Source organism: Nocardia sp. NPDC049190, from assembly GCF_040648115.1.
Taxonomy (GTDB): Bacteria; Actinomycetota; Actinomycetes; order Mycobacteriales; family Mycobacteriaceae; genus Nocardia.
On sequence record NZ_JBEZDE010000025.1, the window covers coordinates 57672 to 106444 of the forward strand.

Consider the following 48773-nt stretch of genomic DNA (forward strand, 5'->3'; position numbering starts at 1 on the left):
CGCCCGTGCGTCGCGACAACGACACGCCCTTGACGGCCGCTTCCCACCGCTGGCTATGGTCGCCTGCATGGAATTGACCTTCACCGACGTCGAAGTCACCCACCCTGCGCTGTCGACCGACGTGGCCGCATTGATCCGGACACTCCGACCGGACCTGAGCGCGGAAGACTTCGCGAACTTCGCCGCCGAAGCCGCCGGACAGGGACTGGTGTTCACCGCCGCCTACGACCGAGACCGGTGTGTGGGGGTTGCGGCACATCGGGTGCTCGCCACCAGTCGCGGTCGGTTGCTGTTCATCGACGACCTGGTGACCGAACCCGCGGTTCGCTCCGCCGGTGTCGGCAGCCGACTGATGGCCGAACTCCGGGCGCGTGCGTGGCAGGCAGGCTGCGTGCGCATCGAACTGGATTCCGGAGTCACCAACCACGGTGCACATCGCTTTTATCATGCCCAGGGCATGTCTATCGTCGCCTCGCATTTCGCGGCCACCGTGCCCGTTCTGGCCTGAGTGGAACACCGCCGCACCCCTAGCACCAAACTTTCCGGCAACCGCAGCCCCCTCCTGAGGCAGCCTTGGCGTCGTCGCGATTCCCGTGCGCGAGTAGAGCCTGTCCCGAAGTGGTGGACCGGTCCTGCCTGCCGCCGACCCCAGCATCTGCGCGACTCCACCGCGGTCGAAATCGCGCCGTCATCCCGATACGCACCATCAGGTTCACCGTCTCCTCGACCCGCGCGCGGTACCTCCCTGTGCGGCAGCCACACGCGACGCAGGCACTGCCCCCGATGTCCGCGGCAACCACAGCGGTAGGCACTGGGCCGAGCATTTACGACGGGGTGTTCTCCACAGAAGAATTGTCGTTATCCAGTGGAATGGTCTGCCTAGGCTCTGTGACTTGACAGCACCAACTGCGGTCGAGCGGCGCCCTCCGCGCCGACCCTGACCTCGCCCAATGCGCGACAACGCCATAGCGAGGCGACATCTATTCCAACAGTGAAGAGTCCCATGATGATCTATCTCTTTGAGAACGCCGGGCTCGGTCGTCCCGTCGATCTCCCCGCGGGCCCCCCGCGGACCGGCCAGGATCCCGTCGGCCCGCACGGTGGCGACACGACCTGGCGTCCCGGCACCACCGCGGAGCAGAGCACGGCAGGTGGGCGATGAACACTGCCACGAGCCCTGGATCCCCCACGCCCCTGTCCCGCAAAGGCCGCAAAGCGGTGGCCGGGGCGTGGGCCGGACTGTGGGTGGACATGTTCGACGTCTATCTGCCGGTCATCGCGCTCGCGCCGGCCGCGGCATACTTTCAGCCCGCGCACCTCTCCGATACCACCAGCCTGATCATCACCGGACTGATCTTCGCCGCCACCCTGCTGGGCCGCCCCCTCGGCGCGGTGATCTTCGGACACTTCAGCGACCGCACCGGTCGCCGCCGCACGTCCATGATCGCGCTGGTCGGCTTCGGCGTTGTCACACTGCTGATCGCGAGCCTGCCCGGCTACCAAGAAATCGGCCTGGCCAGTACATTTGCGTTGATCGGGCTGCGGTTCGCCGACGGCATCTTCCTAGGCGGGCAGTACACGTCCGCGATACCGCTGGCCCTCGAACAGGCCCCACGCGGAAAGCGCGGTCTCGTCGGCGCGGTGATCATGACCGCTTTCCCGCTGGCCTACTGCGCGATCGCGCTCATCACCACCGGCCTGTTGCAGGTCATGCCGGCGGACGGCCTCGGATCGGCCTATGTGGAGTGGGGGTGGCGGATCCCGTTCGTTATCGGAGGCGTTCTCGCGCTGGCGCTGGTGCCCTGGATATCGCGCAATTTCGAGGAATCCGACGCGTGGAAGCAGGCGCCGAAGGCTCCCAGCATCCCGCTGGTGGCTTTGTTCCGCGGCGTGAACCTGCGCAACTTCCTGCAAGTATTCATTCTGATGACCGGCCTCTGGCTGGCCTTCAACGTCATCGGCGCCGTCTTGCCCGGAGCACTCAAACGCGACGCGGGACTCACCGACCTGCGCGTGACGTTGCTGCTCGTGCTGGCCTACGCGCTGCTGGCCGTCGCCTACCTCGGTGCGGGCATCGCCAGCCAGCGCATCGGCCGCCGGCGGTTCTTCCTCATCGCCGGTCCGCTCACCGGCACGCTAGCCCCGGTGCTGTACGCGCTGTTGGTCTCCCGAACAGTGACCGGCGCCACCCTCATCACGCTGGTGTCGGTCGCGCTGGTGATCGTGGTCGTGTCCACCTTCGGCGTCGTCACGACCTACATCATCGAGCGATTCCACGTCGGTGTCCGCTCCAGCGGCTACGGGCTCGGCTACACCGCCGCGGTGATCGTCCCCGCGTTCTACGTCTTCTACCAGACCTGGCTCGCCGAGATCATGCCGCTGAAGTACACACCGGTGGTCCTGCTCGTCATCGGTGGCGCGCTGATCGTCATCGGAGCCGCGCTCGGCCCGGAAACTCGCGACGCCGACCTGTCCGCCGCGATCGACGACAGCTCCGACGCCGACCTGCTGACCGGCTCCATCCCCGGCGTTCCTGCCCACCGACAGCCTGCCCTCACCGCACAACATTCACCGATCAGGAGTGAACCATGAGCGCGATCACCGACGACATGCGTGACATCATCGACAGCGCCAAGCTGTCGTTCGCCGCCACCATCTGCGCGGACGGCTCACCGAACCTCTCCCCCAAAGGCTCGGTCCGCGTCTATGACGACGAGCACCTCATCTTCATGGACATCAACTCACCCGAGACCGTCGCCAACCTACGCCGCGATCCTCGCATGGAGATCTGTTCCATCGACTTCATCCGCCGCCGCGGCTACCGGTTCAAGGGCACCGCCGAATTGCTCCCGGCAGGTCATCCGGCCTATGAGTGGCTGCGCGACTGGCTGCTAGACCTCAACGGGCCCGGCTACCCGGCGAACGAAGCCGTCCTCCTGCGCGTCGAGCGGATCTTGCCCGTGTTGTCGCCTGCCTACACGTTCACCGACATCCAGGAAGCCGACCTGGCCAAGGCGTGGACAGAGAAATACGGGCTCCCGAACAACCCGCCGCAGTCCGCGCATTGACCCACCGGGTGCCGTCCGCTGCGTGGTACAGAGCCCGCCACGCGGGCGGCACCCGGTCCCAGCCACCACGATCAGGAGTTCAGATGGGCGACATCCCTGCTGTCATGACGGCCGCCTACATCACCGAACACGGTCCCGCCGATGACATCATGGTCGGCGAACTGCCGGTACCAGCGCTCGGTCCCACCGATGTGCTCGTGCGCGCGCAAGCCCTCGCGGTCAACCATGTCGACACCTTCGTCCGCTCCGGCGCATACCCCACACACACGCCGTTCCCGTTCGTCATCGGCCGCGACCTCGCCGGAACTGTCGTGGCGCAGGGACCGGGCGTCAGCGAATTCCACCCCGGAGACCGCGTGTGGTGCAACAGCCTCGGCCACCACGGCCGCCAAGGTTCCTTCGCCGACTACGCCTCCGTTCCCGTCGAGCGCCTCTATCGGCTGCCCGACTCCGTCTCCGCCGCCGATGCCGTGAGTGTCGTCCACCCCGCCGCGACCGCACACCTCGGCCTGTTCCGTGCGGGCCGCCTGCGGGCTGGGGACACACTGATCGTCACCGGCGCCGCGGGTGCGGTCGGCAGCGCTGTCGTGCAGATCGCCGCAGCGGCCGGGGCGAGGGTCATCGCCACGGCCTCGAACCGCGACGCCGATTGGTGTCAATCGCTGGGTGCGCACACCGTCATCGACTACAACCGCCCCGACCTCGCCGACGCCATCGCCGACGCAGCCGCTGACGGCGTCGACCTGTTCTGGGACAACACCGGCGTCAACGACATCGAGTCGATGCTGCCGGTCCTCGCCGACGGCGCTCGCATCATTGTCATGGCCGGACTGAACTCGCGGCCCCAGGTTGCCCTGGGCAAGCTGTATACCCGTGACATCAGCATCCACGGCTTCGTGATCAGCAACGCCTCCGTCAGTGACCTGGCCGATGCCGCGACCCTGATCAATCGACTCCTGACCGACGGACGCCTGCGCTCCCGCATCGCCGCGACGCTCCCCCTGGCCGACGCCGCGCACGCGCATCGCCTCCAGGAGAGCCGAGACATCGACCGCCCGCGCGGACGGATCGTCGTCCTGCCGGAGGGGGACATCGGTCAGCCACTCCACGATCGGCAATCGGACACCGCCGAACAGCCAGCGCTGCCCGATCGGAGGTAGGAGCGTCGAGGACGATACCGCGTGACGGATTTATGGCAGATAGTGGCGAACTACCTGCCATAGACTCGAGTTGTCCAGGCGTGAAGGCAATTGCGCGACGGGCACCGACCTGCGTGCAATGCCGGTATCACCGCCCACGTCGCCGGGCCGGCTTCCGCTTCGCGGGACTCGCACGGCGGTCGGCGCGTTCGGTCACGGACCTCTTCTGCGGCTCCGCGTTTCGTCCGCGCGCCGGGGCACGCGAGCTGCGCTCGGACCGGCCACGGACGACGCCGACGAAGTCCTCGATCAGGTCGCCGATGCGGTCCACCGGCCAGGCCAAAGCGATGTCGGTATCGGGCACGCCGGTCATCGTCCGGTAGACGAGATCGCGACGATGATGCAGGCGGGCAAGCGAATGCGGCACGATCGCCACACCCCCCGCCGCGGCGACGAGTTCCAGCGCGCCCGCGACCGCGTCGAGGTCCGCCGTGTCCTGGAATCGTTCCTCCGCGAGGTCGGCCATGCTCACCTCGTCGAACACCGAGATCGGATGTTCCTTCTGCACCACGACGACCGGCACTTCCCGGTAGAGCGGAATGACGCTCAGGCCGTCCCGGTCGATCGGCAGACGGACGAAACACATGTCCACCCGACCTTCGCGCACTGCCGACTCCTGGTCGGCCTGCGGCAGTGCGACCACCTCGAGCGGGGTATCCGGAAACCGGTCGCCCCAGATTCGGGTCCACTTGGACACCGTGACGCCCGGCACGAATCCCACCCGCAGGCTCAGTGCGACGCGGGGACCTTCGTTACTCGCCGACTCGGCCCGAGCAATGATCTCCCGCGCCTGCTCGAGCAAGTCCCGCCCGGCGTGGGTCAACTGGGTGGGCTGCGCGCCGGGCACGAAAAGCTTTGTGCCGAACTCGTTTTCCAAGTCGATTACCGTATGGCTCAGCTTCTGGCGTGAAATATGCAGCGCCTTCGCCGCCCGCGCGAAGTGCAGTTCCTCCGCTACCGCGACGAACCAGCGCAGGCGCACGACATCGATCGACTCGAACCGGCTCATTCGTGGAAGCGTATGCCACCGGGTGGTCGGAACCGCCCGCACCACCGAGTAGACGGCTACCTCGCCTCAGCTCGGCCCAGCGCGGGCTGCAGACGGACTTCGTCCCGTGGCGTCCATTAGGCTGTCCGGGTGAGCCCGGACAAGAAACCGCAGATGATGAAGCCGCTGACGGCGGCGAACAAGCTCGGCATCTATCTTCCGGCGGCGCCCGAGGATTTCCGCAATACTCCCGTCTCCCGCGCCCACCTCGACGATCTGCGCAACAATCCCCCAGAATGGCTTACCGAACTGCGGCGCACCGGCCCGTTCCCGCGCGACGTCGTCGCCCGGAAACTGGGCATCTCCCACACCGGCCTGGCCCGCGCCCAGGTCTCCGATGCCCTCACCGCCGACGAAATCGGCTCCCTGCTCGCCGACCCGCCGGAATGGCTGATCCGCGAACGCGAGAGTTACGTCGCGGTCCGCGCGGAGAACGAACGAATCAAAGCGAAAGAAGCCGAACGCCGCGCCGCCACCAATCGTCCTGCGAAGCACCGCGGCTGATGTGCCGCGGCAAGCAACGGCCGCACCGAACTCCCCCGCCGCGTACCTGATCACCGTGCGTCCCGCGATGCCGCACGGCGGACCTCGGCAGCGGACGCACAGGTCAGCGCACGGGCAGCCGCTGCGCGACACTCGGCCAGGTCCAGGTCGCGGACGGTCGCCTTCACCATCGGAACTGCCCTCGGGGAAACGCTGAGTTCGGTGACGCCCAGGCCGAGCAACACCGGCGCGGCGACCGGATCGGCGGCTAGCTCACCGCAGACCGCGACTCGGGCGGTACCCGCATAGCGACAGACCAGGTCGATCAGGTGCAGCACGCCGGGGTCGAGCGGGTCGGCGAGGTGGGCGACGGTGTCGTTGCCCCGTTCGGCCGCAAGCGCGTACTGGGTCAGGTCGTTGGTGCCGATGCTGAAGAAATCCACGTGATCGGCGAATGCGGCCGCCTTGGCCGCGGCGGCGGGAACCTCCACCATGATCCCGACCTCGAGCGGCGTGCCCGGTGCGCTGACCTGGTCCAGGATGCGCCGGGCAGCGCACACCTCGTCGAGCTGGGTGACCATCGGAAACATCACGCTCACCGGGTAGTCCGCGGCGACACGGCAGATCGCTTCCAGTTGATCCCGCAGCATGTCCGGGCGAGTCAGCGCGAGCCGGAGGCCGCGCAGACCCAGGTAGGGGTTCGCCTCGTGTGGCTGCACGAGGTAGGGCAACGGTTTGTCACCACCGACATCAAGGGTGCGCAGCACGACGCGGCGACCGGCGAACCCTTGCGCGATCGATCGATATATCTGTTCCTGCTCGTCGATGGACGGTGCGCTGTCCCGGCTGAGAAACAGGAACTCGGTGCGGACCAGTCCGGCCAGATCGGCGCCGCGGGCCACGGCGTCCTCGGCATCGGCGATGGCGCCCACGTTCGCCGCGACCGACACGGTGGCGCCGTCCCGGGTCACCGCAGGCTGCCGCGCGGCAGCTTCGGCCGCCCTGCGCTGTTCGAGCTGTTCGTTCGCCCGGGCAGTGAATGCGGCGAGTGTCACCGCATCAGGGTCCACGACGAGTCGGCCGGTGCTGCCATCCAGCGCCACCATCGTCGCTTCGGGGATCGTCAGCACCTGCGGACCGGCCCCGACCACCGCTGGTATGCCGCGGGAACGGGCAAGTATCACACTGTGCGATGTCGGACTGCCCTGTGCCAGGACGATTCCTGTGACCAGCGCGCGGTCCAACCCGGCGGTCTGCGCCGGGGTCAGGTCCGCGGCCACGAGGATCCCCGCACGGCTGATCACATCGGTGGCGTATCCGAACAGTGCCGCGAGCACTTGATCGCGGACAGCCCGGATATCCGCGGCGCGCGCTCGCAGATACTCATCCGGCAGCTGCTCCAATGCGTCTGCGGCGCTGTCGACGACGGTGCTCCACGCGGTGGCGGCGGAATACCCGTCGGCTATGCGCACACGAGCCGCGTCGAGCACTTCGTCGTCGTCGAGCAGCAGCAGATGCGCCTCGAAGATGCCTGCTTCGGCCCCCGCATGCGCGCGGGTGCACTCGATCGTCCGACGTACCACCGACATCGCGGCATCGAGCCGCCGTTGCTCCTGCGCAGCAGGACCCGGCGGTTGTTCGGGCACGCGGAACTCACCGGTGTCGAGCCGCCACACCGGGCCGATCCCGATGCCCGCCGAACGGCGCCGTATCGGAGAACTCCGAACACGCGTCGACGGACTGCGCGGCGGAAGCGACCGACGCCGTCGCGGGGGCCTCGCCGAACCCGCGCAGTGCCACTGCGAGCACCTGGTCGACCGCGCTCCGCGCGCCGGGACCACGCGCCACGACTTCGATTTCGTGACCTGTGAGCGCACCCAGGGCGGCGATCCGCGTCAGGCTGGTTCCGGAGGCCGGTCCCGCGCCGGTCGTCAGGTTTCGTAGCATGACCGGCACACCGAGACGACGCACCGCCGCGACCAGTCGCGCCGCCGGGCGGGCATGCAGACCATGCGCAGTGGTGACGACGAAGGTATCCACTGCTCGGTGATCCAGATCGGACTCGGATCCCGCAGCGACCGCGGCCGATTCGCCGCCGTCCATGGTGGGATCCAATTCGCCGAGGTGTGCGCGTTTGCCGAGGAGCGCGTGCACCGCCTCGCCAGCCGCCTCGTCCAGATCCGCTCCCCCGGCTGCCGATACGGAGGCCGCGATCAGGCCCTCCACGATCGGCGCCGCGCACAACCGCACCCGGTGCGGCGGGTCGAGCAACTCGAGAGCGAGTTCGGCCGAGAGCACCGCGCTGCCCATGTCCATCAGGACGAGCACACCGTCGCCCGCGTCGGCCGCGACAATGGCCTCGGCGACGGCTACCGCGTCGGTGCCGAAGGTCTGTTCGTCGAGGCCGGCGGCCACCTCGATGCGGACCCGCTGTTCGTGCAGCATCTCGGCGGCCAGCGCGACGGCGGCCCGCGCGAGCAAACGGCTGTGCGACACAACGACGATCCCGATCATAGAACCGCCTGTCGTGCCGCCCGCACCAACAGTGCGGCGCTCGTCGCACCCGGATCCTGGTGTCCGACACTACGTTCACCCAGATACGACGCGCGGCCCTTGCGGGCGAGCATCGGGATCGTAGCGTCGCGGCCGGCCTCGACGGCAGCCAGCGCGGCATCCAACGCGTCGGCGAGCGAGGCTCCTGCGGACACCTTTTCATCCAGAATGTCGGCGGCCGGAGCCAAGGCATCGAACATGGTCTTGTCCCCCGCTTCTGCCTTGCCGCGAGCGACGATGCCGTCGAGACCCGCTCGGAAAGACTTCGCGAAACCGGTTGCGTCGAGCGGCGCCTCCGCGGACGCCGCGGCCGCACGTAAGAAGAAAGTGCCATAGAGCGGGCCGCTCGCGCCGCCGATCGACCGGATCAACACCATCCCGGCCTGCTTCAACACTGCCGACGGGAGGGGAGCGGAAGGTTCGTCGAAGGCGGCCACCACCGCGGCGGTTCCGCGCCGCATATTGCTGCCGTGGTCGGCATCGCCGATGGCCGCATCGAGTTCGGTCAGTTCGTCGGTGTGCTCATCGATCAGCGCGGCGAAATCACGCAGCCATCGGATCGGGTCGACAGCGCTCATCGTCAGGCTCCCCACCGCAGCGCCGAGGTATTCACCGGCGCATCCCACAGATTCAGTAGGTCCTCGTCGACCTTGGTCACTGTCACCGAGCATCCGGCCATCTCGAGTGATGTGACATACGAGCCGACGAGAGACCGAGCGATAGCGACGCCATGGCCGCGCAGAATACGGGCTACCTCGTTGTACATCACGTACAACTCGACAAGCGGGGTGCCACCCATGCCGTTGACGAAGCAGATCACGGTGTCGCCCTTGGTAAACGGCAGATCGGACAGGATCGGTTCCACCAGCATTGCGGCGGCCTCGCGCGCGGGCGTCAACAGCACCCGACGACGGCCCGGCTCCCCATGGATACCGATGCCGATCTCCATCTCTGTCACACGCAACTCGAAGGTCGGCCTGCCGGCGGCGGGTACCGTGCACGAGGTCAGCGCCATGCCCATACTGCGCGAATTCGCAGTCACCACTCGGGCCAGTTCGGCGACCGCGGCAAGCGGCCTCCGCTGTTCGGCCGCGGCCCCGGCGATCTTCTCCAGCACCACCGTGGCCCCGACCCCGCGACGCCCAGCGGTGTAGAGGCTGTCCTGCACGGCAACATCGTCGTTCACCACGACGGAGACGACGTCGGTTCCGGTTTCCGCGGCCGCGAGTTCGGCCGCCATCTCGAAGTTCATCACATCGCCGGTGTAGTTCTTGACGATGTGCAACACGCCGACGCCCGCGTCGACCGCCGTGGTGGCGGCCAGGATCTGATCCGGCACCGGAGACGTGAAAACCTCTCCGACACAAGCGGCATCGAGCATGCCTGGACCGACGAATCCGGTGTGCATCGGTTCATGCCCCGAGCCGCCGCCGGAGACGAGGCCCACCTTGCCGGGAACTGGTGCATCACCACGCAGTACGAGCCGGTTCCGCTGGTCGACCTTCAGCTCCGGATGTGCCGCGGCGAGTCCGGCGAGTGCGTCGGTGATGACATCGGCCGGATCGTTGATCAGTTTCTTCATCGAGTTCTCCTGTCAGACGGTCGTTTCGACCGCGACGCGGTCCGCATGGACGGCGTCGACGCGGGTCAGGCGGGTCAACGCGTAGGCCGCCAGCGCGGCGGCGGCGAGGAATTCGGCGTCGAGATAGACCGGCGCCTGATGCCACGACACGTCTGCGCCCCACAGGTGGTGCACCACCCTCGGCCCCGACGTGCGTGCCGGATTGATCGACGCGCCGGTCGTCGGCGCCACCGGAATGATCGCAGCGAACACCACCCGGCCGATCACGACGCCCGCGAAACCCGGCGCCGCGGCTCGATGGATCACCAGCAGCACGGTCAGCACGAGGATGAAAGTACCCACGAACTCGGCGATGAACGCCTGTCCGGCAGCGACATTCTGTCCAGAGGCCGCAACACCGAGCCCGACCTCGCTCGCCCGATCACCCAACACACCGACGACGGCGAGCGATCCGAACACGGCGCCGGCCAATTGCGCGGCGAAATATCCGGGGATCTGCCGCCAGGGAACCGACAGGAGGCCGCGCGCGCGAGCGTCACCGCTGGGCTGATGTCACACCCGGTACAGAGCTGACGCGGACACCGACCTCGAACCCGGTGGAATCAGCCTTCGGCTGCCAGTTGACCGCAGGCGGCAGCGATTTCCTGGCCGCGGGTATCGCGCACGGTACACGGAACACCTTGGGCGTTGACGCGCCGAACGAATTCCCGCTCAACCGGTTTCGGGCTCGCGTCCCACTTGCTGCCCGGCGTCGGGTTCAACGGGATCACGTTGACATGGACGCGCGAGCCGAGGGCCTTGTGCAGTTTCCGGCCGAGCAGGTCGGCACGCCACGGCTGGTCGTTGATGTCGCGAATAAGGGCATACTCGATGGAGACGCGACGGCCGCTCTTGTCGGCGTAGTAGCGGGCGGCGTCGAGGACCTCGGCGACCGGCCACCGGTTGTTCACCGGGACCAGGGTGTCGCGCAATTCGTCATCCGGGGTGTGCAGAGATACCGCGAGAGTCACCGCGAGGTTCTCGTCGGCCAGCTTCCGGATGGCCGGCGCCAGGCCGACGGTCGAAACGACCACGTTGCGCTGGGAGATCCCGAGACCGTCCGGCGCGGGCTCGGTGATCCGGCGGACCGCCGCGACCACCCGCTTATAGTTGGCCAGCGGCTCACCCATGCCCATGAACACGATGTTGGACAGTCGGCCGGGGCCGCCCGCCACTTCGCCGTCACGCAGCGCGGCCGCCGCGGCACGCACCTGGTCGACGATCTCGGCGGTGGACAGGTTGCGGTTCAGCCCACCCTGTCCGGTCGCACAGAACGGACAGGCCATCCCGCAACCCGCCTGACTGGAGATACACAGCGTCGCACGGTCCGGGTAGCGCATGAGTACGCTTTCCAGCAGCGTGCCATCGCCTGCGCGCCACAACGTCTTGCGCGTCTCGCCGCGGTCACATGCCACGTGTTTGACCACGTCCAACAGCGGCGGGAACAGCGCCGCGGCGATCTTCTCCCGCACGGCGGCGGGCAGATCCGTCATCTGCTCCGGGTCGGCCTGCCACCGCGCGTAATACTGCCGGGCGATCTGATCGGCGCGGAACTTCGGCAGACCCAACTCTTCGACGGCCGCCCGCCTGCCCTCGGCATCGAGGTCGGCGAGATGCCGCGGCGGCATGCCACGGCGCGGAGCATCGAACACGAGGGGCAGGGAGACAGCCATAATTGCTTCATTCTTCCATCCGCGCGAACCACTCGCGCAGGCACCCGCGTCCGTGCGACCCGACCTACCCGGCTCATTGCGGGAAATGTGTGCGGGCGTGATAGCCGTCGACGATGATCGAGCCATGTCCACCTTTGGTGAAAACATGCCGGAGCCGGCCCCGGAACGGTCGCAGGACCAGCCCGGCACACCGCCGGTCACTCCTTCCACACCCCCGGCCCCGAAGTCGCTGTCCTCACGGACCGGATATACCTGGACCGGCCTGATCGCGGGCGCATTGATCCTGGTGATTCTGCTGATCTTCATCCTGCAGAACCTGGAGACGGTCGAGGTGAGCCTGTTCTTCTGGCATTTCTCGCTCCCGCTCGGCGTCGCGGTGTTGCTCTCGGTGATCGGCGGAGCGCTGGTGATGGCCTCGGTCGGCGGCATGCGGATCCTGCAGTTGCGCCGTGTCGCCAAGAAAGGCTGAGTCGGTCAGACGGCTCAGATCAGAATGGACAACACCAGCCAGGAGACGAAGGCCGAAGGAAGCATGGAGTCGAGGCGGTCCATGATGCCACCGTGGCCCGGCAGCAGAGTTCCCATGTCCTTGATACCGAGTTCGCGCTTGATCTGTGACTCGATGAGATCGCCGCAGGTGGCCACGAGAACGAGGCCGACACCGAGGATGACGCCGATCATCGAATTGGCGTCCAGCAGCAGCGTCACCGTGAGCAGACCGCCGATCACGCTGAAAACCAGCGACCCGCAAAATCCCTCCCACGACTTCTTCGGGCTGATCGAGGGCGCCATCGGATGCTTACCGAACAGCACACCCGCCACGTAACCGCCCACGTCGGAGCAGACCACCAGGATCATGAAAGTCAGCACCCGCAAGTTGCCGTTCGGTTCGAGCAGCAGCAGTGTCGCGAATGAGGCGAGCAGCGGGATCCAGGCCAGCGTGAAGACGGCAATTGCCGTGTCACGCAGAAAGTTTCGCGGTGCGGTGCGCATACCGTGGTCGAACAGACGCCACACCATAGAGATCAGTGTGGTGGCAGCGAAGGCGCCCATGACACCGCTGGCGCCGTACGGCCAACCGAGCCAGACCACCGCCTGACCGCCGAGGATGAGCGGAATTCGCGGGACGAGCACGTCGGCCTCACGCAGTCGCTTCGTGACCTCCCAGGTCGCCACGCCGACACTGACCGCCACGACACCGACGAACACCGTCGGCACGAACAACAGGATTGCGATCAGCAACAGCCCGAGACCGAAACCCACGGCCAACGCGGCAGGAAGATCGCGGCCCGCACGCGAACCGCTCGGCGCAGGAACAGGCTGATCGGGGTCCGCGGCGGCTAACGGCTCGCAACCGGAACTGCCAGAAGCATCATTCGCATGCTCCTGCCGCGCATCGGCTGTACCGTTCACCGGCGTCGGCTCCTCGGCCGCACCGGTCGCGGCGGCGTTCTCGGCCACGATTGTCCCGTCGCTCAACTCGTCGTTCCGTTCGTACCCCGCCCGGGCGGGCCCTCGGCTGTGCTCTCTCGGCGGCATTCGCGGATGCCCATCGTGGTTACCCTCCGGGCCCTACGCTCACGCCGCCGTGTTCTCTCGGCGGCATTCACGGCGCCCTCCGTAGTTACGCAAGCTACCGCCTCCGGGCCCCAGGCTCACGCCGCTGTGCCGCGTCAGACCTCGAGCAGTTCGTTTTCCTTGTGCTTGACCAGTTCGTCGATCTGGCCGACATACTTGCCGGTGGTCTTGTCGAGCTCCTTCTCGGCGCGCCCGACCTCGTCCTCACCTGCCTCGCCATCCTTCTGAATGCGCGACAGTTCGTCCATCGTCTTGCGGCGGACGTTGCGGATCGCGACCTTGGCGTCCTCCCCCTTACCCTTGGCCTGCTTGGCCAACTCACGGCGGCGCTCTTCGGTGAGTTGCGGCACCGAGATCCGAATGATGTCGCCGTTGTTGGTGGGGTTGACCCCGAGATCCGAATTACGGATCGCGGTCTCGATCGGGCCGAGCTGGCCCTGCTCGTATGGCTTGATCACGACCATGCGCGGCTCCGGCACCGTAATGCTGGATATCTGGGTGATCGGCGTGGGCGATCCGTAGTAGTCGACGACGATCCGAGAGAACATACCCGGATTCGCCCGACCGGTGCGAATGGTTCCGAGATCGTCCTTCGCCACCGAGACGGCCTTCTCCATCTTCTCTTCGGCGTCGAAGAGCGCTTCTTCAATCACGACCGTTTCCTCCACAGCGTCGTCATCCGCGGTCAGCGGGGGTGTGTCAGGACCGAACCAATGTGCCGATCTTCTCACCGGCGACCGCGCGGGCGATATTGCCCTTGGTCAACAAATTGAACACCAGAATCGGCATCTGGTTGTCCATACACAGGCTGAAGGCGGTCGCGTCCGCGACCTTGAGGTCGCGCTCGATGACCTCCTTGTGGGTGATCTCGGAGTACATGGTCGCGGTCTCATCGACTCGTGGGTCGGCGGTGAACACCCCGTCCACCGCTTTTGCCATCAGGACCACCTCCGCACCGATCTCCAGGGCACGCTGCGCGGCGGTGGTGTCGGTGGAGAAGTAGGGCATGCCCATGCCCGCACCGAAAATGACCACACGACCCTTCTCCAGGTGCCGCTTGGCGCGCAGCGGGAGATAGGGCTCGGCGACCTGCCCCATGGTGATCGCGGTCTGCACCCGGGTGTCGATGCCCTGTTTCTGCAGAAAGTCTTGCAGTGCAAGGCTGTTCATCACGGTACCGAGCATGCCCATGTAGTCCGAGCGTGCGCGCTCCATGCCGCGCTCCTCGAGTTCGGCGCCGCGGAAGAAGTTCCCGCCACCGATCACGACGGCCACCTGGACTCCGGTGGCGACGACCTCGGCGATCTGCTCGGCGACCGTCTGCACGACGTCCGGGTCGAGCCCGACCGTGCCGCCACCGAACATCTCACCACCCAGTTTGAGAAGCACCCGGCGATATCCTGGGCGATCGGTCCCCGGGTCCGTCATCGGTCTGAGTCTCCTTCAGCGGTGGAATGTCGTTCTTCCAGCAAGTGGCACTGCTGGCAGGCAGGTGTGGCATAGGTAACGCAGAGCGGCATCCATCCTGCCTTATCGGATTGGAGCCGCAGCAGAAGGCCCCCCGTCAACCGGCATTCGTTCGGTCGACGGGGGGCCTGCACACTGCACGGTACGGCGGTCTCAGTTCGCGCCGACCTCGAAGCGGGCGAAGCGGGTCACGGTGACGCCTGCCTCGTCCAACAGCGCCTTGACCGTCTTCTTCGAATCGGTGACCGACGACTGCTCCAGCAGCACGACGTCCTTGAAGAAGCCGTTGACGCGACCTTCGGTGATCTTGGGCAGCGCCGCCTCCGGCTTGCCCTCCTCGCGAGCGCTCTGCTCGGCGATCCGGCGCTCGTTCTCCACGACATCGGCCGGAACCTCGTCGCGGGTCACATACTTGGCCTTGAGCGCGGCGACCTGCATGGCGGCGGCGCGAGCGGCCTCGGCCGCGGCGTCGCCCTCACCGGTGTACTCGACCAGCACGCCGACGGCGGGCGGCAGATCCGACGCACGCTTGTGCAGGTAGGTGGCGACCGGGCCGTCCAGCGAGATCACGCGACGCAGCTCGAGCTTCTCGCCGATCTTGGCCGCGAGAGCCTGGACCGCCGCATCGACCGTCGTGCCACCCAGGTCCAGCGCCTTCAGAGCCTCCAAGTCGGCGGGCTTTGCCGCAGCCGCCGCCGCGACGACCTGCTCGGCCAACTGCTGGAACTCCGCGTTCTTCGCGACGAAGTCGGTCTCGGAGTTGATCTCGACCATGACGCCGTCCTTGGCGGCGACCAGGCCCTCGGCGGTGGTCCGCTCGGCACGTTTGCCGACGTCCTTCGCGCCCTTGATGCGCAACAGCTCTACGGCCTTGTCGAAATCACCGTCGGTCTCGGCCAGCGCATTCTTGCAATCCATCATGCCGGAGCCGGTCAGCTCCCGGAGCCGCTTCACATCGGCAGCGGTGTAGTTCGCCATCCTCGGCGAGCCTCCTTTGGAGAAGTGTGAGTACTGGGCAGCGGTGATCACGATCGCACTCGTTCGTGATCACCGCTGAAACAGCTGGTAAAAAGCCTCAGGCCTCGGCCGGTGTTTCGGCAGCGGTCTCGGCGGGAGCGGCGGCGTCCGCGTCGGCAGCCGGGGCGGCCTGCGCGAGCAGCTCCTGCTCCCATTCCGCCAGCGGCTCGCCTGCGCCCGCTTCCGGCTTCGCGTCGCCCGTGGCCAGACCCGCGCGGGCCTGCACGCCCTCGGCCACCGCGGAGGCGACGACCTTGGTCAGCAGGGCAGCGGAACGGATCGCGTCGTCGTTACCCGGGATCGGGTAATCGACCAGGTCGGGGTCGCAGTTGGTGTCCAGGATCGCGATAACCGGGATGTTCAGCTTGCGCGCCTCGCCGACGGCGATGTGCTCCTTGTTGGTGTCGACGACCCAGATGGCCGAGGGCACCTTCTGCATGTCGCGGATACCGCCGAGGGTGCGCTCCAGCTTGTTCATCTCACGCGTCAGCATGAGGATTTCCTTCTTGGTGCGGCCCTCGAAACCACCGGTCTGCTCCATGGCCTCGAGCTCCTTGAGGCGCTGCAGGCGCTTGTGCACGGTGGAGAAGTTGGTGAGCATGCCACCCAGCCAGCGCTGGTTCACGTAGGGCATGCCGACCCGAGTCGCCTCGGCCGCGATCGATTCCTGGGCCTGCTTCTTGGTGCCGACGAAGAGAACGGTGCCACCGTGGGCGACGGTCTCCTTGACGAACTCGTAGGCCTTGTCGATGTAGGTCAGCGTCTGCTGCAGGTCGATGATGTAGATGCCGTTGCGGTCGGTGAAGATGAACCGCTTCATCTTCGGGTTCCAGCGCCGGGTCTGGTGTCCGAAGTGCGCGCCGCTGTCGAGCAGCTGCTTCATGGTTACGACAGCCATAGCTCCCGTATCTCGCTTTCGTTGCCGGTTGACGCAGCGAATCGGTGATCCGCTGCCCTGGCGCCGCCGAATCGTCGGACCCGACCGCGAGGGTAGGGACCAGCCGACGATTCCCTGTTCCGAACACGCTGCCGCGAACCCGAGCTATATCGAGTTCGATTCGAACAGCGCCGTCACGAACAAGCACAGGTGGCGCGCGAAGTCGGTCTGTGCAGGCACAAACCGCTCCATCAGTCTACGGCGTGTAGACGCAGGGACTAAATCGGGCCGATCGGAAGGCTTTGACCAGGTGGAACAACGGATTTCCACAGACGAGAAGCTTATCCACAGCAGACCCATCAGGGTTCTGCCGACGCGTCGGCCGAACGAGAGTGGATCTGTGCACCCACTGCCGTCCACCCCGTCCACCACACTGCCGCTGACACCGACGCTGCTCATCCCCTTGTTGTTCGCCCTCGGCATCGTCTCGGCGCCACCGGTCGCCGCCGGGCACGAAATGACGCGAACGGAACGCGCGCTCGGGGCGTCCACGGGTTCCACTCGCCAGCCATTACTTGTCGACTTTCCTCGCACCACCGCGGCCCCGCCGACAATCCCGCGCTGTATCGCGGAGCCCCTATCCGTCGATACGGGCACGGGCTCATCGGCGCCGGACACCGCGCGCAGGCCCGAATGACGTCCACGACCGGCATGCTGACGCGTCGGCTTCTTCCCCCACTACTCGGGCTCGGCCTTGTCGCGGGCGTCACCGGGGCACCGATCGCGACGGCAGCGCCACACGGACGGTTCGACTGGCCACTACAACCGCGCCCTGCGGTTGTCCGTCGATTCGACAAGCCGGCACAGAACTGGTTGCCGGGGCATCGCGGGGTCGATCTGACCGGAACCGCGCGGCAACCGGTCCTCGCCGCCGGCGACGGATTCATCGTCTTCGCGGGAACAGTGGCCGACAAGCCGGTTATCTCCATCGATCACTCGGGTGGCCTGCGCACCACCTATGAACCGGTCCGCGCCGAAGTACCGGTCGGCAGGTGGGTCACACGCGGGACCAGGATCGGAACGCTGGAGTCCGGGCATCCAGGATGCGCGACGGCCTGCCTGCACTGGGGTGCACGCACCGAGGGCGGTGGACGGCGGCGCGAATATCTGGACCCGCTGGGACTTCTACACCGCACTCCCCTCCGGCTGAAACCGGTGGCGCCGTGACGCGTGGCAGCGACATCGCCGTTGCGACGATCCGGCTCGACCCTTCCGCGGCGCGGCAGACCCCGTGCGCGGCACGCCAGAGCACAGCCACGGAAATCGCGCGGCCGGCCCGTACCGCGCCGTGCGGTCCTGCGGCAACCGACCCAGCCGGCGCCGCTCCCACACCATGGGTCGAAGGTCGCACTCGCCGATTGCGCACACGCAGGCCAGCAGCGAATATCGCCGCCGGTGCGCAGTTCGAGCACGAGAGTGCAGGCGGTCGGTCGCACTCTTGTCCAGTGCGGCAGCGAAGATCGGTGCATGGAACAAACGCCCCCGTTCACCTACCCGGAGGTCGGCGCCACCCGAGGCGTACTACCAGAGGGATATCACCGGTTTCGACTCCGTCGCCCGATCGGGCAGGGCCGTGCACTGTTCGAGTACGCGGGAGCGGAGATCTTGGCCTACCGGATGCAAAAAGGCACCGGCATCTTTCGACACGCCGGTACTCCGACCGCCGAGCCGGGTAGCGCGGTGACGGTGCGGCTGGGCGTGGGCCCGCTCGGGATCACGGCGCCTTGCCGGGTGGTGTACGTACTCGACGAACCCGACCGACGCGGGTTCGCGTACGGCACCCTGCCCGGGCATCCGGAGATCGGCGAGGAACTGTTCGCCGTCGAATACGACCCCGCCGATGACACGGTGTACGGGCTGGTCACCGCGTTCGCGCGCAATGCGGCCTGGTACGCGCGACTCGGCGGCCCGGTGGTCGAACTCGTCCAGCGCTTCGTCGCGGGCAGGTACATCGCCGCTCTGCCGACCTCGGTCTGATCTCGGCAGCCGAGATCGACAACAGGGCGGTCAACGACTTCGCCTCGGCACGCAGACTCGCTGCGCGGTCGGGTGGCCGAGCATCTGGGGTTCCGCCGCGACCGAGAGCCACCCGGTCGAACGGTTTTCCGCGATGACACCGCCGGCGTCGTTCGGCGCACACCGCCTGATTCCGGCGAGGATCACCGGGCCGTCACGGCGTGACGATGGCGAAATCCGGGTCCGGTGCGTCGAAGACGCCGACCAACTCGACCAGCGTGCTGACATCGCCCTCGGCGGCGATGTCCCCCGCGGCGACGGCCACGCCGAAATCGTCGCCGGCCAACAGGACGCGGATCAAGGTGGCCTTGGTGAGCGTGAATGCGGCATCGGGTTCCGGAAGAGCCATGCTGTCGGTCACCTCGAAGTGGGTCAGGCGCCCGTTGCGAAGTTCGAGGCGGTGCGTACGGTTCTCGTCGCTGAGGATCCAGTCCACCAGCACACGCTGGTCCCATGCCTTGGGTCCGTCGACGCGCAACGCCATGGCATCGAAGATCTGCTCGACGGTCAGTACGGCGAGCATGGTCGGTGAATCGCTCTTCGTCGGGGTGCCGAACGAGCCGTAGCGCAATTCATAGGCGCCGCTGAGGTAGAAGTTGCGCCAGGTCGCGTTCTCGGCGCCATAGCCGAGCTGTTCGAAAGTGCTGGCCTGCAACTGCTTCGCCGCGACATTTCCGGGCTCGGCGAAGATCAGGTAGTTGAGCACCTGTGCCGCCCAACGGTAATCGCCCGCCTCGTAGGAGACCTGCGCCTTGCGCAACACCTCATCCCCCCCGCCCATGAATTCGACGTGTCGCCGTGCGGATTCGACCGGCGGATGCTCCCACAGGTGCGCCGGATTTCCGTCGAACCACCCCATGTAGCGCTGGTAGATGGCTTTCACGTTGTGACTGACCGAGCCGTAGTACCCCCGGGTGTGCCATGCGTTCGCGACGGCGGGCGGGAGCGTGAGCATTTCGGCGATCTCGGCGCCGACGTATCCCTGGTTCAGCAGCCGCAACGTTTGGTCGTTCAGGTAGCCGTACAGATCACGTTGCAGCGCAAGAAATTCCACCAGTCGCTCGGTGCCCCAGGTGGGCCAGTGGTGGGAAGCGAAGAGCACGTCCGAATCGCGGGCGAACAGGTTGATCGCCTCGGTCAGGTATTTCGCCCACACGTGCGGGTCTCGTACCAGAGCGCCGCGCAGTGTGAGCACATTGTGCAGGGTGTGGGTCGCGTTCTCCGCCATGCACAGCGCACGATGGTCGGGGAAGTAGAAGTTCATCTCCGCGGGCGCTTCGGTACCGGGCGTGAGCTGAAAGATCATCCGCACCCCGTCGACCGTCTCGGCCTGCCCGGTCGCGGTGACGTCGAGGGTGGGGGCGATCAACGTGACGGTACCGACCGACGTGGTCTGACCGAGCCCGGCGCCCACGGCCCCGAGCGGCCCCCGCGGCAGCACCGCGCCGTACATGTACCCTGCGCGGCGCGCCATCGCGGTGCCCGCATATATGTTCTCGGCCACCGCGTGTTCCAGGAACCCAGCGGGCGCCAGCACGGGACATAGACCGGCGGCGACGTCAGCGGTGGTGGTCACTCCGGTGGCGCCACCGAAATGATCTGCGTGCGAATGGGTGTAGACGAGGCCGGTCACCGGACGGTCGCCACGGTGCGCGCGGTAGAGCGCCAGACCGGCGGCCGCGGTCTCGGCCGAGATCAGTGGATCGATCACGACGACACCGGTTTCGCCCTCGACCAGCGTCATATTGGACAGGTCCAAACCGCGGATCTGATAGATCCCTTCGGCGACTCGGAACAGTCCCTGTTCGACCACGAGCCCGGACTGCCGCCACAGACCGGGATGGACCGAAGCCGGGCAGGGTGCACGCAGGAAGGCATACGAGTCGTTGTCCCACAACACCGTTCCGTCCGCGGAGGTGACCACCCCTGGCTCGAGCGCGGCGATGAACCCGCGCTCGACATCGGCCAGATCGGCATCGTCGGCGAACGGCAGTGCGGCGGCCGCACGCTGCTGCGCCGCGATGATGAAGTCACTCGGCTCGCTCGCTGTGCTCATTGTCGCCCTTCCTGTCGTGTCGACCAACCTTGTTGTGCCGTCAGGGAAGTGGATCGGTGAGACCGATCGCGACAGCTACTATCGCGATCGCGAACACTGCCATCGTTGTCGCGGCGACAATCGGATCGCCGTGGCCATCACGGCCCTCCTGCAGACGTCGATTGCGCATATAACATGTCCCGGCCAGCACCGCCGACGTGATCGCGGCGCACAGGGGCGCGATCGTGGCCGGCCGCCATCCGCCCACGGCGGCGTGGTCGAGAAACAGTACGCCGACGACCATCGCCGCCACGGCGGTCCGTCGCCACGCCAGCGCGGTGCGTTCAGCGGCCAGGCCAGGGCGGCTCATCGCAGCAGCACCGCAACGCAGGCCAGCAGCGACACCGCCGCGATCCCGGCGGACAGGATCGGCACCAGCACCGTGTCCGGCAGCGGACTTCCGCGCCGCATGGCCACGCCGACCTTGCGCCAATGCGTGTAGGCGCCGACCGCCACAACCATCGCGAGCATCACGCAGCTCAGCGCGATCGCACGCCGGAATCCGGCCATCCGGAACGGCTGAACCAGTGTGTGCACCGCGACACCACCGGCGAGCAGGCCCAGCGAGGTGCGCATCCAGGCCAGAAAAGTGCGCTCGTTCGCGAGGGTGAAGCGGTAGTCGACCGCCTCCTCCCCCTCTGCTGATTCGGCATCGGGATCAGGTAGCGTCACGCCGTCTCGACTCGGGCCGCCAGCCGGTTCGTCGACGCTCGAAGGCGTCGTCGCCCCCGGGCCCCGAACGTGGGCCGGTCCTGCTGCACGAAAACCGGCGCAGGCACCTGAACTGCGGCGGACGGCAAGACAGATCGGTAGCCAAAGAGAAGCTGTACCCTCCCTGTAGTCACGTTCGACAGCCGTCGAGAATAGGATGCGACCCCGGAAACATTCTGCGCCCTTCCCGTTGAATGTCCTTGTGAATCCCGGTCGCGACACCGATCTGCGACACAGCGTTGGTCGTCGAAGATCACGGGCACCTCTTCATCGCCGGCATGTTCCACTATTTTCAGCAAACAATCCGCTACATTAGCCTAACCGGGAGGTCGAGGCCCGTCCACGCATCTCGCGCGGCCGTGATCCGGCGGTGACGCCAGGTCCAGCGCGCAGCTGCGACCACGGTCGCGTCCTCGCAGGTCATGGCGAATCCGCGCAGGGATCGACACGACTGGACCGGCAAGCGACGCCTAGGCCAGCGTGGCTATCCGGATTCGGACATGTCGCGCAAACGGGCTTGCAGGCCGTCCATGACGCACAGCAAGCCGAAATCGAAGGCCAGCGCCCGCCCGACCTCCGGGTCGGTAGACGTGGTAGCCCGATAGTCCGCGAGCAATTCGGGATAGTCCCCGGCGAGCTCGTCCATCACCCGCAGCACGCCATCGGCGTCGATCTCGTCGGCGCTGTACGCCTTGGCCCAGGCGATCTCCGGAATCACCTGGCCGAGTACATAGCACAGCACCGTTGCGCTGGCCAGATAGATGTCCACCCTCCGGAAACCCGCCTCGACGAATGCGCGACGCAGGCGATCGCTCAGCCGCAGCGAGTTCGGCCCGACGCTGGGCAACTGCCCGACCAATGACGACATCCAGGGATGGGCACGGATCGTCGCGCGGAGGCTGTAGGCGAAAGTAGTCAGCAGTTCGCGCCAAGAAGCCTGTTCCGGCTCCGGAATCTGTACCATCCCCCAGAATTCGTCAAGTACCAGCTCGAGCAATTCGTCCTTGTTCGCGACGTACCAGTACAGGCTGGTCGCGCCCGCGCCGAGCTTCGCGCCCAACTTGCGCATACTCAGCGACTCCAATCCCTCGGCGTCGAGGATCTCGACGGCCGCGGCGATGATCTGCTCGCGGCGCAGCCCGGAGGCCTTGGGCTGACGAGGTTGCTTGGTCCATACCGACGCGAACTGCTTGGTCACATCACAATCCTAGCTTTCCTCGCACACTGTTCCATTTTCTCGTACGCTGTGCGAGTGAAATCGAACGTTGTACGAGACCCACGCCGATGGTGGATCCTAGGGGTCCTCTGCCTGTCCTTGCTGGTCCTGATGCTCGACGGCACCGTGTTGAATCTCGCTATCCCGTCGCTGATCCGGGAACTGGACGCCACCCCGTCGGATGTGCAGTGGATTCTGGACGCCTACGTGCTGGTATTCGCCGGGCTGCTCCTCACCGCAGGAAGTCTGTCCGACCGGTTCGGCAGACGACGCATGCTGATCACCGGACTCGCTGTGTTCGGAGTGTCGTCGCTGGCCGCGGTGCTGGCGACCGAGCCGTGGCAGGTCGTCGCCGCCCGCGCCGCGATGGGTGTCGGCGGGTCGCTGCTGATGCCCTCGACCCTGTCGATCCTGATGACCACCTTCGCCGAGGACGAACGGCGCACGGCGATGGCCGCGTGGTCGACCGTCTCGGTGGTAGGCATTGTCGCCGGACCGACGCTAGGCGGCTTTTTACTCCAGCACTATTGGTGGGGTTCGGTGTTCATGCTGAACATCCCGGTGGCGGCCCTCGCGATCGTGGCGGCCGTGGTGCTGATGCCGGAGACCACCGGTGAGCAGCGGCCCGTCGACGTCGTCGGGGTGGGGCTGTCCATCGTGACGCTGGGCGCGACGGTCTATGTGATCATCGAGCGGGAATGGAATGTCGGCATGATCGTGCTGGCGATTGGTGCTGCCCTCACGTTCGTCGTGTGGGAACGTCGATCGGAACATCCGATGCTGCCGTTGGCGGTGTTCGGCAACCGCGATTTCACCGGCACCTGCTTCACCTTGCTACTGATGGTCTTCGGTATGGGCGCGATCATGTTGATGCTCACCCAGTATCTACAGTTCGTGCTCGGCTACGAACCGATGAAGGCGGGCCTGGCGCTGCTGCCGTACGCCGTCGCGGCGGCAGTCTGCAATGGGCTCGGCGCCACGCTCGGCAAGACACTCAGCAATAAGATGCTCATCGTTTCCGGCCTGCTGGTCATGGGCGCCGCGTTCGCCATCCTCGCCCTGGGCAGTGGATATCTCTGGGTCCTGGTCAGCATGCTGGTCATGGGCATCGGCGGTGGCTTGGCCGGTCCAGCCGCGTATGCCGCCATCATGAGTGCTCTCCCGCTCGAACACGCCGGTGTCGGCTCCGCGATGAATGACACGCTGCAGCAGGTCGGGATGGCGATCAGCATCGCGATCCTCGGCAGTGCGCTGGCCGGTGTCTTCACCTCGAACATGCCCGCGGACGCACCCGACGCGGCCCGCGAGTCCATCGGCGCGGCCTTCCGACTCGGCTATGCCGAAGCCGCCGCGGACGCCTTCACCGCCGCGATGTCCACCGGTGCATGGATCAGCGCTGGTTTCAGCATCGCGGCTGCTCTGCTCGGCGCGGCACTGCTGCGCACCCGTCGTCCCGAACCGACCGAACAGACGGAAACCGCTGTGGTCACGAACGGGTGAGTCGGTCTCCGGCAGACCAGGGCCACCGGAACAACCACGTGCGCGACCGAGCAGTCGTCCACACGAGTCGATCGTTCGCGCGACGGTCTGGACAGTAAAGCCGATGTCGAATAGGGATATCGTTGCGCTCAGGCTCGGGGATGGGCTTGGTCGTGCACCTTCTTGAGGCGATCGATGGAGACGTGGGTGTAGAGCTGGGTGGTGGCCATGCTGGCATGGCCGAGGAGTTCCTGGACTACCCGCAGGTCGGCGCCGCCCTCGAGGAGGTGGGTCGCCGCGGTGTGACGCAAACCGTGCGGTCCCATCGCGGGAGCGCCGGGAATCGCCGAGACCACCTCGTGCACCACGGTTCTGGCCTGGCGTTGATCGAGACGCTTGCCGCGGCGGCCGAGTAGCAGCGCACGGCCGGACTCGGCCATGGCGAACGCGGGGCGCCCGTACTGGAGCCAGTTTCCGACAGCCTCGTCAGCAGGGAGGCCGAACGGCGCGGATCGCTCCTTATTGCCCTTGCCGAGCACACGGACCACGCGCCGCTCGCGGTCGACGTCATCGACGTCCAGCCCGCACAGCTCGCTGACCCGGATGCCGGTGGAATACAGCAGTTCGACGATCAACCGATCCCGCAGCGCCATCGGATCATGCTGGGCGGCACCGGATTTCGCCGCATCCATCGCGTCGACCGCCTGCTGTCGGCCCAATACGGCAGGGAGGATGCGATGGGCTTTCGGCGAGCCCAGTCGCAGGCCCGGATCGATGGACAACCGCCCGGTCGCGGTGAGCCATGCGGTGAATGTGCGCGCCGAGGAGGCCCGCCGCGCCATCGTTGTCCGTGCCGAGCCCGCCGCCACTTGCCGTGCCAGCCACGACCGCAGCAGCGACAAATCCAGCTCGCGAATCGCCGAGTCCGTCGACCGCGCGTACAAATGCCCCAATAGCGACCGCGCATCCCCCAGGTACGCCCGCGTGGTGTGCTTCGAACGATTCCGCCCGAGCTGCAAATGCCTGCCGTACTCCACCAGCAGCGCTTCCAGATCCTCTGGCAATTCCTCCATCCCCCCACCGTCCCGGTGTCCGTCCCGCTTGGCAAGCCACCGCACCGAGCAGTCAACTCCGGCGCGTCGTTCGGCGCCAGCCGCTGTTGTCGGCCGCCGCCAGACCTGCCAGTTCGAGAGCGGGAAGGGCGGCGCGGACTGCGGCGACGGGCAACGCGCAGTGCTGGGCCAGCTCGAGCGGCACCCGGGAGCCGACCTTGGGAAGGGCGGCGAAGACCATGGCCGCCTCGCCGGTCAGCTGATCTCCTGGGTTCTCCCCGGCGCCGGCGGCGCCGGGAACCGGCAATCGGAGCGGACCCGCTTCATCGACGACCTCCTCGGCGCGAGTGACCAGGAGTGCCTCGCCCTCGCGAATCATGCGGTGGCAGCCCACCGATGCGGCCGAGGTGATCGGGCCGGGAACTGCCAGCGCCGGACGACTGAGGCGGCGCGCCCATTTGACGGTATTGCGGGCGCCGCTGCGTAGGCCCGCCTCGACGACAAGCACGCCATCCGCAAGAGCCGCGATCAGGCGGTTCCGAGCGAGGAATTGATGCTTGTGTGCGGCGACTCCAGGCGGATATTCGCTGACCACCAGGCCGGATTCGGCGATATCGGACAGCAGCCGGTCGTGCTGGGCCGGATAGGGCCGGTCGATACCGCAGGCCAGCACGGCGATCGTCGAGCCATCGACCGCGAGCGCCGCCCGATGCGCCATGCTGTCGATCCCGAAAGCCGCACCGGACACGATGGTCCACCCTTGCGCAGCGAGATCACCCGCGATCTCCGCTGTCACCTGGTTGCCGTATCCGGTGCTGCACCGCGCACCCACCACCGCCAGAGCGCGTTCGCTGGATTCCACCAGCGTGCGTGGCCCGCGTGCCCACAGCACCAGCGGCACCGCGCCGTCCCGGTCCCGGCCCGGTTCCAGTTGCTCGAGGCCCAGCATGCGCCACGCCGGCCATTCCGGGTCGTCCGGCGTCACCACCCGACCGCCGAGACGGTCCATCGTCTCCAGATCCCGTGCCGCGAGGTCGATCTCACGCCGCCGCGCGGTCGGCGCCCGCAACAATTCGGGCAGCGCGCATTCCCGTACCGCGCGGGCAGCCTCGACTACCCCGACCGACTCGATCAACGCCGACAGCGGTGCGCACGGCCCCTGCACCACCCGCGACAGGTACACCCATGCCAGCCGCCGCGCATCTGCCACGTCGGAGACCGGACGGCTGCCCGGGTGATCCCAGACGGCCGCAGGGTCATCTGCCCCGCCTTTCCCCCGCGGCAGCATCGCGCTCACTGCACCCCTCGCTGCCGGAAGTTCAACGCCGCCAGCACATCCTGCACTGTGGGAAGTTCACCGCCGCGCAAGTCGCAGATGGTCCACGCGACTCGGATAGCGCGATCGGCGCCGCGCGCGGACATGCGACCCGACCGCAGCGCACCCTCGACGGGGGCGAGCGATTCCCGCGGTAGCCGGAAGCGCTGACGCAGGATATGGCCGGGGACTTCGGCATTGGTAACCCATGGGTATTCGCGCCAGCGCTCACGCGCGGCCCGCCGGGCGACTGCGACGCGATCGCGCACCACCTTGCTGCTCTCGACCAGGTCAGTGCTGAACGTGGCGCCGGTCTGCCCGTGCATCTGGACCCGGATATCGATCCGATCCATCAGCGGACCGGATAGTTTGCCGAGATAGCGGCGACGGGCGAGCGGCGCGCAGATGCAGTCGACATCGCGGGCCGGCGCACACGGGCACGGATTGGCGGCGAGGACTAGTTGGAACCGCGCCGGATAGCGCGCCACACCATCACGGCGGGCGATCCGTACCTCGCCTTCCTCCAGCGGTGTCCGCATCGCCTCCAGTACTTTCGTACCGATCTCGGCACATTCGTCGAGGAACAGCACGCCCCGGTGGGCCCGGCTCACCGCACCGGGGCGTGCGGTCCCCGATCCACCGCCGATCATCGCGGTGACCGACGTCGAGTGGTGCGGGGCGACGAACGGTGGCACGGTGATCAGCGGGTGCTCGCCGGAGAGCATTCCCGCCATCGAGTGGATGGCCGTCACCTCCAGCGCTTCGGGCTCCGTGAGCGGCGGCAGCAGGCCGGGAAGACGTTGCGCCAGCATGGTTTTCCCGATGCCGGGCGGGCCGGTCAACAGCAGGTGGTGTCCACCCGCCGCAGCCACCTCCAGCGCCCAGCGCGCTTCGTCCTGCCCCACTACGTCGCTGAGATCGCCGCCATGGTGAACGATGTCGGGCGGTGCGCCATCCGGTTCGGCGAGCGCCGCTTCGCCGCGCAGCCAGGCCACCACCGCACGCAGACTGCTCGCCCCCAGGACCGCGATGCCGTCGACCAGTCCGGCCTCGGCCATGGCCGCCTCTGGTACCACGACGGCCGACCAGCCGGCCCGTCGCGCCGCGATCACGGCGGGCAGGATTCCACGCACCCGCCGCACCCGCCCATCCAACGCGAGTTCCCCGAACAGCACCGTCGTCGCAGACCGTTCGGAGGGCACGGCGCCGGACGCATCGAGCACGGCGACCGCCAGGGCCAAGTCGTACACGCTGCCGAGCTTCGGCAAGGTCGCGGGAGACAGCGCGAGGATCACCCGGCCATCCGGCCATTTCTCCCCCGAGTTCGCCACCGCGGACCGGACCCGGTCACGAGATTCCTGGAGGGCGGTGTCCGGCAAACCCACCAGGTGCACGGAGGGCAGCCCCTGCCCGATATCGGCCTCGATCTCGACCAGCACGCCGTCGACGCCGGTCACCGCGACCGAATGCGCCCGACCGAGCGCCATTCAGAACACCGCCTCGAGGTGGTCGATGACCGGCCGCTGCCCACGCGCCACCAGCACCGACACCACGTCGAATCGGATGCGCCGCCAAGGACCGTCCTGCTCGGCCAGCCAGAGCAGCGCGAGCCGTCGGATGCGCTGTTGCTTGGTGAAGGTGACCGACTCGGCCGGGATACCGTAGCCGAGCCCCGAACGGGTCTTGACCTCGACGAACGCGGTCACATCCCGATCGCGGGCGATCAGATCGAGCTCGCCGTAGCGGCACCGCCAATTCCTGGCGACGATCTCCATCCCCGCAGCGCACAGAAACTGCGCCGCCAACTCTTCCCCGTGCGCGCCGAGCGCCTGTTTATCCGTCACCCGGCCAGACTGCGCCGGGACACCATCAGGTCAACGAAGCCCACCTGGGAGAACACAAAACCTGTTGATAACCGGCAGCCTGTGCAGAATTACCGCTCACTCCGGCAGCCGCAGGTCCGGCTTCTCCAATTCCTCGATGTTGACGTCCTTGAAGGTGATGACTCGGACATGCTTCACGAAGCGAGCCGGTCGATACATGTCCCACACCCACGCATCGCTCATCCGCACCTCGAAGTACACCTCGCCGTCCGCGTTCTGCGGCCGTAGCTCTACGGAGTTGGCCAGGTAGAAACGGCGCTCGGTCTCCACCACGTACGAAAACTGACCGACGATGTCCTTGTACTCGCGATACAGCGACAGTTCCATCTCGGTTTCGTACTTCTCGAGGTCCTCGGCACTCATCGGGTGGGACGTCCTCCTTCTCGCCGCACTGCGTGTGCTGACATCATCGCGCATGAGCGGCATCGGTAGCCACTCGACTATCCGTACCCCCGCTCCGGGAGTCCTCGAACAACGCTTCATCGAGGCCGCCTGCCAGCACCGCGTCGGCATCATCGGCAGCCGCCGCGACCGGACGCAACCCCGCGACCTCGCGGACGTTGCGCCACGACCGGCGATGCTCGCTGCACGGACCGAGGCGCCGGAGCGCGGCCGTGTGTTCGGGCGTGTTGTAGCCCTTGTGCACCGCGAAACCGTAGCCGGGCACCCGCTCGTCCAGCTCGACCATCATCCGGTCCCTGGTGACCTTCGCCAGGATGCTGGCCGCCGCGATACAGGACGCGGTCGCGTCGCCGCCGATCACCGGCAGCGAGGGCACCGGGATGCCGGGCACCCGGAACCCGTCGGTGAGCACGTACCCCGGCTGTCTACCGAGCCCCGCGACGGCACGGCGCATGCCCTCGATGTTGGCGACGTGGATGCCGATCGAGTCGATCTCCCAGGCCGGTATGACGACGACCTGGTAGGCCAGCGCCAGCCGCGTGATAACCGGGTACAGCTCCTCGCGAGCGGCCTCGGTGAGCTTCTTGGAGTCGTCGAGACCCGCCAGCTTGTCGGATGCCTTCGGGGCGAGCAGGCAGGCGGCCACCACCAGCGGCCCCGCGCACGGACCACGGCCCGCTTCGTCGACCCCGGCGACCGGCCCGAGACCGCTGCGGATCAATGCCGCCTCGAGCGTGCGCAGACCACCGGACCTGCGCATGACGACGCGCGGCGGCCACCCGTTGGCTATCGGCACTCGAACCTGCCCCACGATCCAATTATGCTGCGTGCCGCCCGTTCAATTCGTCTGGGGATTCTGCGTGCGCACCGGTCCGATCCGGGCGGGCGGCCAAATCTTGAATACCGCCTTGCCGCGGACGTTGTCCACCGGGACGGTGCCCTGCAACTCATCGGTGACGTGGGCGCGGGAGTCGGCAGACTGGTTGCGGTTGTCGCCCATCACCCACAAATGTCCCTCGGGTACCTTCACCGGCTTGAACTCGCGTCCGCCGCTGGGACCGTAGGGCTGGCCGGGCACATAGGGATACAGATAGCGGGCATACGGCTCGTCCAACGGTTTGCCGTCCACCAGGACCCGCCCCTGCGCGTCACAGCACTGGACGGTCTGGCCTCCCACCGCGACGACGCGCTTGACCAGATCGTTCTCATCCGGTGGCACCAGGCCGAAGAACGAGAAGAAATTCTGCACGCCGCGGATGGCCGGGTTCTTCGAGCGGTTCGACTTGTAGAGGGTGTTCCACGACGGCGGGCCGACGAACACGACCACGTCGCCCGGCTCGGGCTCACCCCAGTAGTAGCTCAGCTTCTCCACGTAGATGCGGTCACCGGTGCATCCCGCGCACCCGTGCAGCGTGGTTTCCATCGACTCCGACGGAATCACGTACGGTCTGCCGACAAACGTGACCATCAGCGCGGCGATCACCGCGGCGATCACGATGAGGATCGGCAACTCCTGCCAGAACGGACGTTGTTTCTTCTTCGCCCGCCGTTTCCCGCGGCCAACCCTAGACCCCTCGTCGCCCGATTCGGACACCGATACCGACCCACTTTCGTCTGCCACGCGGAACAGATTAGCCCGGCATCCGGACTGACGTCCGATGCCGGGCCAACGAGATCTGTTGTGCCGGAAAAGCTAGCTCAGCGCTTTTCCTTGATCTTGGCGGCCTTGCCGCGCAGTTCACGCAGGTAGTACAGCTTGGCACGGCGAACGTCACCGCGGGTCACGACATCGATGTGGTCGATGTTCGGGCTGTGCACCGGGAAGGTACGCTCCACGCCGACACCGAACGACACCTTGCGGACCGTGAAGGTCTCGCGGATGCCACCGCCCTGGCGGCGGATCACGACGCCCTTGAAGACCTGGATGCGCTCCTTCGAGCCCTCGATGACTTTCACGTGCACATTGAGCGTGTCGCCCGGCCGAAAGTCGGGGACGTCGCTGCGCAGCGACTTCTCGTCGACGAAGTCAAGGGTGTTCATTTCCATCCTTCTGGTTCGCGCGAACAGAGGACCCTGGCGGCACTGGGAGTGCTCGACCGGTTCATGCTCCGATTAAGGGGGTGCGCCGGGTCGATGATCGCCCAGGGCAACCTGAGCATTGTGCCAGATCCGTCGGCGGCGAAAAAAATCGGCCCGACACAGATCGCCAACAGCCGCGATCGGCGCGGTGATCATATCGAACTCACCGTGGACAAACAGCCTGCCGTATCTTCCGAGCCCGATGCGCCAGATCCCGGCGGCATATTCACCGGGCGATCACGTTCACCTGGCAACCGCGGTCGGTGCGGGCAGCGATCTGGGGGCGCGGTGTCGATCGGTCTACGGGCCCACGCGTGAAGACACCCCGGTCGTTCCCCCTACGGAGCCGGTTCGCGATGCTGCTCAGCCGGTTCGCGATGCGGTTCACCGGAAACCGAGTTCTGCTCAGAAGACTCGGACGACAGATCCGACGTGCTGTGGTCGGTGTGCCAGAACAGATGAGGGCGATGTGGGGGCGGTGGCGCGGGCACCACGCTGCGGGTGAGTTCCGCTTCCGCGGCCGTACGCACGTGTTCGACGTCCGGTTTTCCCGCGACCAGATCCTGCACGAAGATCTTGGCGCGGATCACCGGGCGGCGATAGCGACGTTCGCGCACGATGGACCGGTACCTCAGGCGTCTGCGGTCGGCGTAGCGCCAGCGCGCCCACGGCGCGCCGGGCCGGCTCAGCCGCAGCGCGCCGACGAACAGCAGCGGCAGGAAAAACATGCCGAACAGACCGGTCCAGATCTTGCCCTTGGCGATGACGATGGCCGCCAACGCGAGGTTGACCACCGCGAACACGACGACGAACAACCTGACCTCGGTGCTGGTATCGCGCCGGAAGTCGTTGATATCCAGCAACCACAACGGGTGGAAACCCAGCAGCAGCAACCCGGTCACCGCGAGCGCGACGAATACCGCGTCCACCGAGGTGCGCCCCTGCTTCTCCCAGTACACGTCGCGCAAGTAGAAGATCAGCGCGAACTCGTCGAGAACCAGTGCGGCGCCGACACCGAATGCGGCGGCCAGCGCGCCGGCCGTCGCCGCGCTCGCGCTCTCGAGCACCGTGACCATACCGACACCGGACGCCAGCACCAGGACCACCCCGAACACCATGTGGTGGATATGGGTGTCACCCGCCCGCAGGTTGCCCGGCCACCAACGCACCCGCGCGCGGATCAGCCGCACGCTGAGGCGGATGAACAGGAAGCCGACGATGAACCCGAGGAGGAAGCACAGCAGGGGCAATCGTCCCTGTGCGATCACGTCCTCCTGGAGCCACCGTCGCACCGTCCTACTCCCTCCCGTTCACCGGACTATTGACCGAATCCTGCCCTGCGCAACGCGTCCGCCATCGCACCACTGGGCGCGGGCGCGCTGCGACGCTGATTGCCGTCACGCCGTTGTCCCTGGGTGCGACCTTGGCCCTGCTGCTTGTTCTCACCATTGTGCCGCTGCCTCGGTTCGCCGCCGCCGGATCGGCCACCTTGACCACGTTGACGGTTGTCGCCGCCCTTCGCCGGTGCGCCGGGTTCGTCGTCCAGGCGCAGCGACAGACCGATTCGCTGCCGCGCGACATCGACCTCGAGCACCTTCACCTTGACCACATCGCCGGACTTGACCACCTCGCGCGGGTCCTTGACGAAGTTGTGCGACATGGCCGAAACGTGTACGAGGCCATCCTGGTGGACACCGATGTCGACGAACGCGCCGAACGCGGCCACGTTCGTGACGACCCCCTCGAGCACCATGCCCGGCTCGAGGTCGGCGACCTTCTCCACACCCGCGGCGAACTCGGCGGTTTTGAATTCCGGGCGCGGGTCGCGGCCCGGCTTCTCCAGTTCGGCGATGATGTCGGTGACGGTGGGCACACCGAAGCGGTCGTCGGTGAATTCGTCGGCGCGCAGCGAGCGCAGCGCGGTGGTGTTGCCGATGAGTTCCGCGACGCCGCGGCCGGTCGACTCGAGGATGCGCCGGACCACCGGGTACGCCTCGGGGTGCACCGCGGACGTGTCCAGCGGGTCGTCGCCGCCGCGGATACGCAGGAAGCCCGCGCACTGTTCGAACGCCTTCGGACCGAGCCGGGGCACATCGAGCAGAGCTGTCCTGCTGCGGAACGGACCGTGCTGATCCCGATGCGCCACAATGCTTTCCGCCACCGATCCGGCGATGCCGGATACTCGCGACAGTAGCGGCACCGACGCGGTGTTCACGTCGACACCGACCGCGTTCACCGCGTCCTCGACCACGGCGCCCAACGAGCGGGCCAGCAGGGTCTCGGACACGTCGTGCTGGTACTGGCCGACGCCGATCGACTTCGGGTCGATCTTCACCAGTTCTGCCAGCGGATCCTGCAGCCGCCGTGCGATGGACACCGCGCCACGGAGCGACACATCCATGTCGGGCAATTCCTGTGAGGCGTAAGCGGAGGCGGAGTACACCGAGGCGCCCGCTTCGGATACTACGATCTTGGTGGGCTTGCGCTCCGGAATGCGGGAGATCAGCTCGGCGGCAAGGGCATCCGTCTCCCGCGAGGCGGTACCGTTGCCGATGGCGATGAGTTCGACGCCGAACCGGGCGACCAGCGCGCCGAGCACCGCGAGCGACTTCTCGGTCTGCCCCTGCGGCTTGTGCGGATAGATCACCTCGGTGGCGACCGCCTTCCCGGTGGCATCCACCACCGCGACCTTCACTCCGGTGCGGTAGCCGGGATCCAGGCCCATGGTCGTGCGAGTACCCGCGGGCGCCGCGAGCAGCAGATCGCGCAGATTCGCGGCGAACACGTCGACCGCGTCCTTCTCCGCCGCCTGGCGCAGCCGCATCCGGGTGTCGATGCCCAGGCTCACTTGAAGTTTCGTGCGCCACGCCCAGCGGATCGTGTCCAGCAGCCAAGAGTCGGCGGGACGGCCCCGGTCGGCGATGTCGAACCGAACCGCGATACGACCCTCGTAGATCGTGCGCTCACCCGGCTCCGGCTCCTCGACGTCCGGCGCGAGCTGCAGGGAGAGCACCTCCTCCTTCTCACCGCGCAGCAGGGCGAGGATGCGGTGCGATGGCAGCTTGGTGAACGGCTCGCCGAACTCGAAGTAATCCGCGAACTTCGCGCCGGCCTCCTCCTTGCCCGCCCGCACCGTCGAGCTGACCTGACCGCGGTTCCACATCAACTCGCGCAGTTCGCCGACCAGGTCGGCGTCCTCGGCGATTCGCTCGACCAGGATCGCGCGCGCGCCGTCGAGCTGTTCGGCGGTGTACCGCGCCGGATCGGTGGTCGGGTCACCGATCAGAGCATCGGCGACGGGCTCGTGACCCGCCTCGCGCGCGATCTGCGCTTTGGTACGCCGCTTCGGCTTGTACGGCAAGTAGATGTCCTCGAGCCGGGCCTTGGTCTCGGCGAGCATGATCTGCTGGTGCAGCGCGTCGTCCAGTTTGCCCTGGCCGCGAATCGACTCGAGGATCGTGGCCCTGCGCTCGTCGAGTTCACGCAGGTAGTGCAGGCGCTCATCGAGCAGGCGCAGCTGCGCGTCGTCGAGACCGTCGGTGACCTCCTTGCGGTACCGCGCGATGAACGGCACGGTCGAGCCCGCATCGAGCAGCTCGACAGCGGCGCGCACCTGGGTCTCGCGCACCGCGAGTTCCTCGGCGATGCGACGGTTCACACCGACGCTGCTCGCGCTGTCGAAGCGAGGGGTCGCGGGAGGGAGCTGGGTCGGGTCGGACTCTGCACTGGCGGTCTCGGGCGCTGTCGTCACGTCCCGAGACACTACCGTCGCCGCCCGACACATGACTCGTGCCCGGGCGAACCGGCCCACATCAGCTGTCGCCCGGTCCGAGCAGTTGCACTGGATATTTCCCGCATCCCGTCCGTGCGGTGACGGTCATCGGGAATTCCACGAGCACGTGGACGTAGCGCGGGATCTCGACGTGCGCCAACTCGCCGGTGGAACGCGCCCACTTCAGCCGCGTCCACCGGCGGGTCGCGCCCGCGCACCTGGACAGGCCATCAGCTCCGCACTGTAGTTCAAGTCAGGCACACCGATCACCTGGTCGTCCAGGATGTCGGGGTGGACGTAGCGGAACTCCTCGATCGCGCACGGGCAGATGGTCTCGCCGCCGCGGATGACTACGTCCTTGATCCCGCCGGTAATCGCCAGGTAACCCTCCTCGCCCATCGCGCCGATGTCGCCGGTGTGCATCCAGCGGGCGTCATCGCTGGCCGAAGCGGTCTTGTCCACGTAGTTCCAGGAGAATCGCAGCCTCGGTGAACAAGCGCGGGCACCAGCAGCGGGTCAGGGCGGTCAACAACAGCTATCGGCAGGTGGCATCGCCGTCGTCTCGGTTGTCGACCAGGGCCATGATCGGCCCGGTACTCGATGCTCGGCGGTCGTCGCGATTGTCGTCGGAATCGACGTCGACACACCCGGTACACCCCGGGATCAGATCGCTGAATTATGAGGATTCGCGTTGCGGTCCAACGAGTTCAGCCTCTTTCCGTCCGGCTGGTCAGTCAGCCCGAAGCGAGCTGGAGGTCCCATCGGATCTCACCTCGACCGGGCCGTTTCGCCGAGTTCTGGGCGCAGATCTATGCACAGAGATACCGATGATGCGGCAGGTCCGCACCCGACCGGAGAGCAGGCGATTCAGAATGGCTCACCCATTATTGCTGTCAGGGCTCGTTGGTATCGCGGGCCCGGCGTGACGCGATCTTTCTCCCACTTCGATACGAGTTGTTTCGTGCATCCGTTCGGTTCTCCCAATTCCAGTCCTTTCTCGCGTATCTTGACGGCCAACTCCTCCATGGACAAACCCATCCGCTCACGCGCGAAGTGCAACCGCGCTCCGAAAGATGTTCCAGTTGCCGGTGCTTCTTCGGTCGGCGGCCTGAAGTCCTCACCGGTCACCGCTTCCAACGCACGCCGGTAACGAGCTTGCGGCATCACCTGATCCCTCTCCCACCTCGACACCATCATCGGGCTGCAGTTGTTCGGCTGTCCGGACTCCTGTCCTGCTCGCTGTATCTCGGCAGCGAACTCTTCCTGCGACAGGTCCAGTCGTTCGCGGGCGGCGCGCACCCGCGTCCCGAAAGATGCTCCAACCGTCAGCGCTTCTTCCGTCGCCGTCTGCGTTTCTTCCGTCCACGACCGGAAGTCCTCACCGGTCACCGCCTCCAACGCACGCCGGTAAAGACGCCTGGGCATTCTGCCGTTCGATTCCCAGTCCTGTACCGCGTCCGCACTACAGTTGTTCGGTTGTCCGGATTTCTCTCCTGCCTGGCGTATCTCGGCAGCGAACTCTTCCTGCGACAAGCCCATCCGGATGCGCGCAGCGCGCACCTGCGACCCAAAGGATATTCCAGCTGTCTGTGCGGTATCCGTCGACTGCCCGAAGTCCTCGCCGGTGACCGCCTCCAACGCACGACGGTAACGCGGCCCAGGCGTCACACGACCGGCCTCCCATTCCCCCACGAGTTGCCTGCCACATTCATTCGGTTCACCCAGCTCTCGTCCTGCCTGCTGCAGTGCCTCGGCGAACTCCTCCTGAGACATGCCCAGGCGTTCGCGAGCGGCGCGCGACCGCGCCCCGAAGGATGTTTCAGCCATCTGCGCAATTTCGGTCGAGGACCCGAAGCGCTCACCGGTCACCGCCTCCAACGCCCTCTGGTAACGCGGTCCAGGCCACGTGCGATTGTGCTCCCAATCTTGTACTGCGCGCGAGCCGCAGTAGTTCGGTTGCCCTAGCTCCTTCCCTGCCCGGCGTATCTCTTCCGCGAACTGTTGCTGTGTCAGGTTCATTCGTTCGCGCGCGGCGCGCAATCGCCCTCCATCGGACAATCCTTTCGTGAAGGCCGCCTCTGTCGAGGACCCGAAATGCTCACCGGTCACTTCCTCCAACGCACGCAGGTAGTGCGGCCGCGGCGTACTTTGGCCGGACTCCCACATCGATAACTGGCGGCGAGTGAAGTTGTTCGGTTCCCCTAATTCCTCTCCCGCTCGGCGTATCTCGTCCACGAACTCGCTCTGCGACAAGCCCATCCGCTCGCGCGCGGCGCGCACCCGTTCGCCATCAGATAACTGTGTGTTCACATCCTCCGGCACCGCGAAAGGTGTTCCAGTAGTCTGCGCTGTTTCGGTCGACGGCCCGAACCGCTCACCGGTCACCAACTCCAACGCTGGCCGGTAACGCCACCCAGGCGACGTGCGATTATCCTCCCAGTTCTGTATCGCGTGGCGGCTGCAGTCGTTTGGTCGCCCCAATTCTTGTCCTGCCCGGCGTATCTCGGCGGCGAACTCATCCTGAGACAGGTTCAACCCTTTGCGGGCAGCGCGCAATCGCTCTCCATCGGACAACCTTCCCATGATGGCCGGCTCTGTCGACGACCCGAAATGCTCACCGGTCACTTCCGTCAACGCCCGCTGGTAACGCGGCCCTGGCAGGTGTCGGCCGGACTCCCACTTCGATACCTCGCCGTTGGTGCAGTTGTTCGGTTCCCCCAATTTCTGACCCGCCTGGCGTATCGCTTCCGCGAACTGTTGCTGCGTCAGGTTCATTCGTTCGCGCGCGGTGCGCAACTGTGCCCCGTCGAATAGCCTCGTGTGCACATTCATGTGTGGCTTGTCGGGGCCTTGCGTACCTGGCGTGTGTGGTTCAGCTGCTGGGTCGCGGCCGCCCGTTCGCTGTTCATCGACGAGATCGGCTCGGATAGCGGTGATTGTCTTGTTGCCGTCGGAGAACTGTTCGACTCTCCAGTTCGAGCCCGTCGCCTTGTCCAACAGCGGCCGTAGGGTGGCGAGGTGTTCTAACCGTGGAGCACGGTCGGGAAAGGTGAACCGGAGCGTAACGGCCCCGTTCCACGGCAGCACTGTCGCTGCCAGTGTCACTCCGGTCTGCATACGGGCAAGTCCGAAGGTCACCACTTGGGTGGTCATCCGGGCCGCCGACTGGACTCGGTCGGTGTCCCGCCAACCCGAGCGATGCATCAATTCGGCGACTGCCTGCCCAGCCGCAGGCGCTCGGACGATATCGCCTGGACCGAAGTCCCGGGTCACTGACATCGCGTCGTGACGCGCGCCAGCGTCGGCATCATTGTGGTGTGTACGCACGTTCGTCCCGGTGTCCGCGTCACCGGGGTCCGGACGAGCCGGTGATGTCGCGGCATCGGTTATGTCCTTCGATACCGGGGTCGTTCGGGGATCGGGGGGTTGTCCCCGCGATGTCGTTGGGGAGGGGTCGGCGCGCGTAGTCGAGTGGCCTGGATCGTGTTGTGGTGGCGGCGGGCCGCCAGCAGGCGGAGGGGACGAGGGTGGCTCGTTGCCGCCGGGGCTCTTTGCGCTCGAACCGCTCATGACCGGTCCCGAACCGCCGGATCCGGAGTGGGGGCCCGGAACGGTGCCGGACGCGTATACCGACCCCGGAGCGGGTGGCGGCGATGGCCTCGGCATGGGATCGGCTCCCCGGTTTTCGCCCGGGCTGCCGTCGCCGTGGGCAGACATTCTCGGTGCCCGGGCCGGATCTGCACCCACACCGGAAAGTATCGGGGCTGGTGTGGCATCCGGAGGTATGGCCTTGGGTTTGACGTGTTCGACGATGCCTGGCGCCTGCTGCAACACCGGATGCGTCCCCACCCCACCGGTGACTGCTATGGGCGCGTGCGGCTGTGCCGTGTCAGGCTGAAACTCGCGGAACCGGCCAGTCCCGGCGACGATCCCCGACCACTCCGAAGGCATTCCCTCCCCACCCGCAGCAGTGGTTTCCGGCGCCTCCGGCACGGGTCGAGCCGGAACGGCGCCCTTCTCCGGGGGCCGCATCCCGCCCTCCGAGACTTTCGCGTCGGCTGCCTCCACTGTGTCGTGGGTCTTCTGGTCGACCGCATCCATAACCTCCCGAGCAGGAGGCTGGTGCAGGTAGCGGGTGGCATCGCCAGGGGTGGTCGGCTCGGGCCTCGCGTGCGCGTGCTGACCTACCATGCCGAGGGCGGCACCGCCGAGTAGGTCCGCCGGGCTCAGATAAAACTCTCCGGTCAACAGGCGGGCGGTGAGCACACCACCCACGACGCCGAACATCCCGCTGATGCCCGCAACCGCCATTCGGCCCCCGCGGCTGGACTGCGCGTGTGGCATATACTTTTCGGCCAATCGTCCGCCGGCTATGCCAGCGAGGGTCGCGCCCGCACCGGTGGCGAATGACAGACCGACCGAATCCCAGTCCTGCACACCGTCGAGGGCGATCGTTTGTGCGGTGATATCGATCCCGGCGTCCAGCGCACCGGAACCCACCCCGTAGGCGGCGGGCAGGGCCGCCCGCTCGATCATGCTCGCGGCCGATGGGGCCACGCGCACAACGAGATTGTTCAGCAGGCTCGCCCGCTCGGCCGCTCTCGCCGCCGATCGCACGGCTACGCGCTCCGACCAGGCGGCCAGATAGGCCACACACTTCTGCCTCCATGTGGCCAGAACGGCGATGCCGCCCAGGCCCGAGGATCCCGTCCAGGCGACATAGAACTGCCAGGCCGCGGTGATCCCGAACAGCGCTAGTTCCACAGCCGTCCGCAGAGCCGTCTCGTGCTGCTCCCTGCACTGGTCAGCGAAGTTGTAGCAAACTGCGGCGTGCTGCTGGAGGGCCTTTTCGAACTCTGCTGCGGCCCTGACCGGTTCTTCGCGATTGATCACCTCGGGCAGACCGGAAACCGTGGGCTGCAATGCCTGACTGTGCTGGAGAAACTGGTCGCCCGCAGCCCGCCAGTAACCCTCCATCCGGAGCGGGCCGTACACTTGCTGTTCTGACGGATACTGGTCCTGCCACAGCGCGTACTGGACGGGAGCGGGAATTGCGGCCAGCACATCGAACGGGTACATCGTCGTCGCCGTTGTCATCGACGCACCACTTCCGCTCGAGTTCGAACCGCCATACCACAGAGCCGGCGCCTCCCCAATGACGCGCCAGCCACATGCATCCCGGCAGGATGAACGAATCGAGGCTACGTCAGCATTCGCGCGAGGACACTATTCCCATCGGCGGTGAATTACGTCTTCTTGCGTGCTCTCGACAAGATGCCGATGCAATGTCCGCGCGGGTGCGGTGGCGTAGCGACCGTTCAGCACGACATCGGTGAACGCCTCCGCCAGCGCTTCGCCGGGTTCGAACCGCCCGTGCTCGAAACTTCGGCCGCTGAGCGCGCTGCGCCAGTGCTTGAAGCCGCGCAGCACCCGGCCGAGGTCGTCGGCATAGTGCCCGGTACCCACGAGTTCGAGGTACTCGGCGATCAGTGCTCGCTGTGCGCGGCGCCGAGCGACGCCACCCGCGCCGAGGTCGAGGACGCGGCCGAGCTGCCGGACAGTCGCCGCGTAGACAGGGCGCTCGGTGGAGCAGGCCACGACCGGTTCCGGTGACCGGATGGCCGCCAACACCTCGGCCAGCCGACGCCGATCTTTCGCGACCCCGGCGTCGAGGACGACCGACCAGTGCGACACCCTCCGCCCGTCGATCTCGATGGCGTCATCGCGCCGCGTGGCCACGACGGTGCCTGCGAGTGGTGAGATCTCGACCACGCGGAGGCCCGGTACCCGGTACCTGGTGAGCACGTCATCGAGGGCCGTGGCGAACTCCGCGACCGTGAGATGGTCGAGGTCGGGGTCGTTGAATCCGACCACGTCGATATCGTGCCGTGCCGCCAGCGACCGGGCCAGGCGCTCGACCGCAACGGGATCGGTGTGCGGCCAGGGGGCCGCGGTCGGTGCGGGGCGTGGCTTCTTATCGGGGTCTTTCCGTCGGCGCGGTGTCGGTTTGGGCGTCGGTCGGGGGGTTTCGTCCGCTGTCCGCCGAGGAGGCTGCGCGCCCGCTCTCGACCATGGCGTGCCCGGCGGCTTGCCAGCATTCGGTGCGGTGACGCCTTGCGGTGCGATCTTGTCGACGGGCTGTGGCACCGCGGCTGTCTCGCCACGTCGCGGAGTCGTCGCCGCGGAGTGGTTGCGGTCGGCGGAGACCGAGGAGTTCACGGCGGGCGGTGCTCCTGGCCGAGTATCGCGATCGGGTCGGGGATACAGAGCCCCCGGCATCGCGCCGGGTTGCTCGGCCGGATCGTCGGTCGGTCGCGGTGTACCGGATCCCGGATCGCCAGGTGATGGGGAAGCGGAACGATCCGCGGCATCGGGCACGGCCGACTCGTCACTACCGGTCGGCGGTGCCGGATGCCATGCCGTGTCCCCGGTGGACGACGATGGCGCCCATCGCGGTTCACCCCCGACAGCGCCGGGCGGCGTGTGGCCCGGGGGGCTGGCGTCATCTGCTCCAGGTTCGGCCGGCCTTCCGCCGGTATTGTGCAGTTGCACGGCGCCGTGACGGTCCTGCGCCTCGAAACTGTGTGCGGCGGCGGCCAATTGGCTACCGAACGAACTCAGCGCCTGCGCGAGAGCACCGAGGCCGGCCAATCCCTTCTCCGCGTCGGGCAGGTAGTACTTCTCGAAGGCCTTGCCGGACTCGTTGTCACCCCAAGGTCGGCCTTCCAGAGCAAGACTGCGTCGCAGTCCCTCCACCATCTGCCGAGCTTGCTCGCCGATCTTCTCGACAGTTGCTCCATGGGCTCGGAGCCCGTCGAGATCGACCTCCAACGGCCTACTCACACCTGAGCTGCTCACCACGTCAGCCGAATAAGTACGAACCGCAATCACGGCCAACGCTGTCCAGTTTGTCCTTGGCCGTCCCGAATCCGCCCTTGCCGCTACGGGTCGAGCACATCGGAGCCGTGGTGACCGACACCATCGAAGTCCGGCTGATCGGCGAACGCGACAACATCAAGGTCATGACCTCCCCGGAACCGGTGCGCGACATCGTCACCGATCGGCGCATTTTACCCAACGCAACGGCATCGGCGCCAGCGCCTACCGCCGAGCCCGACTCCGCAGCCGAAGGAGGACGCATGCCACGACCGATGTCCTTCGCACTCACCGAACCCCCGGTCCGACAACGCACTGAAACCGTGACCTGGCTAGCCGGATGGCTGATTCCGCGGCCCGGCGACCGCGTCACGCCGCGCCGGAAGGCGCAGGGCCGCAAGTTCGGTGAACCGCTGGAGCGCATCACCGACGTCGAACTCGTCTCGATACATCGGGAACGACTCGACGCCATCATCGCCACCGACAACCGCAGGTTTCCCGGCGCTCCGAACCGCAAAACCGTCCTCCCCGCGATGAACCGCACTGCTCCGAAAGTTGGGCCGGTGATCGGTGATTTCAGGCGGCAAGCGCTGAGCCGGTATTGCACCGAGGTCAGGCCCTCGAGCTTTTGATTCGAGTTGTGTTGCACCAGGTGATGTAGTCGTCGAGCGCGGTCGCGAACGCATCGACGGTGCGGAATCGGTGGCGGTGGAACAGTTCTTCTCCGTGGTGGCCGAGGAAGTTCTCCGCGACCGCGTTGATGTCGTAGCAGTTGGCTCGGCGATGACATCGACTGGGACGCTCCGACACCATGCGCAAGCACTCACCGGCACCGGAACAGCGAAGCCCCGCCGAAGCGGGGCTTCACGAGTGCGAACTCCAGTCAGTAACGGTTGAATTCGCCGCTGTGTGCACCCGACAGGAATGCATCCCACTCGGTTGGAGTGAAGACCAGTGCGGGGCCGGAAGGGTTTTTGCTATCCCGCACGCCGACCATGCCCCCGTCCAGATGCGCCACCTCCACGCAATCCTTGGCCCCTGCGCTTCGGCTGCTCTTGAACCAGCGGGCTCCGGACAGATCGATCATTTATCCCACTCCTTCAACGTCGTCAGCACCAGATCCCTGGATGCCGATTCGGATAACGCTACACGCTGCATCTTCTCTGCAATCTGGATGTATGTAGCCACCTCGGTCTCGCGTTCTAGGTATAGGTCGCCCACTAGACCCTCCATGTAGGCCACTGGCGGTTCGATGAGCCGAGATGTCGGCAGGGGCGGGAAGGCGAACACGACAAAGCTGGTCCGCGCTATCAGTGCGATCGGAGTCTGGGCATCGAACGGTACGATCCGTACCGAAACGTTCTGGAGCGTCGACAACTCGGTAAGGTGCCGAAACTGATCCGCAACGACTCCCGGGCCGCCAACCATGTAGCGCAGGACTGCCTCAGAGAGAATTGCTTCGAACCGAAAGTCGTTTCTGGTCAGTAGATCTTGTCGTTTGCCGACCATGTCCAGGATGCCCTCAACTTCTCCCGGCGGCATGTCTGGTCGCTCGGCCCACATGAGCGCCCGGCGATACTCGCGGGTCTGCAATAGCCCGGGTACGAGTGTCGTCTGCCACGAGATGATCCGGTCGGCAGACTCTTCCAGCGCCAGGTAGTAGTTGAAGTCGGATGGAATGGCATCGGCATATGCTCGCCACCACCCACCGCCCGACGGTTGCGCCAATCGGATCTCTTGCGCCAGGTCGAGAAGTAACCTGCGCTCCTCGTCATCAGCGCGAAAGGCGTTGGCCAGGGCATTTATTCCCAAGTTGGTTATCTTGGTAACCCTGCCATCTTCGAGACGACCGTACGACTGGGGTGAAACCTCCACGATGCGTGCGGCATCGGCTTGCGTGATGCCGTTTCGCTCTCGGAGCCCTTTCAACTGACGGCCCAAAGCCCGTCTGGGTAGCGTAGATCCAGTGGTCATCATTACCCCCGCTAAGTGGATCGGTGAAATATGGCAGGTTCCGTGGTGGAAGAGCACTGATTCCCCCGTGGAGTATCCACGATAGCGCTTCGAATCTCGCTGTGCAGCAGGTCTACTGAAGAAGCGCGCCCGGTACAGGCCAGCCTCTCCCTCTCGTCCCAGAGGGAGAGGACACCACCGCACGGCCTGGAGAGCCAAACGGTGATGGTCCGGTATCTCGGAGCGAAACCCCGCCGGACCCTGCACCGGGCGCGCACCAAGACTAGCCACTGGAGCGCGCTATGTCGTACGCGATTCTGTATCTGAACGCCCAACGGTTCACCGACGAGGAAAATCGAACCCTCCAAGAGCTTCGGTGCGGGGCACTCGCACCCGCCTTCGGCTTGGACCTGGGACGGTCGGTCATTGTCGATGAGCGTGATGAGCATCCATGGACACTCCAGGAAGCGCTCAGAACCGGCCCCGCCGCGATCGTCACATATTCGCTGGCGCACATCGACTATCGACCTCAGGAAATACTGACGACCTGCAACTTGCTCGTGGTGAAACCACAGGGCTGGTACCACAAAGGACATACCGGCTTCATCGCAGGCATGTCCATGGCCCCCACCAGCGACTGAGCCGCAATGGGCATCGACCGAACCACCCGCAGTTCAACGGGTCCTGACGAGATTCTGCCCTATGTCGACCCGAAAGTAACAAAAGCACTTATCGCAAGTGCTGATCCCACTATGGAGACGATCCAGCGGATTGCAAAAGCACTCCGTGAGTTGGTGGAGCAATGATCCCCACCGCAAGACCCACGCCAACCCCTCGAATACCTGGCGGCAAGCAAATTTCAGAAGGAATAGTCATGCGAGCATCTATCGTCCCGTTGGCCATCTGCTTGTCCGCCGTTGCCGGCGCGAGCATTGCCAGTGCCACTCCGACGCCAGTAGCTAATTCGGGAAGGCATGGGGCGAGGGCGAGGAAGCCCAGGAAGTGTCGTGGAGCCATGCGCGGGCTCGGTGGGTGACCTGCCGTCTCATCCTCGAGACATAGCGCCTGAACGCGACGCTGGGCCAGCCGCCGCTGCAGGTCACCGTGGGTTGCGCGCTGACCGTGCTGGCCGAACCGGCCAGCACGGCACCTCTGTCCATGGCGAAACCGGCCTGGAACAGGGCCGTCGCGCCATCCTTCGGACGCACAGCGAACTGCGGCGGTGGCGGTTCGGCCCGTTCCCGCAGCGGGCGCACCTGCCACGTACCTGAGCGAGCAGCGCAGTGTCCGAGACGCCGGAAGCATCACTGGGCAGCGACATCACCGAACCTCCCCCTGCCGGAGCACGAATCGCTGCACCTTGCCGCTGGGCGTCTTCGGCAGACTCGGCACGAAATGGACCTTGCGCGGGTAGGCGTGCGCGGCGAACCTCGTCTTCACCAGACTCTGTAGCTCGGCCTCCAGTTCGGCGCCGCCCGCGCCGCCGTCGCGCAGCACCACGAACGCCTCCAGCACCTCGCCGCGCAGCTCGTCCGGCATGCCGACCACAGCCGCCTCGGCGACCTGATCGTGCACCACGAGCACGCTCTCCACCTCGAACGGGCCGATACGGTAGCCCGCCATGATGATCACGTCGTCGTCGCGAGCGGAGAAGCGGAAGGAGCCGTCCGCGTCCTGCGATCCCGCGTCGCCGCTCAGATACCAGCGGCCGTCGGCGGTGTAGCGCTGGGCGGTACGTTCCGGGGCATCGAGATAGCCGAGGAACCACAGCAGCGGGCTGTGCTCGGTGTCGATGGCGATCCGGCCCAGTTCACCTGCGGGAGCGATGGTGTCGGCGTCGTCGGCGAGCACAGCACAGGACCAGCCCGGCAGCGAGTGGCCCATCGAGCCCATCGGCGTGCTGGTATCGAGGTCGTCGTGCCAGGCGTTGCAGATGACCATGCCGTGCTCGGTCTGGCCGTAGTGGTCGCGCACCGCGACACCCAGGGACTCGATCGACCAGGCGACGACCTCGGGCGTGAGCGGCTCGCCCGCCGAAGACGCTCGGCGCAGCTGGAAACGCATCGGCGGCATGGTGCGGTCGGCACGCAGCGCTCGGTACACCGTGGGGGCCGCGGCGAAATTGGTGACGCCGAATTTTTCGAGCACCTGCCGCGTCAGCAGGGCGGAGAAGCCCGCGTGCAGCAGGATGCTGCGGATCCCCGTGGCCAGCGGACCGAGTATGGCGTAGTACAGGCCATAGGCCCAGCCCGGGTCGGCGGCATTCCAGAACACGTCGTCCGCCCGTACGTCGAGCGCGAATTCCTGATAGGCGTGGAAGGAAGCGAGCGCGCGCAGCGGAATCGGGACACCCTTGGGCGTGCCAGTGGTCCCGCTGGTGAACAACTGAACCAACAGTCCGTCGCCACCGATCGTGACCGGCCCGGCATGCGGGTGGGTGGCCGAGTAGGCGTCGAGCAGATCGGCCATGCGCAACGCGCCCTCGGGAACGTCCGCGCCGGTGACGATCAGTCGCCACGGCGGCTCGGCCGGCAGGTCCGGGCCGGCGGCCAGCTTCGGCGCCTGGTCGGCATCGGCGACGACGATCGAGACGCGGGCGACCGCGAGCCGCAACGCGATCGCGGGCGGGGCGAACGCGGTGAACAGCGGGACGTGCACGGCTCCGCGGCGCCAGATGCCGAGCAGCGCGACCACCAGGTCCGCCGACTTCGCCATCAGCGTGGCGACCCGGTCGCCGGGCCGCACACCGAGTTCGGCGAGCGCCGCGGCGAAACGGGCCGAACGTTCGCGCAGCTCGCCGTAGGTGAGATCGGTCGACGACAGGTCTGCCTCGACGACGGTGAAGGCGACCTGCTCGGCCGGATGCCGATCACACAGCAGATCCGCCGCGGTCGCGTCGCTCCGGTCGTAACGGTCCAGCAGGTCGCGCACCCGCTGATTCGGATCGGTGCCCATCTCGCTTCTCCTCATACCGTGACCCGGCGCAACCCGGGTGTGCAATAGGATGTAGGTCACATCCCGTTTGCCGCTACCCCCGAAAAGGGGTGAGTCTCCCGTGACCGACACCGCATTGCTGCGTCCGCGTGACGGGGACGCGTTGCGCGCCGAGATCCGCTGGGTGGCGGGCAAGGCTGCAGTGCCGGTGGTCTTCGGCGGGGAAGTACATGAGGACGCGCTATTACTGTCGGAATTCGTCGGCACCGTAACCAACGGCCTACGCGGTCTGTCCGTGTCGCGCGCCTCGGGGCTGGGCGGGCGTGTGATGGATTCAGGGCATCCCGCCTCGGTCGCGGACTATCCCAACGCCTCCTCGATCACCCACCATTACGACGGCCCGGTCTCCGGCGAAGGTATTCGCTCCGTGCTCGCCGTCCCGGTGGTCGTAGACCAGCGATCCCGCGCCGTGCTCTACGCCGCGACCCGCGGCAGCAGCCCGCTGGGCGATCGCACCGCGGATCTCCTCGTCCAGGCGGCTCGCCGCCTATCCATCGAGATCACCATCCGCGACGAGGTCGACCGCCGGCTGCGGCTGCTCGCGGCGACCGTGCCCGCGGCCGATACGGCACCCGAGATCGCCGAGGAACTGCGCGATATCCACGCCGAGTTGCGCGGCATGGCCCGCTCCACCGAGGACGACCGATTACGCGGCCGCCTGCACGCGGTGTCCGAACGGCTCACCCACGCTCTGGTCGGCACACCGCGCACCGACAGCCCGACCCTGTCGCGCCGCGAACTCGATGTGCTCTCCCACGTCGCGCTCGGGTGCACGAATCAGGAAGCAGCACAACGTCTCTCGCTCGGAACGGAAACCGTCAAGAGCTACCTGCGCAACGCGATGGTCAAGCTCGACGCGCATTCTCGCCACGAAGCGGTCGTAACGGCTCGCCGCCACGGACTTCTCCCCTGACGACATCACGGGTATTGACGTTGCGATGTGCGCGAATCCACAGACCACGCAGCATGACACACGCCGGAGGACTTCGACCGGGTCGAATGAGGTCTGATCGCTCGACGCATTCCCGGTGCCGGTCCAGGTCGCCGAGCCACGACCTGTTCCCCGGTCCCCGAGTTACGCGTCATGGTCCCGCAGCAGATCCGGGCGGCGCGCACGCGTGCGGGCGAGGCCCTGTTCGCGGCGCCAAGCGGCCACCTTGGCGTGGTCGCCGGAGAGCAGGACCGGCGGAACATCCAGGCCACGCCAGGAGACCGGGCGGGTATAGCTGGGCCCTTCGAGTAGGCCGTCGGAGAACGAATCCTCTTGGTGGGACTGCTGATTGCCGAGCACGCCGGGCAGCAGCCGGACCACGGCCTCGGTCATGACGAGGACCGCCGCCTCGCCGCCGATCAGCACGTAGTCGCCGATGCTGACCTCTTCCACTCGGACACGGCGGGCCGCGTCGTCGAAGACCCGCTGGTCGATGCCCTCGTAGCGACCACAGGCGAAGACGAGATGCCGCTGCGCGGCCCAGCGATGCGCGGTGGCCTGGGAGAACGGCACGCCTGCGGGAGTAGGGACGACCAGCAGTGCGTCATCCGGGCAGACCTCGTCGAGAGCCGCACCCCACACAGTCGGCTTCATGACCATGCCGGGTCCACCGCCGTACGGGGAGTCGTCGACCGACTTGTGCACGTCGTGAGTCCAGCGGCGCAGATCGTGCACCGTGAGCGAGATCAGTCCCTTGTCGATCGCCTTGCCCAGCAGCGCGGTGCGCAGCGGCTCCAAGTACTCCGGAAAGATCGTGACGACATCGAGTTTCATGCCTGCCTCCTGTCACCCGGGCGTCGGCGCACCCCGTCGGCCGAGCGAACCGTCTCACCCCGACTCATTCCGGGTCGAGCAAACCCTCGGGCGGGTCGATGACGACAAGGCGGTCGGTGACCGACACCGTCGGCACGATGGCGGTGACGAACGGGATCAAGATCTCCCGGCCGTCGTCGGCGGCGCGCACCGAGAGCAGTTCGCCCGCCGCGGAGTGCAGCACCTCGCGTACGGATCCGACCACCGTGCCGTCGGTGAGCCGGACCTCCAGCCCCTCCAGTTCATGGTCGTAGAACTCGTCCGGATCGTCCGATGGCGGGAGGTCCGCGCTGTCGATCACGAACAGCGTGCCGCGCAGCGCGTCGGCGGCGGTGCGATCGGCGACACCGGCCAGAGACACCAGAAGTCGGCCCGAGTGCTCTCGGGCCGCCACCACCGGGGAAAACCGGATCAACACGGGGACCCCCCCCCCCACCCGCCCGAACCCGACCCCCCCCCACAGCACCTCGGGCGCGGCGGGT

At 66.7% G+C, this 48773-nt stretch carries 50 protein-coding genes and 1 pseudogene; 16 read left to right on the forward strand and 35 right to left on the reverse strand.

Going from position 1 to position 48773, the window contains the following annotated elements; all coding sequences use genetic code 11:
* Positions 1 to 67 precede the first annotated feature (67 nt).
* The 5 genes from AB0B25_RS21485 to AB0B25_RS21505 all read left to right on the forward strand — a co-directional run bounded on the left by AB0B25_RS21485 (position 68) and on the right by AB0B25_RS21505 (position 4228).
* Complete coding sequence (locus tag AB0B25_RS21485) at positions 68 to 508, forward strand: GNAT family N-acetyltransferase (protein ID WP_357182206.1); 441 nt, start codon at positions 68 to 70, stop codon at positions 506 to 508.
* 498 nt (positions 509 to 1006) lie between these two features.
* Complete coding sequence (locus AB0B25_RS21490; RefSeq protein WP_357182209.1) at positions 1007 to 1162, forward strand: hypothetical protein; 156 nt, start codon at positions 1007 to 1009, stop codon at positions 1160 to 1162.
* Positions 1159 to 2592 (forward strand): MFS transporter, encoded by a 1434-nt coding sequence (locus tag AB0B25_RS21495; protein ID WP_357182212.1) that lies wholly within the window; start codon positions 1159 to 1161, stop codon positions 2590 to 2592. The genes AB0B25_RS21490 and AB0B25_RS21495 overlap by 4 nt, the downstream gene beginning before the upstream one ends.
* Positions 2589 to 3068, forward strand: coding sequence for a pyridoxamine 5'-phosphate oxidase family protein (locus AB0B25_RS21500; protein ID WP_357182214.1), 480 nt, complete (start codon positions 2589 to 2591; stop codon positions 3066 to 3068). Before AB0B25_RS21495 ends, AB0B25_RS21500 begins: the two co-directional genes overlap by 4 nt.
* A gap of 83 nt (positions 3069 to 3151) precedes the next feature.
* A complete protein-coding gene (locus AB0B25_RS21505; RefSeq protein WP_357182217.1) occupies positions 3152 to 4228 on the forward strand; it encodes an NADPH:quinone reductase in 1077 nt (358 codons plus the stop codon).
* A 127-nt stretch (positions 4229 to 4355) separates the two neighbouring features.
* On the opposite strand, the gene AB0B25_RS21510 is transcribed toward AB0B25_RS21505, so the two are convergent.
* The gene (locus tag AB0B25_RS21510) at positions 4356 to 5276 is read right to left on the reverse strand and encodes a LysR substrate-binding domain-containing protein (RefSeq protein ID WP_357182220.1); all 921 of its coding nucleotides are present in this window, start codon (positions 5274 to 5276) and stop codon (positions 4356 to 4358) included.
* Positions 5277 to 5405: 129 nt separating this feature from the next.
* On the opposite strand from AB0B25_RS21510, the gene AB0B25_RS21515 reads away from it, so the two are divergent.
* Positions 5406 to 5819, forward strand: coding sequence for a DUF5997 family protein (locus AB0B25_RS21515; protein WP_357182223.1), 414 nt, complete (start codon positions 5406 to 5408; stop codon positions 5817 to 5819).
* A 50-nt stretch (positions 5820 to 5869) separates the two neighbouring features.
* Here AB0B25_RS21515 and ptsP read toward each other — a convergent pair whose 3' ends face one another.
* The 6 genes from ptsP to rlmN all read right to left on the reverse strand — a co-directional run bounded on the left by ptsP (position 5870) and on the right by rlmN (position 11645).
* On the reverse strand, positions 5870 to 7444 hold the full coding sequence (gene ptsP / locus AB0B25_RS21520; RefSeq protein ID WP_357182226.1) for a phosphoenolpyruvate--protein phosphotransferase: 1575 nt from the start codon (positions 7442 to 7444) through the stop codon (positions 5870 to 5872).
* A 7-nt stretch (positions 7445 to 7451) separates the two neighbouring features.
* The gene (dhaM, locus tag AB0B25_RS21525) at positions 7452 to 8312 is read right to left on the reverse strand and encodes a dihydroxyacetone kinase phosphoryl donor subunit DhaM (protein WP_357182229.1); all 861 of its coding nucleotides are present in this window, start codon (positions 8310 to 8312) and stop codon (positions 7452 to 7454) included.
* Positions 8309 to 8929: a dihydroxyacetone kinase subunit DhaL gene (dhaL, locus tag AB0B25_RS21530; RefSeq protein WP_357182232.1), complete on the reverse strand. Its 621-nt coding sequence runs from the start codon at positions 8927 to 8929 to the stop codon at positions 8309 to 8311. The genes dhaM and dhaL overlap by 4 nt, the downstream gene beginning before the upstream one ends.
* A gap of 2 nt (positions 8930 to 8931) precedes the next feature.
* Positions 8932 to 9933: a dihydroxyacetone kinase subunit DhaK gene (dhaK, locus tag AB0B25_RS21535; RefSeq protein WP_357182234.1), complete on the reverse strand. Its 1002-nt coding sequence runs from the start codon at positions 9931 to 9933 to the stop codon at positions 8932 to 8934.
* A gap of 12 nt (positions 9934 to 9945) precedes the next feature.
* Positions 9946 to 10392: an aquaporin gene (locus AB0B25_RS21540; RefSeq protein ID WP_357182236.1), complete on the reverse strand. Its 447-nt coding sequence runs from the start codon at positions 10390 to 10392 to the stop codon at positions 9946 to 9948.
* Between the two features lie 143 nt (positions 10393 to 10535).
* The gene (rlmN, locus tag AB0B25_RS21545) at positions 10536 to 11645 is read right to left on the reverse strand and encodes a 23S rRNA (adenine(2503)-C(2))-methyltransferase RlmN (protein WP_357182238.1); all 1110 of its coding nucleotides are present in this window, start codon (positions 11643 to 11645) and stop codon (positions 10536 to 10538) included.
* Between the two features lie 124 nt (positions 11646 to 11769).
* On the opposite strand from rlmN, the gene AB0B25_RS21550 reads away from it, so the two are divergent.
* Positions 11770 to 12114 carry a lipopolysaccharide assembly protein LapA domain-containing protein gene (locus AB0B25_RS21550; RefSeq protein ID WP_357182241.1) on the forward strand — a complete coding sequence of 115 codons (345 nt, stop codon included), beginning with the start codon at positions 11770 to 11772 and terminating at the stop codon, positions 12112 to 12114.
* Between the two features lie 14 nt (positions 12115 to 12128).
* Here the strand turns inward: AB0B25_RS21550 and AB0B25_RS21555 are convergent, their stop codons facing one another.
* The 5 genes from AB0B25_RS21555 to rpsB form a co-directional block, all read right to left on the reverse strand.
* On the reverse strand, positions 12129 to 13058 hold the full coding sequence (locus tag AB0B25_RS21555; RefSeq protein ID WP_357182332.1) for a phosphatidate cytidylyltransferase: 930 nt from the start codon (positions 13056 to 13058) through the stop codon (positions 12129 to 12131).
* A 260-nt stretch (positions 13059 to 13318) separates the two neighbouring features.
* Positions 13319 to 13876: a ribosome recycling factor gene (gene frr, locus AB0B25_RS21560; RefSeq protein ID WP_357182244.1), complete on the reverse strand. Its 558-nt coding sequence runs from the start codon at positions 13874 to 13876 to the stop codon at positions 13319 to 13321.
* A 46-nt stretch (positions 13877 to 13922) separates the two neighbouring features.
* Positions 13923 to 14651 carry a UMP kinase gene (gene pyrH / locus AB0B25_RS21565; protein WP_357067015.1) on the reverse strand — a complete coding sequence of 243 codons (729 nt, stop codon included), beginning with the start codon at positions 14649 to 14651 and terminating at the stop codon, positions 13923 to 13925.
* A 192-nt stretch (positions 14652 to 14843) separates the two neighbouring features.
* Positions 14844 to 15668 carry a translation elongation factor Ts gene (gene tsf, locus AB0B25_RS21570; protein WP_357182247.1) on the reverse strand — a complete coding sequence of 275 codons (825 nt, stop codon included), beginning with the start codon at positions 15666 to 15668 and terminating at the stop codon, positions 14844 to 14846.
* A 97-nt stretch (positions 15669 to 15765) separates the two neighbouring features.
* Positions 15766 to 16605 (reverse strand): 30S ribosomal protein S2, encoded by an 840-nt coding sequence (rpsB, locus tag AB0B25_RS21575; protein ID WP_357182250.1) that lies wholly within the window; start codon positions 16603 to 16605, stop codon positions 15766 to 15768.
* A 379-nt stretch (positions 16606 to 16984) separates the two neighbouring features.
* Between rpsB and AB0B25_RS21580 the strand changes: the two genes are divergently transcribed.
* From AB0B25_RS21580 to AB0B25_RS21590, 3 genes are all read left to right on the forward strand, one after another.
* Positions 16985 to 17281, forward strand: coding sequence for a hypothetical protein (locus AB0B25_RS21580; protein WP_357182252.1), 297 nt, complete (start codon positions 16985 to 16987; stop codon positions 17279 to 17281).
* Between the two features lie 14 nt (positions 17282 to 17295).
* On the forward strand, positions 17296 to 17811 hold the full coding sequence (locus AB0B25_RS21585) for a M23 family metallopeptidase (protein ID WP_357182335.1): 516 nt from the start codon (positions 17296 to 17298) through the stop codon (positions 17809 to 17811).
* A 300-nt stretch (positions 17812 to 18111) separates the two neighbouring features.
* Positions 18112 to 18621, forward strand: a complete 510-nt coding sequence (locus AB0B25_RS21590) for a DUF1990 domain-containing protein (protein ID WP_357182255.1) — start codon at positions 18112 to 18114, stop codon at positions 18619 to 18621.
* 193 nt (positions 18622 to 18814) lie between these two features.
* On the opposite strand, the gene AB0B25_RS21595 is transcribed toward AB0B25_RS21590, so the two are convergent.
* The 4 genes from AB0B25_RS21595 to AB0B25_RS21610 form a co-directional block, all read right to left on the reverse strand.
* On the reverse strand, positions 18815 to 20716 hold the full coding sequence (locus AB0B25_RS21595) for an alkyl sulfatase dimerization domain-containing protein (RefSeq protein ID WP_357182258.1): 1902 nt from the start codon (positions 20714 to 20716) through the stop codon (positions 18815 to 18817).
* Between the two features lie 40 nt (positions 20717 to 20756).
* Positions 20757 to 21065, reverse strand: a complete 309-nt coding sequence (locus AB0B25_RS21600) for a DUF202 domain-containing protein (RefSeq protein ID WP_357182260.1) — start codon at positions 21063 to 21065, stop codon at positions 20757 to 20759.
* Positions 21062 to 21427, reverse strand: a complete 366-nt coding sequence (locus tag AB0B25_RS21605; RefSeq protein WP_357182263.1) for a DUF202 domain-containing protein — start codon at positions 21425 to 21427, stop codon at positions 21062 to 21064. Before AB0B25_RS21605 ends, AB0B25_RS21600 begins: the two co-directional genes overlap by 4 nt.
* Positions 21428 to 21950: 523 nt before the next feature.
* On the reverse strand, positions 21951 to 22664 hold the full coding sequence (locus tag AB0B25_RS21610; RefSeq protein WP_357182266.1) for a TetR/AcrR family transcriptional regulator: 714 nt from the start codon (positions 22662 to 22664) through the stop codon (positions 21951 to 21953).
* A 54-nt stretch (positions 22665 to 22718) separates the two neighbouring features.
* Here AB0B25_RS21610 and AB0B25_RS21615 point away from each other — a divergent pair, with 54 nt between their 5' ends.
* Positions 22719 to 24182 carry an MFS transporter gene (locus AB0B25_RS21615; protein WP_357182269.1) on the forward strand — a complete coding sequence of 488 codons (1464 nt, stop codon included), beginning with the start codon at positions 22719 to 22721 and terminating at the stop codon, positions 24180 to 24182.
* A gap of 128 nt (positions 24183 to 24310) precedes the next feature.
* Here the strand turns inward: AB0B25_RS21615 and AB0B25_RS21620 are convergent, their stop codons facing one another.
* The 12 genes and pseudogenes from AB0B25_RS21620 to AB0B25_RS21675 all read right to left on the reverse strand — a co-directional run bounded on the left by AB0B25_RS21620 (position 24311) and on the right by AB0B25_RS21675 (position 37817).
* On the reverse strand, positions 24311 to 25234 hold the full coding sequence (locus tag AB0B25_RS21620) for a tyrosine recombinase XerC (protein WP_357182272.1): 924 nt from the start codon (positions 25232 to 25234) through the stop codon (positions 24311 to 24313).
* A gap of 52 nt (positions 25235 to 25286) precedes the next feature.
* A complete protein-coding gene (gene dprA / locus AB0B25_RS21625; RefSeq protein ID WP_357182275.1) occupies positions 25287 to 26510 on the reverse strand; it encodes a DNA-processing protein DprA in 1224 nt (407 codons plus the stop codon).
* Entirely contained in the window at positions 26507 to 28015 is a 1509-nt protein-coding gene (locus tag AB0B25_RS21630; RefSeq protein ID WP_357182278.1) for a YifB family Mg chelatase-like AAA ATPase, read from the reverse strand. Before AB0B25_RS21630 ends, dprA begins: the two co-directional genes overlap by 4 nt.
* On the reverse strand, positions 28016 to 28372 hold the full coding sequence (locus tag AB0B25_RS21635; RefSeq protein ID WP_357182280.1) for a YraN family protein: 357 nt from the start codon (positions 28370 to 28372) through the stop codon (positions 28016 to 28018).
* 96 nt (positions 28373 to 28468) lie between these two features.
* Complete coding sequence (locus AB0B25_RS21640; RefSeq protein WP_011210678.1) at positions 28469 to 28774, reverse strand: DUF2469 domain-containing protein; 306 nt, start codon at positions 28772 to 28774, stop codon at positions 28469 to 28471.
* Between the two features lie 43 nt (positions 28775 to 28817).
* Positions 28818 to 29603 (reverse strand): ribonuclease HII, encoded by a 786-nt coding sequence (locus AB0B25_RS21645; protein WP_357182338.1) that lies wholly within the window; start codon positions 29601 to 29603, stop codon positions 28818 to 28820.
* A gap of 48 nt (positions 29604 to 29651) precedes the next feature.
* Entirely contained in the window at positions 29652 to 30434 is a 783-nt protein-coding gene (gene lepB, locus AB0B25_RS21650) for a signal peptidase I (RefSeq protein WP_357182283.1), read from the reverse strand.
* A gap of 77 nt (positions 30435 to 30511) precedes the next feature.
* The gene (gene rplS, locus AB0B25_RS21655) at positions 30512 to 30853 is read right to left on the reverse strand and encodes a 50S ribosomal protein L19 (RefSeq protein ID WP_067514127.1); all 342 of its coding nucleotides are present in this window, start codon (positions 30851 to 30853) and stop codon (positions 30512 to 30514) included.
* Between the two features lie 377 nt (positions 30854 to 31230).
* A complete protein-coding gene (locus AB0B25_RS21660) occupies positions 31231 to 32184 on the reverse strand; it encodes a hypothetical protein (RefSeq protein WP_357182285.1) in 954 nt (317 codons plus the stop codon).
* A 26-nt stretch (positions 32185 to 32210) separates the two neighbouring features.
* Positions 32211 to 34676, reverse strand: a complete 2466-nt coding sequence (locus AB0B25_RS21665) for a Tex family protein (RefSeq protein WP_357182287.1) — start codon at positions 34674 to 34676, stop codon at positions 32211 to 32213.
* Positions 34677 to 34704: 28 nt separating this feature from the next.
* A pseudogene (locus tag AB0B25_RS21670) lies at positions 34705 to 35147 on the reverse strand (hypothetical protein); the annotation flags it as partial.
* 384 nt (positions 35148 to 35531) lie between these two features.
* Positions 35532 to 37817: a helix-turn-helix domain-containing protein gene (locus tag AB0B25_RS21675; RefSeq protein WP_357182290.1), complete on the reverse strand. Its 2286-nt coding sequence runs from the start codon at positions 37815 to 37817 to the stop codon at positions 35532 to 35534.
* Between the two features lie 1632 nt (positions 37818 to 39449).
* Between AB0B25_RS21675 and AB0B25_RS21680 the strand changes: the two genes are divergently transcribed.
* Positions 39450 to 39671 carry a hypothetical protein gene (locus tag AB0B25_RS21680; RefSeq protein ID WP_357182293.1) on the forward strand — a complete coding sequence of 74 codons (222 nt, stop codon included), beginning with the start codon at positions 39450 to 39452 and terminating at the stop codon, positions 39669 to 39671.
* 219 nt (positions 39672 to 39890) lie between these two features.
* Here AB0B25_RS21680 and AB0B25_RS21685 read toward each other — a convergent pair whose 3' ends face one another.
* On the reverse strand, positions 39891 to 41507 hold the full coding sequence (locus AB0B25_RS21685) for a hypothetical protein (RefSeq protein ID WP_357182296.1): 1617 nt from the start codon (positions 41505 to 41507) through the stop codon (positions 39891 to 39893).
* A gap of 65 nt (positions 41508 to 41572) precedes the next feature.
* Between AB0B25_RS21685 and AB0B25_RS21690 the strand changes: the two genes are divergently transcribed.
* A complete protein-coding gene (locus tag AB0B25_RS21690; RefSeq protein ID WP_357182298.1) occupies positions 41573 to 42172 on the forward strand; it encodes a hypothetical protein in 600 nt (199 codons plus the stop codon).
* Here the strand turns inward: AB0B25_RS21690 and AB0B25_RS21695 are convergent.
* From AB0B25_RS21695 to AB0B25_RS21705, 3 genes are all read right to left on the reverse strand, one after another.
* A complete protein-coding gene (locus AB0B25_RS21695) occupies positions 42153 to 42353 on the reverse strand; it encodes an IS3 family transposase (protein WP_357182342.1) in 201 nt (66 codons plus the stop codon). The genes AB0B25_RS21690 and AB0B25_RS21695 overlap by 20 nt on opposite strands.
* Positions 42354 to 42423: 70 nt before the next feature.
* Entirely contained in the window at positions 42424 to 42627 is a 204-nt protein-coding gene (locus AB0B25_RS21700) for a DUF397 domain-containing protein (protein WP_357182301.1), read from the reverse strand.
* Positions 42624 to 43481 carry a helix-turn-helix transcriptional regulator gene (locus AB0B25_RS21705; RefSeq protein ID WP_357182304.1) on the reverse strand — a complete coding sequence of 286 codons (858 nt, stop codon included), beginning with the start codon at positions 43479 to 43481 and terminating at the stop codon, positions 42624 to 42626. The genes AB0B25_RS21700 and AB0B25_RS21705 overlap by 4 nt, the downstream gene beginning before the upstream one ends.
* Before the next feature lie 314 nt (positions 43482 to 43795).
* Here AB0B25_RS21705 and AB0B25_RS21710 point away from each other — a divergent pair, with 314 nt between their 5' ends.
* Complete coding sequence (locus AB0B25_RS21710; RefSeq protein WP_357182306.1) at positions 43796 to 44134, forward strand: hypothetical protein; 339 nt, start codon at positions 43796 to 43798, stop codon at positions 44132 to 44134.
* A gap of 6 nt (positions 44135 to 44140) precedes the next feature.
* On the forward strand, positions 44141 to 44299 hold the full coding sequence (locus AB0B25_RS21715) for a hypothetical protein (RefSeq protein ID WP_357182309.1): 159 nt from the start codon (positions 44141 to 44143) through the stop codon (positions 44297 to 44299).
* Between the two features lie 514 nt (positions 44300 to 44813).
* On the opposite strand, the gene AB0B25_RS21720 is transcribed toward AB0B25_RS21715, so the two are convergent.
* Positions 44814 to 46448: an AMP-binding protein gene (locus tag AB0B25_RS21720; protein WP_357182312.1), complete on the reverse strand. Its 1635-nt coding sequence runs from the start codon at positions 46446 to 46448 to the stop codon at positions 44814 to 44816.
* Between the two features lie 100 nt (positions 46449 to 46548).
* Here AB0B25_RS21720 and AB0B25_RS21725 point away from each other — a divergent pair, with 100 nt between their 5' ends.
* On the forward strand, positions 46549 to 47400 hold the full coding sequence (locus AB0B25_RS21725) for a LuxR C-terminal-related transcriptional regulator (RefSeq protein ID WP_357182315.1): 852 nt from the start codon (positions 46549 to 46551) through the stop codon (positions 47398 to 47400).
* Between the two features lie 162 nt (positions 47401 to 47562).
* Here AB0B25_RS21725 and trmD read toward each other — a convergent pair whose 3' ends face one another.
* Positions 47563 to 48252, reverse strand: coding sequence for a tRNA (guanosine(37)-N1)-methyltransferase TrmD (trmD, locus tag AB0B25_RS21730; RefSeq protein WP_357066968.1), 690 nt, complete (start codon positions 48250 to 48252; stop codon positions 47563 to 47565).
* A 64-nt stretch (positions 48253 to 48316) separates the two neighbouring features.
* Positions 48317 to 48773 (reverse strand): ribosome maturation factor RimM (gene rimM / locus AB0B25_RS21735; RefSeq protein ID WP_357182319.1); only part of this gene is annotated, 457 nt, incomplete at its 5' end.

Coding starts and splice junctions, on each gene's coding strand:
- pyrH (WP_357067015.1), bottom strand. CDS start 14,651: ATGACGGACCCGGGGACCGATCGCCCAGGATATCGCCGGGTGCTTCTC.
- AB0B25_RS21675 (WP_357182290.1), bottom strand. CDS start 37,817: ATGACCACCCAAGTGGTGACCTTCGGACTTGCCCGTATGCAGACCGGA.
- AB0B25_RS21695 (WP_357182342.1), bottom strand. CDS start 42,353: ATGGTGTCGGAGCGTCCCAGTCGATGTCATCGCCGAGCCAACTGCTAC.
- trmD (WP_357066968.1), bottom strand. CDS start 48,252: ATGAAACTCGATGTCGTCACGATCTTTCCGGAGTACTTGGAGCCGCTG.
- AB0B25_RS21585 (WP_357182335.1), top strand. CDS start 17,296: ATGCTGACGCGTCGGCTTCTTCCCCCACTACTCGGGCTCGGCCTTGTC.
- AB0B25_RS21490 (WP_357182209.1), top strand. CDS start 1,007: ATGATCTATCTCTTTGAGAACGCCGGGCTCGGTCGTCCCGTCGATCTC.
- AB0B25_RS21485 (WP_357182206.1), top strand. CDS start 68: ATGGAATTGACCTTCACCGACGTCGAAGTCACCCACCCTGCGCTGTCG.
- AB0B25_RS21620 (WP_357182272.1), bottom strand. CDS start 25,234: ATGGAGGAATTGCCAGAGGATCTGGAAGCGCTGCTGGTGGAGTACGGC.
- AB0B25_RS21595 (WP_357182258.1), bottom strand. CDS start 20,716: ATGAGCACAGCGAGCGAGCCGAGTGACTTCATCATCGCGGCGCAGCAG.
- dhaL (WP_357182232.1), bottom strand. CDS start 8,929: ATGAGCGCTGTCGACCCGATCCGATGGCTGCGTGATTTCGCCGCGCTG.
- rpsB (WP_357182250.1), bottom strand. CDS start 16,605: ATGGCTGTCGTAACCATGAAGCAGCTGCTCGACAGCGGCGCGCACTTC.
- AB0B25_RS21710 (WP_357182306.1), top strand. CDS start 43,796: ATGTCGTACGCGATTCTGTATCTGAACGCCCAACGGTTCACCGACGAG.
- AB0B25_RS21600 (WP_357182260.1), bottom strand. CDS start 21,065: ATGAGCCGCCCTGGCCTGGCCGCTGAACGCACCGCGCTGGCGTGGCGA.
- rplS (WP_067514127.1), bottom strand. CDS start 30,853: ATGAACACCCTTGACTTCGTCGACGAGAAGTCGCTGCGCAGCGACGTC.
- AB0B25_RS21665 (WP_357182287.1), bottom strand. CDS start 34,676: ATGTGTCGGGCGGCGACGGTAGTGTCTCGGGACGTGACGACAGCGCCC.
- tsf (WP_357182247.1), bottom strand. CDS start 15,668: ATGGCGAACTACACCGCTGCCGATGTGAAGCGGCTCCGGGAGCTGACC.
- dhaM (WP_357182229.1), bottom strand. CDS start 8,312: ATGATCGGGATCGTCGTTGTGTCGCACAGCCGTTTGCTCGCGCGGGCC.
- AB0B25_RS21715 (WP_357182309.1), top strand. CDS start 44,141: ATGGGCATCGACCGAACCACCCGCAGTTCAACGGGTCCTGACGAGATT.
- AB0B25_RS21500 (WP_357182214.1), top strand. CDS start 2,589: ATGAGCGCGATCACCGACGACATGCGTGACATCATCGACAGCGCCAAG.
- AB0B25_RS21510 (WP_357182220.1), bottom strand. CDS start 5,276: ATGAGCCGGTTCGAGTCGATCGATGTCGTGCGCCTGCGCTGGTTCGTC.
- AB0B25_RS21700 (WP_357182301.1), bottom strand. CDS start 42,627: ATGATCGATCTGTCCGGAGCCCGCTGGTTCAAGAGCAGCCGAAGCGCA.
- AB0B25_RS21590 (WP_357182255.1), top strand. CDS start 18,112: ATGGAACAAACGCCCCCGTTCACCTACCCGGAGGTCGGCGCCACCCGA.
- rlmN (WP_357182238.1), bottom strand. CDS start 11,645: ATGGCTGTCTCCCTGCCCCTCGTGTTCGATGCTCCGCGCCGTGGCATG.
- AB0B25_RS21495 (WP_357182212.1), top strand. CDS start 1,159: ATGAACACTGCCACGAGCCCTGGATCCCCCACGCCCCTGTCCCGCAAA.
- AB0B25_RS21505 (WP_357182217.1), top strand. CDS start 3,152: ATGGGCGACATCCCTGCTGTCATGACGGCCGCCTACATCACCGAACAC.
- AB0B25_RS21630 (WP_357182278.1), bottom strand. CDS start 28,015: ATGGCGCTCGGTCGGGCGCATTCGGTCGCGGTGACCGGCGTCGACGGC.
- AB0B25_RS21550 (WP_357182241.1), top strand. CDS start 11,770: ATGTCCACCTTTGGTGAAAACATGCCGGAGCCGGCCCCGGAACGGTCG.
- AB0B25_RS21720 (WP_357182312.1), bottom strand. CDS start 46,448: ATGGGCACCGATCCGAATCAGCGGGTGCGCGACCTGCTGGACCGTTAC.
- AB0B25_RS21640 (WP_011210678.1), bottom strand. CDS start 28,774: ATGAGTGCCGAGGACCTCGAGAAGTACGAAACCGAGATGGAACTGTCG.
- dhaK (WP_357182234.1), bottom strand. CDS start 9,933: ATGAAGAAACTGATCAACGATCCGGCCGATGTCATCACCGACGCACTC.